We start from the raw sequence: 49,698 nt of genomic DNA, 5'->3' as shown, positions 1-49,698 counted from the left end.
TTTAAAACCGTATCCCACACAACTTTTATCCCATCAAATGCATCTGATACAACACTACCAATAGCACTAAATACAAATTTAAAAGCTGGTAAAAGCACATTTTCTATGAATGATGAAATTTTTGAAAAAACAGGTGATAGTATTTCGTTCCAAACACGTTGGATGATTTCAAATGCATCCGTTACAATATCTTTTATGATTGTGAATCCTTTTTCAAATACTGGTTGTAGAGTTTCAGTGATTATGGATACTATTTGATCAACTATAGGTTTAAAATATTCGTTGTATACTTCCTTTATCTTATCGCCAAACAACACCCATATAGCAATTAAGGCTGCGACAGCGGCAATTATTATAAGAATCGGTATATTTAAAGCGGCAATAACACCCGAAAAGACTGTAGCTCCAGTAGTTAATGCAAGGAAAATCGGAAGTAGAGCTAAACACGCAGCTGATAATATCCCAATCACAACACCAATCGCTGTGATTGCTGCTGCTAGTTGCGGATGAGCTGAAATAAAACCAGCAAATGCAGAAACAACATCGGCTACGACACCCAATACAGGTTCAAGAGCCTTTTTTAACTCATTCATTGCTTCTTTCAATTTAACAAATCCTGAAGCATCCGTTTTATTTACGGATTGTTGTAAGTCATCTATTCCTTGTTTTAAGTCAGCTTGTTTTCCTTCAGTTTTTAATATTGTATCTATGATTTTTTGACCTTGGTCTTCAAACATTGTGCCGAAAATTTGTACACCAATCGCTTCACGTAAAGCGGCATCATCGATATTATTTAGCCATTTAACCATATCTACAAATGCCTGTTTACCTTCTTCGCCGCCTTTAGCAATAGCCTTACCCCAACCTTCCAGTTGAGTAAATATTTCTTTTACAGCTGCGCTATCGGGTGGTTTTTTCGCAAGTTCGAGTTTCTCTGCATTCATTTCTTTAAAAGATTCTAACTCGGCTCTATGCGATTCGCGAACAGCATCCATTTCATCACTCAAACGCTCACTTAACGCTTGTTTGCGGTTATTCTGACTTTCTTTTAAAGCGGATAAGTTTGCTTGATTGACTTCTCTTAACGAATCAAGTTGTGCTTTATTTGATTCACTGATAGCTTTTAAATTCTCTTGTTTATTTTGCTGGAAAACTTCTTTTTGTTCCTGCTGACGTTCTTTCAAAGCTTCCTTTTCATTGTTTATTTGTTCTTTAACTTGTTCTTTTCGGCTATCAATCTCTGATTTTAGCGCTTCTTTCTTTGCGTCAGACGATTCTTTTATACCGTCTTTTTCTTCTTTCAACCTATCAATTTGATTTTTACGTTCTTCACGTATTTTATCAAGTTGCATTTTCTCTTCAAGTTCTTGTAATGCTTTAATTGCCGCCTGACGTTCTTCTTCATTTTTTGCTTTGCTTATTTTAACCTTTAAATCAACACGTTTTTCAGCATTCTCACGATCTTTGAAATATTTATCTTCAGCTGCCGTTTTCGCATCCAAAGAATTAATTTGATCGTCTACTGCTTTGAGACGATTATATTTTTCCTCATCAATTAATTTCATACGTTCCGTATATTCTTTATCGATGAGCTTTATTTTCTGCTCAGATGACTTTTCAAACGCTTTAACTTCCGCTTCAAGGGACTTCTCAAGTGCTTTTTGTTGTCTATCATAATTTTTCGATGTTGCATCGTATTCAGCGCTAAGTTTTTTCTCTAAATTCTTTTGCTGATTATCGTAACTTTTAGAAACCGCATTGTATTCAGCATCAAGACTTTTAGCTAATGCGTTCTGTCTTTGACTATGGCTTTTAGAAAGTGCTTTTTCTTGATTGCTAAAGGAGTTTGCAAGTTCTGATTCTTGTTTAGCGAATCCTTTTTGCATTGCTGAAATTTGTTCATCTGACATTTTTTCAGTATCATCCACAACGTCGCGGATAGCGTCTTTCATGGAATTATTTAATCCACGCCCCATTTCAACAGCCCGAATACGTCCTTCTTTTAAACCCGATATGTTCAACAGGATTCGCAAGCCCCCGCCAGTTCTCTTATGAACTTCTGTATATCACTATACAGGCCAGACTATATCATCATCTTTGTATAAGATGCTCCCCATTTCGGATGTCATTAGCTTACACCCTACGTCTTTCGACTAGTCGTTACACACTTCCTATTTATAGGATTGGCTCGGTATTGTCTCTTTTGTGAGAGTTCCACCGAATTAGAGGAGTTTGCTATGAATGTCACCACTCATAGGGACAATTGTTTATCCAATAAGTTATCAATATTCCAAGATTTTTCCTTAGCTGCACTTGCCATAATACTTTGCACTTCAATTGCTGTATAACCGACTCGTCTTAGCTGCGCGCCATATTCGGCAATAATATCAAGTTGTCCAGGTGGGAATCCTATCTTTAAAAGTGAATTAACTAAACCTAGTGCTTCTTCATTTGAGATTTCTAATTCACTGCCGACCTCATTCGTTTCTTGAATCAACTCTGTAAAATCAATACCTGCATATGAATTAGCAACCACAGCCGCTCCCTTTACTACCGCCGCATTAGATTCATCAGACGCTTCCTTATTTAATGCCCATTGTAGACGTACACCTTCTAAAGCCTCTTCTGCATCACTTCCATAGGCTGTAACAGTTCTAACTGCATCTTCCACAGTTCTTTTTGATGATTCTGGAACATCAAAAGTAATATCGATTTTAGTCTTTAACTCATCCATATTTAGAGCCTGTTCGATTACTTCTTTAAGTCCTAGACCGGCACCTATTCCAGCTACTACGTTTTCTAACTCAACTCCTAATCCTTTAACACTTTCGCCCGCTTCCTCTGCTTCTTGAGAGAGCTGGTTTAAATCGCTTCTGATGTTTTGAATGGAATTACCATCATCAACAGAACGAAGCGCCTGTTGTAACTTGCCGATATCTGCTTCGGCTCCTAGCGCTTCCCTTCCAATTAGCTCAATTGCCTGATCTAATTGCCTACTTGATGCCGTACCATTTTTAATTGCATTCACAAGACGATTCCCTAATGCATCCGCAAAATCATCAACACTTTTTCCTGTGGCGCTAAATAAAGTCTCTAATTGTCTCGTTGAACTTGCTGCTTTTTCTTGCTCGGCCTTTAATCCTGCAAGACTGTTTTTGAATCCATTAAGTTGCCCTTCTGTAAATTCAATTTCACGTCTAAATGCCCGATATTGTTCTTCATTAATCGCGCCACTTTCAAATTGTGCTTGAACTTGCTGTTGAGCTGACTTTAAACTGTCTAATTTTTTCGTTGTATTCTCAATTTGTTGAGTAAGCAATTGTTGCTTTTGGGCTAAAGCTTCCACATTACCCGGGTTGAATTTCAATAGTCGTTCAACATCTTTTAATTCTTTAGTTACAGCTTCACTTTGTTTGTTCACATCTTTTAAAGCATTTTGAAGACCGGTAGTTTCTCCATCAATGGAAATTGTAATCCCTTTAATTCTTCCTGCCATGTTATCACCTCGCTTGCTTAGAAATTATTAAAGTCATCTTGTGTAGCTGTTCTTGTATTTTCTTGTTCTTTTTTCGGATTTCGTAATTCAACATACTCATCGATATAATCCAAGCAATCACCTATTGTCATATCTTCTAAATCTTCTTTTGATAATTTGCATGAATAACAAAGAGCAAGGAATGTATCAACGGAAAAATCACCTTTCCCATCGTTACGCCCTTGCCCTTGTTCATCTTCTGTTATTTTTTTTTTGACTGAACAGTACTTTTAATTAAGTCCTGAATTTCAGTTATAATTTCTGCAATTGGAAATTCTCCGAAAGTATCAAGCCATGTTAATGGATCTGGGACTTCTTTATTTGCCGTTTTAGCAAATGCCCATACTAAGTTATAAATAACTTCAAAATCTAATTTACTTAAATCAACTTGTGAAAGATCAATATTACTTTGGTCGCCATCAGTTGAAATATATGAAGAAAGTACCCCTAAGCTAAGGATATCCGCAAACATATCACGTCTAAATTGCGCCTTATAGCGAATAGCTGTGCCGGCGGTACTTTTTAAAAGCACATTCTTATCATCAATTACAATTGTTTTTTCCATCTAATTACGCCCCCACAACTTTCTCATACACTTTTTTATACCAAGCATCGTAAATGCCAGCAGGCGTTTCAATACTTGTTGCATCTTTCACTTTTAATGTTTCTGGATGCTGTGATGCAACGAATTTCAATTCTGCTGTAGTTGGTTCTGTTTTATCACTTTTTGTAGAAGAGCCAAAACCTGGACGAGATACGGATACGTTATACATTACATAACGCGTCGCTTTTTTATCCCCATCAAATTCAAACAATAAAGCAATTCTATTGATTTTTGCATTTGAAACTTCTGAAATGACCTTGTCTACTGGATCCAAAATTTCTCCTAAAACATCTGTACGGAATGCCTCTGTAACTTTAGCTAGATTAAAAGTGCCTTCGTAACCCTGATTACTTGATTCTGCATAATAGTTCATATCATCAGCATAAAAGTCTGATTGCTCACCTTTTGGTTCCAATTTCATTTCAACTGCACCTGGTAATTTAGCTGGTGTTCCATATTTAATTTTTCCAGTTTCATCTTCAGTTATCACGCTATAATGTACATTCTTTAAACCGAAAATAACTTTATTTTCTGCCATTTATATCAGCCTCGTTTCGTATATTTTTTGAAATAATTTCTCTGAATCTATAAAAACCTCAGATGATTCATAAGGGATCTCATTATCATCTAAGATTTGTTCAAGCTTGGATTCTGCAGCCAAGTCTTTTTTCGTAGTATAAAGTTCAATGTTTACATCGCTTATTTTGTGATGTACCTTGTTATCGGCAATCATGTTTGATGAGCCAGCTACGAGATAACAAATATACGGCGGTTTAGGTACGGGATTACCTATCGTAGCCGTAAAATGCGAATAAGCCACAGGATAACCTGTAGCATCAAGAATTTTCTTTAATTCAATTAAATTCATTGTGAAATCGCCCTTTCAACACGCTCTGAAAGTTCGTTTACTGCTTTTTCTTCAGCTGGAGCGATATGAACTTTTGCTGGTACACGTCCACCATTGGCTTTTGCGTGTCCTTTTTCTAGCAAGTGTGTAAGTTGTGGTTTTAATGCATTATGAACAATAATTGCATTGCCATCCTTCTTCTTACGCCATCCCTTCGCATACTTACCTGTATTTTTAGGGCTATTTTCTTTCAAGTCACTTACTAAGTTATTTGCAACTTCTTCTTTTTCAACTTCTAATTTTTCTTCTACTTCTTTTCCATACCTTTGTAGTTCTCTAGCAATATCATTTGCTAGACTATCGATACTAGCCACCGGTTACCACCTCACAGTACAATTCGATTTTTTCGTCTTCACGTTCGTATGTGCGGTATATGTTATATTCTTTTTCGCGGTACTTAACTTCACGCTCCTCTTGATAATCCAGAACATGGACGATTAAAACACAGCTCGCTTTAATGTCACTTTGACCAGCTTGAAAGAATTCTGATTGTGGTACAGATTTCTTTTTACAAAATACTTGTCTACTAAACGTTTCCTTTTCTTCCTTTTGTCCTAATTCATCTTCAACAACTGTAACGATTGGGAAATGTAGAATATCGTTCATTTATAATCACCCGCTAATGTTAGGTGATTTTTGAGCATATTATACGATAATTGGAACCTCTCGGATTCCTTTGCATCCGGTATGAAATTAGCTTTTGTATAGGTAATAATTGCGCGCTTAATTAACGGGTCTGTATCATCGTTCGATTTGAAACCAGAAACGCCCGATAATTTCAAATCACATCGGGCCGCTTCAATTAAATCTTCAATTTCATCATCAAGAGCATTATGTGAAACACGTAATGCCTTTTTCACTACAGTAAGCATCATTATTATTCACCAACTGGTTCAAGTTCTTTTAATGCCTCAAGTGCCGCTTCTTTCCCTTTAATCTTTTCTCCGTTAGGAAGTTCATAATACCCTCCGCCTACATGAACAATATCAGGGACAACAGGTTTATAATCACCAAGTGGTTCAGTCTCAAGGAATCCTTCTTTTTGTAGGAATTCTACTCTTTCTTGGTCATCTGTTTTATATGATTCTCCAACACTATAATGCACATAGGAGAACTTATCGCGAAACGCTGTAATTACCTTGAATTCTTGCATTTTCTTTTCAGACATAAAATTACCTCCTTATTTCAAATGAGAAAGCGGCTATTAAACAGTAGCCGCTTTCTTCACTCGTAAGAATCCATTTTTAGAAATTACGTTACCACCGGCAAATACTGAACCTCTATGAGCAATCATACCTTGCTTAAATTTGAAGTCAGTTGAGCGTTGTACATCCATATCAGAGAAAATTGTAAGTTGGTAGTTTGATAATGGTCCATAAGCCATATTGAATTGACCAGCTGTAGTTGCTGCATCAGATACCGCTTTACAAGCACTATTGATAATAAAAGGTACGCCATCAATTGTTCCAGAATTACCATTGGATACAACGTTGTAAACCTTTTTTCCATCATCTGTACGAAGTTTAGCGAATGCTTTTAAATCTTTTTTATTTAAGATTAATACCGCTGCATCTTCAACATCCTCATCGCCACCATAGCTGTAGATAATTTCATCTAATGTAGAAGCGTCAATTTTAGAAATTGATAAGTCTGTCCCTGCATCAATTGCTGTAGCTGCTGTCGAGAAGATACCAACTAGACGATTTGTAGCACCTGTTCCAATAAGGATTTCACGAGTGATTTTCTTACGAGTTGCTACAGTGATTCCTTTCATTACCTCGCTATCATAATCAGCTGCAGGTAATTTTTGAAGCTCTTCAGTATCTTCAGAGTATGCTGTGATTTTAGCTTTAGTAATATCAGCATATCCAAACTGTGTGTCAGCTGTAGTATAATCATTGCCTTCAGTTGTGTAATCACCTTCGCCATAGTTTTTAATGTACGGTTGTTGGTAGCTTTCTCCACCTCTTAATGTTTTTGTTAATACACGATCAATCAGTGTAGAAACTTCATTAAATGTAGGTCGAATATCTGAAGCACTATGTTTTGGTAGTACTACACTTCCACTTCCTACAGTCACAGCACGGTTTTCCATTAATGCTTGTCCACGCTTTTCTGAAGCCTCTAACTCCACATCTTGTTGCGGTGGCTCATTGTTAAATGTTTCAACTACTGTACGTGTTTCTGGTTCAGCATTGTTATTAATGACTTCAGCTTCTTTCAGTAAACGCTGGCGTGTCTCAATTCTTGTTTGTTCTTCGCTTAGTTCGCGCAATTCAGTTTCTAATGCTACTAAATCAACTTCTCCAGTACCTTCTAATGCTGTTCGGATTTCCGCTTTACGCTGTAAAATTTCTTGTAAACGATTCATATATCATTCTCCTCTATAAGTAAGTTTTTAAGATTAGTTTTTTACGTAATTCTTCTTTTTGTTTTCTTTCTTCATGATGTTTATATGGATCATAACCCCTCGCGCTAACTTCCGAATCAGGATAAGCAGGAAAGGCTACCGCGCTAACCTCTAATAACTTCGCTTTAGTTACTGTTCGTAACATTAAGTCATCGTCAGGTTCATCTATTTCCTCAGTTATCATACTAAAGCCAAAGCTAACTCCATCGACATCGCCGCGCTTGATTGTTTCGTATGTGTCGTTTCCAAGTGTTGTTTTGGGTAATGTCAATTCGAACCTTAATCCAATGGAATCTTCCGCTAATTGCAAGGTGTTATTCTTTGTTCTCCCTAGAACCTTAGATGTATCATGAGACCATAAAAAACGCTGGTCATCCTTTTGCAATGATTCTAAGAATGCACCTTGTCGGAATTGCTCGCGGAATTTTCGATAATAACCCATAACTACTGAATTCTTTTCCCACTTCACAGCGTATCCGGATAGCATTTTATTACCATGTTCATCTTCTCTAATTTCCATTGTTTGCGTTATTAGTTCCCTTTGTTCCGTTTTGTCCATTATTCTCACCTCCTTTATCAGTAACATTTCCTTCCTTAACTAAGGCTGTATCTAACCTTCTTATCGGTTCAGACCCACCTTCAATTGGACCAAGTGAAAGAATCGCTCTCCATTCATTCGGTGTTAATGAACCTCTATCAACCATTTGAACAAGGTCCATCTTTGTTTTCATTGAAGCGTATTGAAGTGAAGAAGATTCAAAGATGATTTTGTTCCCAAATCCTCTTTCTTTACGTGAAAAAAGCTTCCTGGTGAATTCTCCAGCAAGCTGCATAGCCAATGGTTCTATCTCTGATTCGTAATACGCATTCCATTCGTCTTCATTGTATTTACTTTGAATGATTTTTTCGTTTGTATTAAAGAAGTTATAAATACGTTGAACTGTTTCTTGCATTTGTTTTGAATCTGGAACAAAGGCTTCAGGTTTAACTTGTTCTAAATCATATCGCGGATCAGAAGAAGCTGCGCCACCATCATTTGCGATATTTAAATAGTTATTAACAAAGTTTTTAACCTGCATATCGATATCTTCTTGTTTCAATACCGATTTAAATTTAAGAATCCACTTTACTACAGCGCTGTTTTTAATCGCTTTAACAATTCCTTGATCGGTAGTCGTTACAATTTCCATCAATTGTGACAACGCTTTACCAGGATGTTCTCCAAAGAAATCATTTTCATTAAAATCTTTACGCAAATGAATCACATCAGTATATGGAACAGTCATTTGTTTTCCGTTCCTAAAGTAAAACTTCAAAAAGATATCTCCATATGTCCCTTCAACAACCTCAACTGTTGTACAAGGTATAGGATATATTTCAGAGGCATATCCCAAGTCATCTCGTTTAATATAAGCAAAGGCATTGTGATTCAATTCTAATTGATTTGTCATTTTCTCTTGAAACATTTGACCTGTCATCAACGGATTGGGCTCTTCTAATAAAAACCTGATGTATGGCTCTGGATTAACTTTGAACTCGGTTTTATTATCCCTAATGTGTTTGGAAACTAACTTACCAACAGCCTTAGCTTTAGGCCGTATGCATGCGCGAATTATATCACTCTGATAAATGTCTCCACTCCAAGAAAAAAAGCCGCCACCAGTATCACTAATCATTTCATAACGGTTATAACTTTTAGTGGATGGAGCTTGTTTCTTTCCGAATATCTTATCTAATAACCCCAAATTCTCACCTCCTTCTTAAATCATATTATGATAATCGTTCCATTTATCTTGCAATATTACATAGGCGTTTAGTAAGGCGGCGGTGCCGTCAATTCTTCGTCTCTGATTACTAGTTTTACATGGTTGTATGTTTAAGTTTTTATCTATTTCTATAGCTGTATTTGAAAGGCACCACTTTGTAATATGGTTGTTACTGTAATTGATGATTTTAGACTCTAAATCTGCCCCAAGCTTTCTCATCGGAGATGACAAAGTTCGTTTCCCTTGAATTACAGGAATAGTTGCATCTGCTCCAAATTCATTTTTCAAATCTTCAACAAAGTATTTTGCCGACCAACTATCGTACCCTATCCAAGGTAAGTACAACCCATGTTCTTCTCTCAATTCCACTAACCATTCTACAATGAATTTATAATGTATCGAGTTACCAGGTGTTGTTCTCAATAGCTCCATATCTCTCCATGTTGAGTACGGGATTTTATCTTCGTTGGTTCTCTGTTCCAATAAATCCTCTGGCAACCAATACATATGTTTAGCGTAAATTGTCTCGTCATTAGGAACCTTAAAAATTACACAAGCAGAAGTTAAGTCAGTTGTGCTACTTAAATCGACTCCACAAATACCGTATTTAGGGGTTAATTCTGTTATGTCATAAGTAGCAATGTTATTCAATTGTTCAAATGTTAACCATGCTTCTGTAGATGTTTCTCTAACATTGAAATCTTTTGTAAGTAAGTTTTTAACTAAAAGAGAATTTGCCTTAGCTTTATTAACTTTCGTCTCAAGTTGATCTATCTTTTTAATAGTTCCAAGCCCGGGATTAGCTTTCTTCCACTTTGATGGGTCAGTCCATTCTTCACGTTTATCTAACTCATAAATAATTGGTAAAAAGCGATCATCTTTATAACCGTCTGGGTCATCAAATCCATTCAAAAGCATTTCAGCTTCTTCATATTTCATATCGTATACTGACTCACGAATAGTTCCAGCCGTTGTAATCATAAATATCATGGGTTGTTCCCTTGAGGATGTACCATCTACGATAACATCATATAGATTCTTATCTTTCCAAGCATGTATTTCATCCATCATTGCTCCATGAACGTTAAGTCCATCTAATGTTTCACTATCAGAACCAAGTGGTTTAAATGTACTATCATTCCATTCAGATACCATCTCAGAAACCAAAGGTTTAATACGTTTCAATAATGCTGGGGACTTCTTTACCATACGCTTCGCTTCTAACCAAACCAATTTAGCTTGGTCTTTTTTAGTTGCTACCGCATAAACTTCTGAACCAGGTTCACCATCAGCTATTTGTAGATATAATCCAATTCCCGAACCAACAGTAGATTTTCCGTTTTTACGAGCAACAACAAGTAATACTTCTCTATATTTTCTAGTTCCATCTATTTTATGCACAAAACCAAACGCTGCGGCAATGAATGCTTTTTGCCATACCTCTAAAGCAATTGGTTTTCCGCCCCATTTTCCTTTTGAATGTTTACAAAAATTTTCGATAAATTCGATAGCATGGTTAGCCTTTTTAGGATCATATTCATATACACTTTCTGTATCATGAATATCATTAACTAATTTTTTATATATCCTACGAACCTTATCGCTAACAATTTCTTCTCCTGATTCAATAAGGTTATAGTATTCAAGAATTGGATTATAAGATAACGGATATTGTATTCTCATTTATTCATCACGAAATCATCAAACCCATCATCCTTTTCCTTACTTTCAATTGGTTTTTTTGGTATGTAATCGCCCAACTGCTTCATTATAGTTTGGTAACTCTTATTCATAGAAATATAACGACGTGCTTGCGGTCGTTCTCTTTCATAAGGTTCTTGATTCTCTGATTGTGAGAACAATTCGTCATAACCATTTTCATCAAGGTCTTTTCGAATGTCTTCTAATCGAACTCGTAAGTCTGCCGCTTCAACTATTAGTCCCTCTACTACCAAGAGGGTATCTTTTGGCATATCTTTATATATCCGTTTAAGTCTGTTTATTTCCTTTTTAACTCGGTCTTCTTTTGTTAGTTCTTTCTTTATCGCCATCAATAACACCTCGCTTCTTTCGTTTTGGGGTAGGGGGGTCACGCGAAATGACCAATTTATTTTTTGAATCTCCATCATCGGTCCCTATCAGACCTTAAAATTTATTTTTTATAGGGGGGGTTATTGTTTTCTTCGTTTCACTTTTAACGCTTCAATCATAAAAGCGTTTCGACATTCTTCTTTATTACAATATAATCCTCCTCGTTATTATTCCAGTTACACGCGAAAGGATATCGTTCTATTGATAACGATCCAACTTCTCCTTCTTCTGTTAAAATTATTTCTAACTTCTTTATACCTTCTTTCTTTTGCCACTCTTTATCTACTTGTATATCATTAATACTATTGAATACAATCATTTATCGTACCTTCTTCCCCATCTTTCTTAACTCTCTTCTTAATAACTATCTATCTATTCTTCTTTTTAATCGACCGAATAATGATGGGCAATACTGTTTATAATTCTCTTTATCTCTTTTTAATAGACATTCAATTGAATTCCCAAGCAGATACTCTTGTGAGTATGGCATGAATGTTTGCCCATATAGTTTGTAGTGTTTGAAATGTCTTACCCCTACTCCAATGCTCTCCATATGTTTTAGATGTTCGTTATATACTTTGCTATCAATAGGAGCTAACCCAAGTGCATCAAGCTTCTTTTGTAGACTTATATCACTAATTAACTTCCTATTATTTTTTTTTCGAATAGTTGTACTAACGATTCCAACTGCTCTGGTGTAATATCTTTTAGGTGTTCAATTCTACTTTCGACTATTTCACTTCTAATATTTAAAGCTGTTTTGTTTATCTTCATACCGTCGCACAAGTGGTTCTTTTTACTAATTACCTTTTCATCATTATCTATTGGTTTCACAGATAACACATTATCACTATTGAAATAATTTATACCAGGTACAGCTGTTAATTGAACAACTGCGTTTGAGTAGAATAATCTAACTTCACCATTGACTATTTCTGAACCACCATCAACAAACTTTACCTGAGTCTTTTTATTGCCGTTCATTCCCTATCCCTCCTAATCAAATCACCATTCTCATCAAACATCACACCTTCTGCTACAGGGCTATTCTTCTCGTGATGCTCACGGTTGTGACAATCCTGACACAGTAACTCTAAGTTATTAAAGCTCAATGTAATCTCTGGATCATTAATGTTCTCAGGTGTTATGTAATTCTTATGGTGGACAATTTTCCCTGCCCTCACTGTGCATCTCTCACACAACCCATGTCTGAAGTTGAAGTATGACTCTCTGCACTTCTTCCATGCAGAACTTTTATAGAATTTTTTAGCATAATCTTTTGCCATTCACCCACCTCACGATAAACTCATTCTTTTATTTGTCTAACTTATCATCTAACCAAATAATTCCTAATGCTAATAAATAGCCAATGAACATCCATACTGGAGTAGATAACACTAATATTAAATCCACATTCATATCGCCTTTACGCTTCCACCCATTTATGTGTCACTTCTGGAGTAACTTTATATTTGATAGGAATTACTTCACCATTTACTAAGTTTGCAACCTGCTTTGCTGTTTCTTCATCAATAATCTTTGTAGCTATTCCTTCACTTCCAGCTAAATCAATAACAGGGAACGGACAATCATAACCAACAGCAAAGCTAGATACCCATAATCGCCCTACTTTTACTTTGTACTTGTATTTTATTTCCTCCATTACTTCTCCCCCTAATCTTCATCATCTATCCAATCAACACTATGAAAATCATTTATAGAATCAAGATGCTCAAGTAGTTTAAATGCTTCATAGCTAATCTCTGCCGCGTACCAGCCATGAGGTTCATCATATTCTGTTAAATAATACTTGCCCTTATGCTCTCTAACTACTTTCATTGATTCCCCTCCAAAATAAAAAAGCAGCTTATTAGCTACTGCAATTGTTCTACTATCTCATTAAATAACTGTTGTCCTTTTTCTGGATATCTTTCTAATCCACCATCAGCAAAGTATTCACCTTCGTTACTTATCATCTCAATTAATACTTCGCCTTTTTCCCAAACCTGCAAAGAGAATGCTACACATGATTCGAACGCTTTTAACGCTTCTTCTCTGTCTATGGTAGCTAACATGATATCGGAATCAGCATTGTCCCACATCACAACTGTATAGATCAGCACGAAATCACCTCAAAAGAACCTTATTTTTAAAAATCCATAACTAAAATTAATTTATACAGGGAAATGAATAATATACACAAAAGAACTGCGTATAACATGCATTATGTAAATTAGTCAACTGGGAAATACCTTGGTATCAGTGGTTTCTTTACTTTCACTGAATAAGATGTATTCATAATTTTATACATTGGCTTAAAAACGCTATTTTCAGCACCTCATCACCGTTATTTCCTGCATAAACTTCACTTTGTTAACTATCTCTATTTTTGTTCAGTTTTTTTGAACAAGCCCCATTTTTCAGCTACATGAATGGAATGTTCTGTTTGTTCCGTCGTCATTCCCATGAAAACAAATATTTCTATTATTTCTTGTTTTGAATAACCACGATTAACCATTGATTCAATAACATCAGCTAAAATTGTAAATCTCATGTTAACCACCTTCTATTTTCGTTCGTTGTGTTCGTTTGTTTTGTTAGTACTAACAAGTAGTCCTAGCTCTAATAAGCGTCGGCTTACGATTCAATACCTGCGATTTCATAACTTTAATAGGAACAAAAGGTAATCTAATGCGTTCTTTGTATTCCAGCTCTTCCTTATACATCTTACAATCCGATATCAATTCATTTAATTCATCAAACCAAGTAACATTGATTAAAGCATTGTAAATCTTATCAAGCATATCAATAAGTCTACCTCCACCAACGATTACTATACCTTTCATCCCCTCACCCCTTATCATCCCTTAATCCAAAGAAACATCTTCTAAATCCGTCCAGTACTCATTACCTACATTGTCACTCACTCGAACAGAAACACCTTCTCGAGACTCTTTTGCATCAACAATCTCCACATTGCGAGTAATCTGTCCTGTTTGTCCAATTAAATCATGTCTTGTTTCTGACACGTATTCAATCATGCTCTTCTCCTCCTTATCTTTCCTTAACAACAAACAAGACGCCCACCAGATAACAGCAGCGCCTACGATAATTGCTATTGGTTTAATCATTTTTATATTTGTGTTCCTTTACATACCACTGTTCTAGCTATTTCACTTGGGTTTGCAGTAATCTTAGTGAATGGACTAAAATGTAACGCCTGCGCTGGTTTATTTTCGAATCTACTCATAACCTTTTCTAACTTCTCGAATGCTCCTGTACACTCATTAGCCGCAGCAGTTAATTCTTTAATACTTTCATTCGCTTCTTTTGTATCAACCTCTACCTTAATAGTAACAGTATTTTTTTCTTTACTTTCCATTAATTCTTTAATTCCTGCTGTTTTCGTAGCTTTATATCCGTGGTCCTTAGCATATTCCTCAATGAAATCGTACATCTTTCTAACTTTAGATTGTTCTTCTGGTGTACACTCACCTTCAATTACAATTTCAAACTTAATTGTTCTTTCCTCCATCTTTCATCCTCCTAATCAAATATCCATTTCATTCATATTCACGTTTAATGTGTATTTTCTATATAATAAAGAAAAAAGCACCCGTTTTGGATGCGCTTTTCTTCATTAACGATATACACCTGTAAATTTTGGTGTTGTTGTATGAGTTTGATCAAATTCTACTGAAGAAATATTAGTTGGATTAATCATTACATTTTCGATACGTATTAACTCATTTTTTAACTGCTTATCTTCTGTTAAAATCATACTCATCAACTTATCTAAATCAATATTAAACGGATATTCTTTTCCGTTATTCATGAAAACTATAATTCTACTCATTATTCCACCTCCTCCCATTTTCTACTATTATAACAAAAAGAAACCGCTACAATTAAGTAACGGCTCTTTCACGGCTTATAAAAATATTAAAGGGGATGGGAGAAATCATTCACGAAAGGGGAATTTCGCAATCATTTCAAGGTCAAGATTACTCTCAACCTTCTCAAAACAACCGATACATACAATGTGGCTCAGGTTTTTAGCTCTTTAGCTATCCTGGTTATCGTGTTCGGTTGCTTGGAGAAGGAAAAGGCCTTCTCGTTTATACTCCTTGGAGTCGGCTACTTAATGTCATTTTCGCCTTTATTGGCCAATACTTCAGCTACTGCCTTCGCAAGCCATCTACCTTTACACAATGTTTAAAGGATTTATATCCAGACGCATATGTTTCTTCCTACGCCTTGTTTGAACCAACACATAAAACTGAGGGGGAATGTTCAGCTGTATTGGCTCAAACAAAGAGCGGAAGCTCTCTGCTCGTTTAATCGTTTAAGAAGAATCCAGCTTACGTTACATTAATAAAAATCGTGAGTAATTACTAATGTAATAGATAAGACTTTACTTTTTTTGTAACATGCAGTTCATTCAATCGAACAGCCCAACATTCCAATTTGTAAAAAGATCCAGTTTTAACATAGAAAACAAGAAACCACATGACAGGGTGGTTTTACTACCTATGAGCCTACAAACGAAAGGCGGTACGTTTATACACTCAATGAGAAGTAAAATATAAATAATTTCGGGAAACTTTTATCCCCTCTAGCCTCCGCGTCACCGAGTAACGTTATTATAATGGGAACGCTATCCCCAAAACGTATTCTCTTTTCAAAGAACTGTTTATAGGAATAGCTTATAATTTTCAGCATTTTATTTAGTCCCCCAAAAAGTTCGCGGTTTGTTCGCGATTTTTAGATAATCCCTAACGATGTAGCAATCAATTTCACGGCACTTTGCTTCTTCTCATAGAAATAAGTCTTCTTGAGTAGTAGATCATGATAAACATCTGAATCTTTTACTCTTTCATTCGTTAAGAACTTCATTGTAATAATGTCTCTTTCTTCCTTATCTAAGATATGGTCCAAAGTCTTCTCTATCTGTTTCACCTTCAATTCGCTTATTCTTCTTGAATTTCGTATCTCTGGAAATAAGCTGATTCCTTCTTGTTCCACTTCATTATTGAATCGCATCTTTAATGCACGGTATTCCTTTAAGATGCTGACTACTTCCTTTTGCACTTTCTTGTCATCGATTGCTGGTAATAAAGTTAATTGTTCCATGAAGGAATCCCCCTATTTCTAATTTGTAATTTTAACCTCACATAAGGTACGTGAAATTTTACTATCTCATTGTTGAATAAGGGAACGATGCTTAGTAAAGTAGCCCCCACCAATCTACTCTGCATGGTTCCGCTATCCATCTACTCTTCTTCTAATCCCCAACAACTTAAATACCAGTTATACACTTTACCATCCACACTACCTACGCTTCTATTGAATTTCACATCACTTCTGTATTCTTCGTTAAGATCCGATATAATCTTTTTAACCGTTGAGATATCTCCTGAATGTGCTAAGTAAACATAAAAGTGACCACAACTTGCAATCCTAACCCTTACCTTGTTTTCACAAACTTCCTTTAACTTTTCTCGTAATGTAGTAATATACATTCTTCTCATCCTCCTTAAGCTATTGTTTTCTGTAAAGCTGCCATCCTCTTATCCTCATCATGGATAGCCCATCCTTCTTCTAAATGTTGCATTAACTCGTGATACTTAAATACATCGAATATCCAAACGTACTGATTACTCCCAAAACCCGGCTCTTTCATATACAGCATATATTCTCTTGTACCCTTGTATCTTGGAATCATCTACTCAGCTCCCTTTATGATCTTGTCCATTCACCTAACTTCTTGTCCCATATCACAACGATTAACTCCTGTTTGTTTAAGTACTCCCATAACTTCTTACGTATTGGGAACCCCTCATTGATTGCGCGCTTACTTCCCTTCACATCACAGACCTCTACACGCCCATCTGAGTACGTTACTTTAAAATCCGGTGTAAACTTCATAGATGACTTTTTCGACTTCCCTGACTTCGTTATACTGCTCTTAATCTCAAAAGATGGTATAAGAGTGAAAGAGGGATGACACTCTATGTGACTGACATCATCCCTGCTCTTCAAGTACTTGTAATAGTTCATTTCTGACTGTGAATCGAAATTGATTCCGTCATAAGTTACTTTCTTCTGTTTAATCCGTGGTGCATTCTTTTTCTTAGTTGTTGCCTTTCTCTTTTTAATCACCTAGTAACCTCACTTTCTACTCCATTTGTCCTTTACACTCTTCAAGAAAATCAATAACTTCCTGAACATGCTCCTTTGTTGTCATACTCTCTATTACGTATCCTGCATCGTTATAAACATTAACCTTATCCCCTGTAAACTCCATTCCACACATTCCGTCTGCACCCAATAGCTTTACGTTACCTTCCATTCTTTTAACCTCACTTTCTATTCAAAGGATTATTTTATTAAGAATTAATAATTTCTTTAATCCTATTAAGCTTGTCTAAGTTGTTATCGCTTAGCGTTTCTCGATCAATACTAATACTCGCACGTCTACGTGTATTCATTGCTTCTACAAAACAAGAGTGTTTATTTTCTTTATCCCTAGCTAACATTTGAATACCTTGGAAAGAAGCGTCACATACATATCTAGTGTTTTCGAATAACTCTTTCCAATTTTGCTCTAAATACAACTTCATGTAATTCTCTATATCCTCACCACATGAGACATCAAACTCTACTTCAAACTGATCATCCATTGTCATAACAAGGAAAACCATGATTGCTCTAACCTCATTTAATTTACCGATATTTTCTTTCATTTCCCTCTACCCCCTATTTCAATAATGATTCAAGAAAACTAATTTCCATTTCCTTTGAGATAATACTTCCTCTTACCTTGCCTAATGAAATGTAACCGTGCTTTGTCAGTTCTTTAGCTTCATAAGCGTCCTCACGCTCTTCTAGTTTCTTTATTTTCCTGTCAAGATATAGGATTCTTGCTTTTATTTTATCTTCCATTACTCTACCTCCCCTGAATAAAACTCAATATTCCGTCAATAATGTATATGACATTAGATTTTCTCCTTGTTCCCCCTTGGAGAACCAAGCAGTTAGCTTTTGCTGGCTGCTCTTTTATTTGAAACAAATATTATCTATCGAATAAACTTCTGATAATGAAGTAAGGCCAGAAGAAAATAATTGGAATCGCAAAACACAATATAATTCCTCCCCAGGAAGAAGTAGTTACTGACCAAACTAATAATCCTATCCCGATTGCCAAATAAATAAGTACGCCAATTGTTATCCAAGTTAACATGCTTGTTTTTCACCTCACTTTTCTACAAAATGAAATTTTTATAATCTTCCTTTAAAGATGTTCTTGATCTGCACCTCTGAAAAACCTTCATATACCGCAAACACTTCTGGAAACTCACTTAAACACAAATCGATAATAGTATTGTCTGTCGTACGTATATAAAAGTACTTAACCAATCCGATGTAATCATTGTGCAAGTAATAACTCTGAATCTCGTAATTGTAGTTGTTAGCTTCCAACACCTCATACAGCTTGATTTTTGTCTCATCCATTTCAAACATGGATAATTGCCCTTCGATTTCCACCTGTTCTATCATTTCCCCATTCCCCTTTACGCTTGTTTCTTATTCCAAAATGCATTTGCTCCTCTATAATTGAAAGGACTCGCTTGATATCCTCTTGATGCTGCTTGCGATGGTGTGAGAACTGGCGTATTAATCGCCACTTCCACATCCCATTTCCACCGTCTAACTCTGCACCAAAGTAAATCCCTTGAAATCCCATTTCGTTTCGCTCGTTGCACTTCATCATCGGTAAACACTGTATCTGTCTTATTTGATCTAGCCAACTTAACCGATTCTTTGTTATCCATTACTGGTTTCGTTGCTGCTTCGTATGGATCCCAACCTCTTTTCCTACGATCCGCAAATGTTCTATAGCAAATCCCATGTTCCTGGGCTATATCCTTGTATTCCTTCCAACCAGTCCCTTTTGAGATCTTCTTGGTAATAGCTTCTTCTTTCGGCCAACCAGCTCTATAAACACGCTGGCGTAGCCTTTCATTGCTGATGCCATTCTCTTCTGCTCGTTTGAAATCTTCTGGAGTAATGTAGTAATCTTTCATGTTCATCCTCCTTGATACAAAATAGCGTTTTTGTTCAGTTTTACTTCTTCGCACCTCTTGGATATTTCAGTAATGCAAACTTAGTTGTTGTGGTATTTTCATTCGCATATGACCAGTGGACTCTATTCATTTCTCTTTCCCACTTGAACGTTATATCTAAAGTATTGCAGTAAGGTGATAATGTCACGTTCTCATCAATTTTCAAATTACCCATACTGCCACGTAATTTCTTGAACTCTTTATATATTTCCGTACTACCTTGATATACATATAGAGCTAACTGTTTACTTCTTGCGTATCTCATTCTGCATCCCCTTTTCTCTCAAATAACGATTTTGTTACAACTTATAATCTTGTGCTGCCTGCCTTAAGAATTTTCTTACCGCACTCTTTTCTCTTTCTTCTGGATTAATTACAAGCTCATTCACCTTAAACCCCAGCAATTCAGCACCTTCTATATTCCCTCTAAGCAAATTGTGTAAATTATGGCTATAATACTCATCCGTTACCTCAATTACTAATTCAAGCTTATGCCCAGCAGGAAATGTAAGTAATTTTGTAGCTGCTCTATATGTTTCATCCTCTTCCATTCGTTTATTGTGCCGAATTAGTTTTTCTTCAAACTCTTCAGATTTACTGATCTTTATCATTCCATCTCACCTTTCTCTAAAATAAAGATTTTATTAATACCTATTTGCTAAAAAACTTTTCGCATCATTAAACAATTGACCCTTTGGAACAAAGTTAAATCCGTACTGATTAAAGAAGTCATCATTTGTCATTTGAAACCAATCTTTTGCTAGATCCCATTGATTATGTCCTTTGAATGTTCCGTACCACTTACGTTGATGCGTTTCATTAATAGTGTTGCTTGATTGAACTGTACTACTCATTTGTATAGGAGATTGCATTCCCATCATTAAACCTGTAGCAAATCTTCTTCCGGCTTCATCTACATTTTGAGGTAATGCGCTTTCTATTCCTTTCAAGCTTTCAAGAACTTGATCTAATACCTGTGTATCACCTAAAACTTCACGGTTATTTTCGATATGCCAGACGATGTTTCCAAGCTTTTTCTTCAGACTCATATTCACTACACCTTTCTGTACAATAAGGATTTTATAGAAATTTAACGTATATAAAACGACTCGTATTAATGTGCTGTGTATATATATCGTGCTTTCTAAATAACAAACTAAAAATATTTTTCAATACATACTTTTTAAATGATTTCTTGATATGAGGAAGCCCTTCCCAATCCTTTTTTTCTTTTTGTAATTGACTTTCAACAAACTTCCATCCGCCCCTAAGATCAATAACATGTGTTGAAAAACATGCTCTTATCTCTTTTACTTGAAACTTCCAATCCAAAACTGCAACGTAATGAGGCAAAGGCGACGGCTTTACAATTTCCCCGTTATCAAACTGAAAATATAACTTGTACAAAGAATCACCTCTCTTTCTCCAAAATAAGAATTTTGTTTAGTATTCTGTTGACGCAATGATGCATGGGCCTGTAATGTTGTTTTGCTTTATTACCCATTCAAAAGTTCTTAAAACGCATGTATCCCCACCTCTTTGGAATACTGGTTCAATTGTTGCTATCCGTTGTTCTTCATCAGGCAAGTCATCAATACTGATATGGACTTTATCTTGCAAACTAACCTCACCTTCAAAGTATTCATTAATTTCATCATCATCGAATCCACATTCATTTTTATAAAACTCTTTTGCCTGTTCTTCTGTTTCCGCACAAACCGTATCACAATCATTCATTGCAAAAACTTTCATCATATCTATTTCCCTCCAAAATAACTATTTTGTATTAATTACTTATACCAGCATTCATTTATATACCAAGCTCTATGCCACGCATCGTCTAAGCTTTCTACAGCTTTGTTATGATTATTAGGGTCAACCGGTAAGCAATATACTTTTGCATTATCCGGATCGCTTTCTTCATCTTCAATTTCAATTTGAGTAACTTTTAAATGAAATTCCTCAAGACCATTACTAAAAACATCACCTACAGCAATATTCCAACCACTCGTTTCTAACTCTTCAACGTATTTCATCTTTCATTCCCCTTTTCTATTCAAATAACGCTTTTGTTAAGATTTAAGTACTTTGTATGCTATTCCTAATGCATCGCCCATTGCATAACGTTCCGGTAACTTGCAATAGTATTTATCGTATAATTCTTTATCTGAAAAATAGATGGACCTCATGATATCGTGTCTACCACACAAGGAGCTCCCCATTAATTTGTCGCAATAATCTTTATAAGCTTCTGGATGATGAATTCCTAACAGTTCCCAAACTTTCGTAATATGCGTTTTATGTTTACCTGCTGAATATGTTTCGATAATCATCATTGCAAAAGCGCGGTTATTCTTTGCTACTTCAAAAATATCTTTCTTGAATTCTTTTCTTACCTGTCTGTATTTTCTTTTCAAAGCTCTACGTGATCTGCTTACCACTGCCATTTCCATTCCCCTTTTCTGTACAAAATTCAAATTTGGTCTTACTTTACTCCTGTAGATCCGAAACCATTTTGACCCCTCTGGCTTTCCGATAGTTCGTCCACCTCAACAAAATGAGCTGTTTCCACTGGCGATATGACGCCTTGAGCAATGCGGGTTCCTCGTTCGATAATATGAGCTTTCATATTCACTCCTAAGTTACGTTCTGTATTATCGACTATCACACCAACCTCTCCTCTAAAACCACTATCCACCGTGCCAAGAATCACTCTTAATTTAGTATTACGTGAAATTCCACTACGCGGTCTCACCTGCAATTCGAATCCCGGTGGAATCTCAAAACCCAATCCAGTTGGCACGACCTTCGTTTCTCCCGGCCAGATAATCGTGTCCTCTGCTGCAACAAGATCAAAACCAGCATCAAATTCTCTTGCATATCGTGGTAATTCCACATCTTTTAATCTCTTAATCTTCACTCTTAATTTCATTCCATTCCGCTCCTTATAAATAACTCTTCAATTTCTCTTTCCGAATCTTCAACTCTTCCAATGCTTTCTCTGTTTTTCGTTTCTCACTATTCAATCCATTCAAATGATATTGCTTCCTATAAATCTCGTTTTCTACTGTTTTAAGTTCACCTTCCAGCTGTATTTTGGTTTCTTTCTTCATTCAATCCCTCCTATACTCCTAACCTAGTCATAACTTTACCTTCCTGGAATCCATGAATAATTGGATCATTTTCAATTTTCAAAGCCGGCATTGTCATCAGGTCATTTTCTACAATATGATGATAATTTTTAGGATCTTCAATGTTTAAATAAGTGATATCTAAAGTTGCGATATCAGAAGGAAAGTTGTCCAACATCATTTTTAATTTCATGCAATCGTTACAATTGTTTTTCGTATAAACAACGATCTTAGTTGCCATTCTCTTCATTCTCCTTTGATTCTGCTATTAATTGAGTTACTTCGTAAGTACCATGCTCTGTATATTTCATTGTTCTTCCTCCTTATAATCAGATAATAGATCTTCTAATGCGATTGCAGTATTTTCGAATGTGTGCCACTGTCCTTTATGAAATCCTGATAAACCTAAATCACCGCTATCAAAAGCTTTATCTGCATCTTTTCTGCTATCTACTGCCGATTCACGCAATCCTTTGATAAATTCCTCAATCGCTTCTTTCATTCTTTATCTCCCCCTTGTAGTAACTCTGGATTCTCAAATACATTGCCCTTTATATGATTTAAATTTAATTCGCTCCATAATCGCACTGCATCATCTACCTCGTTATCAATCCACCAAACTCCCTCTTCTTGCTTAACTACACCAGTAAGTCCATGCGCTACTTCTACACGGTGGTCATAAAATTCTTGGTAAATGATGTCACCTTCATAAATTGCATTTCCGTGCGCGTCTTTTTCTCCTGTGTATTGAATTAACTCCACTTGTTCAAAATTGAAATATTCCGTATCAATATGATTCGAATATGTCGCTGGCACTTCTACCTTTTTAAAATCAAATTGTATTGATAGTATTGGCAACACCAAATTTAATTCTCTTACATACGCTTTAAACTTAATCTCTCTCATTCTCCCCATCCCTTTCCAACAGCCCCGCCAGTTCCTCGCAACTCCCCTCAAAGAGATCGCGCCCATCCGGTAGCTTGTATATGTGATTATCGATTAATTTGTTGATTAAAACGTCTTGCTCTTGCTCCATGTTGCCTCCTAGTTGACGTTTCGTTTCTTCCTTGGATTCCATTTCTTTAATGGTGGCGTTGTGATTGCTTCGTCTAATTGCCATCCAAATTCAAAAACTCTTCTTCTTAATGCTTGCCTTGAAATTCCGTTCAATTTTGCTTGCGACACTTGTTCCGGTGTGAATAACGCTCGTTTCCTACCTGATTTTTCACCCATTTCTTTACGTGTCATAACAGGTGTTGTCGCTGCTTTTTCGGGTTCCCATCCGTAACTCAATCTTGATGTAAACGTCTGATAAGAAATCCCGTTCTTTTCCGCAACCTCACACCACTCTTTTTCCTTTTTCCCCTTCTTATTAACTTGCTTAGTTGCTGCATCTTTATATCTCCATCCAAGATACAACCTACTGTAAAATGTATTTTTTTAATCCCGTTCTCTACAGCGATTCTCAACCATTTTTCGTGCACCTTATCTACTAGTTTGTGCCTAACACTTCCTGGTGTTGCTGTCATGGCGATTTCAATATCCCAGCCTAAAACAAAAACTCGATTGTAAAGAAGTTGTCTACTTATTCCATTAGCTTTTGCCCTTGCATACTCTTCATCAGTTAACCAGCGTTCTAAAGCCATTCCTTCCCCTCCTAATCTAGCTAATTTCTTTCAATTCACCGCTCTCGTCATAGCGATTCCCTTGCTTTCCTGGCGGCTTCGTCGCTGCTAAATGATACGACCAACCTCGTTTCAATCGGCTATAGAATGTATATCGCTGGATGCCATTTTGTTCTGCTATATGCATCCACTGTCCATGTTTTCTATCAAAGTCCATACTCTTTGTGCCAAGTGGTTGCGTTGTCGCTCTTTCAATCTCCCAGTCATAGCGGTATACTCGTTCCTGCAATCTTCTTCTGTTAATACCGTGTGATTCAGCCTTTTTATAATGCTCGTCCAAGATAAAGAAGTTCATTTCCATTCCCCTTTCTTAATCCAATGCCATAATTTCCGCTAACGTCCTATCCGATATATAAGTATTGATAATTTGAATCCGTCCGTATTTATCTTTAGCCATTCCTTTGGCTTCGCTCTCTGACTTCGCTTCAAACCATCTAAGCTTCCATTTGTCATCCTTATCGTAAAACTCTACTGAGTACGTTATGACGCTTGTGTCACGCTGTAAAAACCTCTCTGAAGTGCTCTTTGCTGAATAATCGAAACTTCCAACGACATCTTCCAAAGTTAATTGCTTCATGCTACTATTCCGGCCTTCTCTAATTGTTGTAATCGATACGTTTCTTTCAATCTCTCAATGACTACCTGACGTCTTCTATCCACTTCTTCAGGCGTAATATTAGCTGCTTCGCAAATACATGACCCAAATTGATACATTCCCATTCCAATATCGTTTCTAATTACTCCCGTTCCGTTACATGCACACATTGTTATTCCCCCTTTTTAAAGTTTCGTAATCTATAATTATCACCAAACATTTCTAGCATTTCTGCATTTTCCATCATTCTGCTAAAATCACGTTCTCCGTACATTTCTGCTAATTGGCCAACATTGAAATTTGTTGTAAATAAAGTACTTTTACCTATGCGACTATCTACAATTTCATTTGTCTTCGTTTGCTTCCAGGTAACGCCCTCTTTATCTTTCTCTGTAAACTCCGCCCCGAAATCATCTATAATAAGAACGTCCACTTTAGCAAGGAGAGACATAAGCTTGTCCTCTGTTAATTCGCTGTTTTTGCTCCAAGTAGATTTGATTTTGGTAAACAATTTATTCATTTGGATGAACATCGCACTATATCCACGTTTCATTAATTCCTTTGTAGCTGCCACACATAAATGGCTTTTTCCTACTCCGTAATCCCCTGTAATAATCATGCTCGTTGGATCTTCTTTGCTGTATGTAGAAACGAAGTTCATGATTGTCTCTTTTGCATCCGCTAAATCCTTTGTAAGTGGTACATAGTTATCAAAAGTAGCCTTCTTCAATTTATCGTTGATTAGGCTGTTATCTGCGAACGAATCGTACAAACTAATAACTTGGTTCCTCTTTTGTATTACAAGCGTTTCTTGAGCTAACTGGACGTCCTGAGGAGCAATTTCTTTGCAATGCCAGCAATAAGCTTTGTTATATTCATCAAGAAACTTTTTACGTCTGCATAAATCACATCTTTCATTAGCGACCTTTGGTAAAGTCATACTTGTTGATGAAGCTGCTATCTTTGCCACCGACACTGCCACTGCTTGCATTAGAACCCGCTCCTTTTATTTTTTCGTTTAGATAACCTTCAAATTTAGTCCCGAATAACGTTTCTGGTCGTAAGTACTGGTTCATATTCGAATCAGTAAGCCATTGTGCTGTTTTGATATCAATAACTTGTTTGAAATCTTCTATAGTAAAGCCGTCTTTAAATCTAGCGTTGATTAAGGTTCTTGTTTTGGCCGTTTTATGTTTAAAGGACTTGCCTATTTTTTCATTAAGATAAGAAACAATATCCTCATAAGGGATTGGTGATTCCTTGTTGTCTTCGTCAGAAGAGGACGTAGTATTATTTGTTTTATTAGTACTTGGTTTATTAGTACTTAGTTCTTTAGTACTTAGTAGCGGTCGATTTTCTACTGGTAGGTTTTCCACTAGTAGACTTTCCACTGGTAGAATTTCTACTAGTGGTTTTTCGACTTGTGGTACTTCATATATAATCGTTTCCCACTTGTGAATCTTCCCGTCTTCCCCCTTAATTGGGAATCGTTTAACGTACCCGCATTCCTTTAATTCCTTCATTCCAGCTTTCAAACTCGCTATACCATCTTTCGAATGCTTTGTTACTTCTTCCATATAAAAGACCCAGTCGTCAGGAAGCGAAAGGATATATGCAAGAATTCCTTTCGCCTTCCAAGTTAAACGTTCATCGCGAAGCCCTGTATTATTAATTGTTGTGTAGTTTTTGTCTTTACTTACTCTAAAAGTTGCCATTTACATCTCCCTTTCGCATATCGCAATATCACCTTTAACACTTAATATCCTGTATCCTGGATAGCGATCAGGAGTGATGTACTCAATCGCCTTAGATTTTGCTTCTTTTTCGTTTCGTGCGCCCTTCCATACCCACGCCGGAAGGACGACTTTAGATTCTGTTTTATCTAACATGGTTTCATCTCCTTATTAAGCTGATTGTTGTGCTGCTTGTAACATCATATTGATAGCTGTTTTTATCCGATTATCAGTTTTGTCATTCTTAACTAACCATTCAAGGTAACCTTTGTTTTCTTTAAAGATTTCTCGTAACGTCTTCCCTTCGTACTTACCGAATGAAAGGATGATTTCCGAACCCTCAGTAGCATTTGTAGGCAATGGCAAGTCTTCTTTTCGTTGAGTATTTGTTCTATTTTGATTGCTATTATTGTTATTTGGTTGTTTAGGTATAGGTTCTTTAGCATCTGCATCATCTTCGTCAGTTGGAACACCGAAGAATTTAAGTAAAAAGTACCTTTCCGAATATGTCAGTGCTGAACCGTACGCTTTTGAAATGTCATCTTGTTGTCCAAAAAACTTCCAAGGGATCGTTTCTCTTTCGTCAGGCTTCTCTGCATTGATCCACTCGTAAAATCCGTCACCTTCAATCACAAAGTCTGTTGTATCCTTACCTTTTTTACTTTTATAGCTGTATTGCCATGTTTTGTGCTCACCCATCTTTGGCATGAGGATAACTTGTAATTCGTCCATGTTATTTTTGATTTTATGGAGTATTTGAGAACCTGTTACGTAGTCATATCCATAACTTTTTCCGTTTTTTACAAATACGTCTATGTCTTTACGAATTGCTACTAGCTTTTGCCAGAGATTCATTATTCGTCATCTCCTCTAGTGAACTTTTTCAATACAGCAATCGCATCTTCTATTTCAAACACCTTACTTTCAGTCTCTTGGATATTTTCAATTACAATTGGCTTCTTTGCCTCTAATCTTTCTAACTCTCGTTTGTATTCTCCTAATCTCCGTTGTTCTACAGATAACGACTTCTCTAACTCTTCAATCCCTGCATTCAAAATGGAATCACCTCTTCTTGTTGACTAACCTCGTAAACTTCCATAAGTGCTTGTAATCCGTATTCATAAGCCACAACCATTGATGAGGCACCAGGTTCTTTACTTTGCTTATATCGTTCAACCAAACTCATTAGAATTTGAATTTCAGCTTCGATTTTGTTTTGTAATCCCATATCATTCACCTGCCACTTTCGCTACAGAGCGTTCTTGTACGAATTGTTTAATACAATCAGCCTCTGCATGGATTGGATCCCCATTGCAATCAAGATAACCTTCGCCGTAATAAATCTCTCCGCCGCATCCTTGGCAATAATCCATGAAATCATTTGTTGCTGAATCATGAGCGTTTCCAATCAACATTCCGTTTTCTAACATTTCTTATTCCTCCTTGTTTTTAGGAGAAAACATTTGGTATAATGTAATTAGAGTCATTACATGTGTTTTCTCCAAACCGTCCTATTGGTGAGGGCGGTTTTTTATTTTTTCTTGATTCCTTTTCCCCAACATTTATATCTGCATGGAATGTAGAGAAACTCTACAGGCTCATGATCTATACCACTATCTCCTGTATAGTGATACCAATACTCCGGAATCCACCTTACTATGAGTAAACCTGTTTCATCCCTTGAATATCCTTCTTCCATTTCTCATTCCCCTTTCTTGATGCTTTCGAGCATCGGAATATCCAGGAACCTATTTGCTAGGTGGGGGATACCATTAAATTCCTGAATATTCCGACAAGCGAGAGCTTGTCCTATTAATCAATTGGGATAATCTCGTATGTTTCTGACATATCCGCATGCCACATTTCAACGTACTCTGCATGTTGTCTCGATGAATATTGTTCAGCTTCTTCTGGTGTGTTTACATCTTTAAATTGATAAGCCTCTGGATCGTGTTTCTCATTATGTTTAAGATATTTTTTCGTTTTCACATTCTGAATGACGTATTTCATTCCCATTCCCCTCTCTATTTAGCTAGAGTTATATAATGGTATTTCTCGATGACTGCCACGCTGTTATGTACGCCTCTAGCCTTTAAATCTCGTATCATTTTGATGATGTTTTCTTTGTCTTCCTTATCCTTCTGCTGTTTATCCATCACTTTTCATCCTTCATAATCCGTTTGTCTATCCGATCCATCAGATAAATGAATCCTGCAAGTCCGATGACTGAAACCAGTATCATTAAATGTGAGAATGTACTTTCTTCCATTGTTTACATAGCTCCTTCCATTGGTCTTTCTGGTGGATACCATCCGGACACAAATTTCATAGCATTCTGATAATATTTACGTGGGATCTTATCGTATTTAGCGACTCCGAAGTGTTTCTTTAATGCTCCGTACACAGCTTGATAAGAAGTGTTGCTGTAACCCTCTTCTTTTAGTTCGAATACACGGTGTTTCACTTTACGTTGTACAGCTTCTTTATTTTGTTCAGTTAACCAAACCTCGTTATCTACAAGGTGTTTTACTTTGCTTAGTTCCTCATCTGTTTGTTGCTGATGTTCTTTGATTTGTTTTAATTCCTTCATGCTGTGGATCACTGCGTCTTCGATGCTAATTGGTTGTTGCTGTATTTTTTGGATATGCTCTTTCATTCGTTTAAATTCATTTAGAAACTTAATTTTCATCTTCATTGCTTCTGGTGTTATGTAGCTCATCGCTACAATTGCGAATGCATCTTCTGTTAAGTTGTATTTGTCATACCATTGTTTGTTTTGCGGATGTTGGTATTGGGTCTCCCCAAAGTTGGTGATACCCCATTGTTGTTCACCTGCTTCAAGTAGTTTTTCAATTTGAATTTCGATGTCCCTCATCACATGATCATGACGCTTACCGAACATTTGAGAGATTGTTAAGCTATCCGTAACAACTTCATTTCCTGCCATAAAGACAATCTCACTTACTGGATACTGCAAAACTTGTAATTGATTCATTTTATTTTCCTCCATATTCGTTTTTTGAGACGTCTCTTTTTGAGACCTTTAAGGTAAAAAAAGACTACCTTGTCAATTCATCAATAGTAATTTCATACAAACCAGCGAGTAAAGACAATCTATGTAAGTTAGGTTCACGCTTTCCTGTTTCTACTTGAGAATATGAGTTCCTATTCGTGTAACCCATTGTTTTAGCTACCTCAACCTGTGTGAAACCTTTAGAAAGTCTTAGCTCCCTAATCTTTTCCGTGTTTAATTTCATTCGGTATCACCCTTTGTTCGTTTCGTTGATTTGAGTATAACATAGGGAGTCTCTTTTTGAGAACCCATAAATTATAAAAAAATAAAAGTTTTTAAAAGTGTTGTCATTTCGAGAACATATTTGTTAAATTTAAGATATAGGAAATGTATTTATGTAATTATTTTTAGCGTTAGTAAGTAAAGATTACTAATAAATATTAAGGGGAATAATAGAATGGATTACAAATTAATTAGTAGACGTGTGAAAGAGATAAGGACTGACCTACAACTCAGCCAAAGGGAATTTGCTGAAGCTTTAGGAATGCAAAGTAGATCTGCAGTATCGATGTGGGAAAATGAAGACAGTACAAAGTGCCCATCTAAAAAGATGAGCTTAGAAATTGCGAAACTGGCTAATGTATCAGTTTCTTATGTACTTGGTGAATCAAGTGAAAAGAATCCTGATGTTGCCGCAAAAGATGAATGGGAAAGACTTATGATGCAAGTTAAAACTAAATCACCTGAAAAACAAAAAGAACTTTTAGATCTTATTACAAACTTAGTTAAGATATCCGGCGATTGATAGCTTTAGTTGCTACCAATCGCTTTTTTTATTTCTGATAATATGTCGTAAGATGCTGAATCCCCTTTTTCGGCACTATTCATAACTTCTTTTAGTACATCCCCAAATTTATCAACTACAGCTTTGCTCTCTAATTTCTCCATCCCTAAATCCTCCTATGTTTTCATTATAGTTTGTGAATCATTCACATAGTTTCGGCTTTTGTCTTTTTTGGTAAAAACCGAACAACCCCTAAAACCACGAAATGCGACCACCCTTTTCAGGACGATCGCATTTCTATTTATATTATTAACGTTTACCAGCCGCCACCGCCTGGTTCGTTTGAATACATAATTACATTTTCATAGCCTGTTGCTTCTTGTTTTGGCTCTTCAACTTTTTTATCAGCTGAGAAAGCAAACAATCCAGCGATTGCTAAAATCGGTAAAAACATTAAAATCTTTTTCAATAAATTCACCTCTTCTCATAAGATTATTATACCATTTTTTCAATTATAGCCCAAGTATAATTGTGGTATTTTCGCATAAAAAAGGCTCTTTTTTTCTAAAAACATTTTGTGTGATTTTTCTAGTAAATATTTGTCTTCTTTCGCTAACCCCATATAACAAGTTTCGAATTCGTTTAAAGAACCATTTGCTTTTTCTATCTCTAGCAAAAGCAATTCTGCCTTCATTTTGTTTCCTTTTTTTAATTCTAAATAAGCATAGCCGACTTTATCAAGAACTTGCGGCAATGTTTGTATATCCCTGTAATGGTGGATCTTCAAAAAGATTAATGTATTCTCCACTCTTTGTTTTTTTCTTTTAACATCTTCTCCGACTGTGAAGGCGCCATTCTCTAAAATAAATAGTGACTTCTCTAGCATTTTCTTAGATTGTTCGTAGCTTTCAAATAAGTAAGATTCTCCAAGACTGAAATAAGCGCTAGCTTTTTGAATTAGAAAATCCGGATTCTTATCACAAATATCTAATAGACCGTTGCAATGTTCCCTTGCTTGTACTATCTCATTTTGCATCAGGTAGGTAACGATCATACCTTCTTTCATTCGTACTAAATGACTGTTACGAATAAATTTGTTGGCCGTTTTGTTTATTTTCTTTTCTACTTTTGCAATCCGTTTGAATAAAACTTTATATTCTTTCATTTGGTAAAGGGTTTGACATTTCAAAATTTCTATTAAAGTTTTCATTTCCTTACTGGCGATCACGCTCTTTAAATCATCTAAATCATCATAAAAATTATAAGGATCATATTTAGGCTCATTTTCATTCTTTTCTCTGCAGTGTTCATAAATAACGTTATATACTTTTGCCCACTCTCTGTTCATTTCAGTTGGAGAACTCAGTTCTTTATCAATAATTTCTTTCAAAGAAACAAATTCTCTTCGGAATGCCGCATACTCCATAGCTTCCCTTTGGTTTTCGGGTTTGGCATAGGTAAGATATTCAGAGAGCATATCATTTCTTAATGTTGGTGCAGGTGAATCGTAAAGTTTCATAATTATTTTTACTAAATAATTAAAACTAATTTCCGTTTTTTCATTTAAAATATCTGACAGCGTGCTTTTCGCTATCCCAACATACTTCGCTAACTCTTCTCTAGTGATTTTAGATACGAATAAATCGTCTTTTAATCTTCTTAATAAACCACTCATGAATTCTTGTTTAGATTCATTAACAGAAATATCATGCACAAAATTTGCCCCCTTGTTGGACAAAAAAGACACGTTACCCCTAGGTTTTTACATTTACAGGAAAACGTGTCAACATATCTAAGTTGTGTGTTATAATTATGTATGAGACTTATGACAAGTGTTTTCCCTAGTGCGATTAGGGAGGACGGTGTAAGAGTGTTACCAGCACTACTTACACAGTTGTAGGTCTTTTTTACGTCCGTTTTTAGTTATTTTCATAATAACACATTTTTCCCAAAATTCGGTCATGGAGTTATCTGATTTTTATTGAGAAAGTTGGATAAACGCTATATATCAACGTTTATCGGATTTAAAGAAATTAAATATGCAATTGTACATTAAGACGTTTGAAGAACCCATATGCATATTTTACCACTATTCTCCCCAAAAGAGAACATAAGTTCCTGTTTTATTTTTACCTAAGATTAAAAATATATCATAATATCATAAATGACAATAAATCTATCATTTATAGTATATCGATATTCATATAACTATACTGATAGTATGAAAACTTTAGGTGAAACTTTAAAAAAACTTAGGAAAAGTCGTTCGTTAAGACAAGCGGATTTAGCTCATGATCTAAATCTCAGCAGAAGCCAGGTCAACAATTATGAAAATGGATTTTCTGAGCCTGATCTTACGACAATGTTTCGTCTCGCCTCCTATTTCAATGTAACGTTAGACGTACTTACTGGGCGCACTGACGTTACTGATGATGAAATGCTACATAATACTCTTTCTGGTGTTCAAAAAACGTATGGAGCGTTATCTGATAGCCAAAGAGAGAACTTTTGCAAACAACTTGACCATTATGTGCGGTTCTTAGGTGAGAATCACGAAATACTGTGATTTGATTTCATTTTAGAAGAAATCTTTTCCATTGACCAGTGGTAAAATTTGACATAATTTGACCAATTGTGGTAAGAGAGCGAATTGCTCTCTTTTTTTATTTCCGTTCGACAAAATATGACAAAATAGTTGTAACTGGATTTGTTATGCTTTCTATAAATATTACAATTTTACATAATTGGAGGATGCATAAATGAAGAAACCGTTCTATAAAAAGTGGTGGTTCTGGGGAATTATCATCTTTTTTTATCTAGGAATAACTGGAACGCACGATAAAAAAGAAGAAGAAAAGAAAAACGCCGCTAAAGAAGAATCAAAACAGGAAAAAAAGCATGTAGAGAAAGAAAATAATAAACAAGATAACGTTAAAGAAGAGACATCCAATGATAAAGATAAATATCAACTAGAGAAAGAATCAAAAAACGCAATTAAGGTTCAAGATGAAACGAAAGTAAAAAAAGCAACAATTGATGAATACAAAGGCAGAATAAATCAAGCTTTCAAGGAAATGGGAAGAAAAACAAATTTGAAAATTAATTCCACTGACGTTTTAGAAGATGGGAGAACCGTTATCAACTTATCCGACAATATCCTTATATTCTTAACAACAGACAAGGACAAATATATTGAAAAAGCCACACTTGGTATGACTACTGACGCTTATTTATTAGAACATAAAGACTTTGAATTCGCATTCTTATTATTAATTGGAACAATAGATGACTCATTAAATTATTCAGAACGTTATTTAGTTAAACAAGAACTTGGTCTTAGTGATAAAGATGCATTTAACAAGCAATTCACTAAAACGTATAAGAGAAATGGCATAACATATACATTTAAAGGCGGTATAAAAGATAACTTTATTCTACAGGCTGAATTAAAAGATTAAGATTTGAATCATCTTTCTCAATGACCAATATTAATTAACGTGGTAAAATAATGTTGGATTAGTCATCCAATACATATTATTAAAATTAAAGTGGTTCAAGTCGGAGGAAGGCACCTTAGGGTGTCTTTTCTTTATAAATAAAAAAGCCCACCTATTTCCGTAGGCGGGTTATATGTGATTTTGCACTTGTGCATTATTAAATTATTCCATGATCCCTTAATCCTCGTTAAGCTTCCCGATTTCTCTTCTTTTTTCGTCAAATCTTTTGTTTAATCATTAAGATATTTCCATGTAAAACCTTTAGCGATATTCTCTACAGTAGCTCGGGATAATCCGAACTTTCCAGCCAATGCTGTAGCCCCATATTCTTTATCTCTTGGCTTGTAATTATTTCTAATGAACAAAGCGTCTTCCTCAGTTATTTTTGTGGCTCTATGTTTTTCACCAACTGTAGTTGCTAATCCGTTTTTGAATGCATGTATTGTATTCTCCGAAGACGTACACCATTCTAAATTGCTAGCCATGTTATTATCTTTATTACCGTCAATATGGTTTATTTCAGGTTTGTCTTCTGGGTTAGGAACAAAGGCTCTGGCTACCATTTGATGAACCGGCCTTTTTTGCCCATATCCTTCATTTAAATATATGTAAACACGAGTGTATTTCTTTAAATCTTTATATGCTTTTAAAACTTGTCCTTTTTTCTTTCTTCCTACTGCATCAATTCTGTCGATACTTCTGACACGACCTAAATTACTAACTTGATATCTTCCTTCGAAACCTTGAATATCCTTCCAAATCTCTTCCATGATACCGCCCCTTCGTTTTTAAATATAAGCCCCATTATATAAATGGCAATCGACAGTTTCCCCTTTTACTCTTCTTTTTTAGTCATGAATCTGCTAAGATGAAGAGTAGATAAATAGATTTTAAATCAAAAAACTTTTACATAAAATAAAAAAACCCCCGACAGAAGTTTTTAGATGGCGTTTAGCTTGGCGGCAGATACCATTTAAAAACCGGAAACAGAGGTTTTGTACATACGTAAATTAAGTTGATACCTAAATAGTATCATAACTTTAAAAAAACGTAAACTACAAATCCTCTATTCATTGTACCCAAATTTTGTCGGGGCAATAAATGGAGGATTTTTTATTATGTCTAACAAATTAAAACGCGCAGTAATTAAAGAAGAATTAGTTGCACTAACAGGCGATTTCAAAAAGGCTGTTCTTTTGAATCAGTTAATTTATTGGAGTGAACGTGTATCTGACTACGATCAATTCATTGAAGAGGAAAAGAAACGTGCTCGTATGGCCATGAATACAGAAGAAAGACAGCGAGCTGAATTATTTGAACAAATTGAACTAACTCACGGATGGATATATAAAACAGCGGATGATATGAGTGCAGAGACAATGCTTGGAATGAGTAAGTCTAGCATTGGTCGTCACTTAGAAACACTTTTACAAGAGGGTTGGTTAGAACGTAGAAAAAACCCAAATTGGAAAGGTGACAATACATACCAATATAGGGTCGATATTCTAAAAGTGCAGAAAGACCTTTTTAAAAAGGGGTATTTCCTTGAAGGATATAAGTTTGATCTTAGAGAGTTTCAAAATGAAATTGCGACGTTCTATAATGAAACTCCGGAGTTTCAAAATGAAATTGACGATTCTAAAATAGAACAACCAATTCCAAAATCGAACGATCAATTTCAAAATGAAACAACATTACCAGAGATTACTACAAAGACTACTACACAAATTACATCAGAGAACTCTTTATCCTCTTCTTCTAGTTTAGATAATTTACTAGATATAGTAGATGGATTAAATTTAGAAAATGAAGAGGAAGAAGAATATATAAATCAAATGTCTAATCTTTTCTATAAATCTGTCGTTGAAAGATTAAAAGACAAAAAGATCTTTAAAAGTAAACAGCAATTTTTAGATGTATTAAAAACGTTGCAAGAGAAAAATGTACGTATCGGGACAATAAAACAAGTGGACAAGTCTATTGATGAGTTTTTAATAACTGTGGAAGAACGTAGTCAAACGTCAAATCCTGTACAGAAACCAGCGATTTTTTACGCCGGTCGCCTTGCGATGGTTATTGAAAGAGAAAACACTGTAGAAACTGCGAAAGCTTTTATACGTCAAAATAAAGAAGAATTTAAAGGTAACATTTTATTCTTTAATTGGTTAGAACAATAGAATTTAAGGGGAGATTCTATGATTAACGAGCTTGTAGGAAACGAATGGATTGAGGATTTTGTTAAAACGAATGATTTTTCTGTAGCTCTTGGTATGGTTTGGAGAAATGGTTATGAATCGTCAGGGTCTTTTCAATTCACTCACAAGTCACGCGATATAGTGAATAAGTTCGCTGATTTCTTTGAGAAAGAAACAAAATCAAGATATCGCGAAGAAAAAGGATATGTAGAATGGTACACCACTATGAGTAGCGGTCACCTATTTATCCAGAAAATAAAGGAATTAGGTTGGACTCCCATACAAGAAAAATCCAGATCATTCCCTAATGGCGAATTCAATAAAGAAATATTTGTTAAAACATATATCTTAATGAGACATGATGTTGGAATTATGAGAGAAAAACGACCTAAAAACAAGATTTATATTAGACCTCGTTTACGCATTCATGGATCTACAGATATATTGGAACATTTAAACGAGTTTATGTACAAGGAATTAGGTATTAAAAAGAAACAATTACAGACTGACGGGAAAATCCCTAAAGCGAAAACGGTATATTTTCAATCATACAAGGACATTGAAAACATTTTAAAATATATAGGTGCTTCAGAAACATTAGAGAAGTTATATTCATTTGATCTAGGGTTTCATGATGCTCAAGAATTTGAATGATTCTCTTATTTGAGAATCATCTTTTTGTTTAAAATTTCACGCACCATATCTGTTGTATAAACCATAATTTCAGTCTATAGGGGATTTTGACGAAGACAAGGATTCTCCTTCTATCATCACGAATGATATAACACGAGGTGATGGTGTTATGACAGATAAAACAGACAGCTCTCAATCCATTTATATTAGCAAAGATGTAGCGATGATGCTTAAGATTCAGGAATCAACCTTACGTAAGTACTGTATCATGCTAGAGGAACACGGATACCACTTTCATAAGAATGAGCATGGGCACCGTGGATTTCTTGATAACGATGTTATAACGCTCAGAAAGTTAATTGAAATCAAATCACACCCTGATATGACGTTAAAACAGGCCTGTGGCGCAGTTATGACATGGGTTCGGGAGAAAGATGTATCAGAGGTTGATATGAATGTTATAACGGAAAATGAGCAACATGACGAGCGATATAACGAGCTTAAAGAAATGATTCAGCATCAGAATGAGATGTTGAAGAAAATGGTGATAAAATTGGACGAGCAGCAACGTTATATTGATGAGAAATTGGAGAAGCGAGATCAGCAGCTTATGGGTGCCATACGTGAGATGCAGGAAGAAAAACGTGTATTGTTGGAGACAGCAGCAACGAATAAAAAACCTTGGTGGAGATTCTGGTAAGATTATAAGTGGAGGAGATTTAAATGCAGTGTGTTATGATATTAGACAATCGTTTAAGAGAAAATTTGCAACAACCATATGAATTATATTTCAAAACCTATACCGAGAGAATATCTCCAGTTTTTGACAATATAGGTCAGGAAGCTGAAGAAGTTGCTGAAAAAACTTACAACGAAATGATGATGCAGGTAGGTCATGAAAACTGCGATCCTGGTGATTATGCTGATGATGCATTGCAATTTAGTATAAATTACTATGAAAATGTATCGTTAATGAGGTACAACACACAGTTAATGTGGATTTCTACAATGTATCAATTTTGGGAGCAACAAGTTAGAAAGTTTTTATATAAAGAAATGACACGTAGTGGTTTTAAGTTTTTTGATAAGAATCAGAAAGAAATAGAATATAAAGATTTTTGTACGAATATCGGTAAAATAAAAGATTTCTTCCTTAAATTTCAAGTTGATATTACTACCTTATCTTGTTGGGACAAAATAAACGAGTTGAGATTGCTTGCTAATGTAATAAAACATGGACCAGGTGAATCCGCTAATGATCTATTGAAGATCAGACCAGGTATATTCGATTCCTCGTATGTATCAGCCAACCTATTAGACTTTTATCAAACAACTTTAAATGATGTAGTTATTAACTTGAAGGAACATGACTTAAAAACGTATGCAATTGCGTTAACTGATTTTTGGGGGCAGTTGCCAGATAATATGGTAGTAAATTAACGGAAACGCTTCTTTAATTTTATCGATATGTTTCATTTAGTGGAGATTCTGGTGAAGGGTCTCTTTTTTTGTTTATTAAAATTAATAACAGTTATATAAGTATTATTAATTTTGTTATTTTATCGTATAATATATTGCCAAAACCATCCGTTTTAGTTAGAATAAAAGTAACATTATATAACTATTATATAAGTATTAAATAACTATTTAGGAGATGGGAAAATGACGAAAGTATTTGCAATTGATCATGGGAATGGTGCTGTTAAAATGCGTACAGACGTGTTTAAAAAGACTCTTCCATCTATTTATTCATTCGCTTCAAACGTTGGGGAAGCTTTATCTGGTGGGAAAATGAAACTTAAAACTTACAAGGTTGATGGCGCTGAGTATGTGTGGGGCGACGATATCATTAAAGTGAACAATACTTTAAACACATACGCTCAACAAAATCGTTACAAGACTAACCAATACATCACTTTATCTAAAATCGCATTAGCTGAAATGGCAGCTAAATCAAATGTTAAAGGTTACGATGAAGTATTAGTTGTAACTGGTGTTCCTAGCCAGGAAATTGGCACAAAAGCAGTTGAAGAAATCAAAGAAGTATATCAAGGAACTCATGAAGTTGAAGTGAATGGTAAAAAAGTAACGATTAATGTTGTAGATGTTATCGTACTTGCTCAACCAGTAGGGACAGTAATGAGCCGTTACTTAGATGAAGATGGATTTGTAAGTGATGATTCTTATGAAGATATGACTGTAGGTATCATTGATATTGGAACAGGTACTACAGATTTAGATGTAGTTTCTATGTTACGTCGTGATAAAGAATCAACATCGGTTCCTAAAGGAATGCATGATGTATATGAGCCGATTGTATCCAAAATCAAAAAAGAAACTAGCGCTACTATTAATGATTACAAATTAGAAAAAGTATTTGAAAGTGGAGAATACCAGGCTTCTAAGCGTATGGATCCAATTGATTTCAATGAAGAAAAGTCAGCTTCAATTAAAGAAGTGTATGATTTCATTGTGAATGGTGTAAATAATGCTTGGAAAACATTCGATCGCTTCGATGAAGTTCTTGTTTCTGGTGGCGGTGCGAATACATTCCATCAGTTATTGGAAGAATGGATTGGTAAAGTAACTAAATTAGAAGAGAGCCAGACGGCAAATGTAGAAGGCTTCTATAGATACGGTAAATTCGAGGTAGGCGAAGAAGATGGCGAATAAGACGTACCTTTTGTCTTATGATGATGTATTAGATAAAGACATCAAGTTATGGTTAGAATCCTTACCGCGCAATCGTAAAGCAGAAATGGTAAGAACAGCTATTAGACAATTCATGCATACGAGCGGCACAGCACCCGTTATTGCTCCAGTGGTAGAAAAGAAAGAAGAACCGAAACAAAAGAAACGTCCTAAGTTAAATCGTGGCGGAGATTTTGAATCTTAATAACAGATAAAGGCCCTGATTATTCAGGGCTTTTTTTATTCTATATTCACCTTTGTCTACATAATATAATTATGCCTGTTACCCCTTGTAACTCTTCATAGATTCAACAGTCAAACTGGGTGTGCTGTTTAGTTAGGAAGAGTTACTATATTTTCGTTGCAAGACTATCCATGAAATTGCTAATTGAAGAAGCTTGGAAGATACGTAAATTAGAAGAATTAATATCATACTGCTTATCAGTAATAATTAATATTGACGGGAAGTATTTAGATCCTTTGGGCTGCCACGATTCGTTATGCCACTCCTGACTATGAAAGTATAATTCATACCTATTGATTTTATCTTGCATAACTTTTTTACTGTAAACTGATTTTTGGACTTCAATAAAAAATGGAGATCTACGCCATATTGTAAATGCATCGGGCTCCATATATTCTTTTCCGTATTTCGGTTCAACTTTGAATAGTTTAGGTTTTTCATACTGAATGAGTTGTTTGTATACGTCCACAATGCCGAGGAAGTGGGGAATCTTTTGGCTAGTTTTTCGAAGTGTACTAGGTTGAGGGAAATATATAAATGGCTGCTGTGAGATATTTGCATCCACATGACCATCTCTTCTTAATCGTTTCATTACCGTATTACAGCAAGTAACCGCGTTTTTTAATCCTTGAAAATGCAAATCAATAATATCATCCCTAGACATACATCTAAAACGTTTCAAATCCTTCAAAATGGTTTTGTCTCTACTCATCATAATCTAACACCCCAAATAATTGATTCTCTTCTTGTGGAGGATTCTGGAGCGTCATATCCTCTTTTGGAACGCGGTAAGGTTCAACAATTTGCTTTGCCTTACTTATTTCTAAATATGGAGCTTGCACTTTCTTTAATCCGTTTAGTTTTAATATCATTTGGCCCGATTGCTCTAAATGTTCTGATCCAGGTGTACCCATGATATTACTATTAATCGTACTATCACATTTAAAGCCCATTCTTACTGTCATATTCAACTTCAACTTACCATCTAATACTTTTGCATCAGGACGTTGCATACTGAGCATCAGAAAGACTCCGAGAGCCCGGCCGACTGCTGATATTTTTTCGATTGTAGACATACATTCTTTTTCGCCTTGAAGCATTGCTACTTCATCAATAGCAAGTAAGATGTACGGTTTCTGTTTATCAAGATTCATTTTGTTGTATTCGTCAATATGGTCCACTTCATACTCTTCCATTAGTTTTCTACGTTCTCGGATTTCCTTCCACACTTTTTGCAACATTATCTTCATTTCGATTTCTTCCATACAAACTTCTTTTACATGTTTCACTCTTCTTAAGAAATGAAATTCGGAGTTTTTTAAGTCGCCCAGATACAAATGTAATTTATCAGGAGACATGTATTGAATGAGTGTGGACAGAACAACGCGTACCGTACTACTTTTACCGCTTCCTGTTTCCCCTGCGATTAATAAATGTGGTGTATTTGAATCAACCATATCGTACACAATCATATTACCGAACTGGTCCCGGCCAACCACAACAGGAAGACGATGTTGTTTTAGTAATGGCTGCCATTTCTTATAACTGTAATTGTATAGCTTCAGTCCCGCATCGGAATGAAATACATTAAGTACAAATCGTTTAATATCACCTTCAATCGCTACGTTGCGTCCTAATATTTGTTGAAAACAAAACCATTTCTTTTCAATTGTCTTCGGATCCAAACCATTTGGAATGGTAAATATATATCTAACTCTTTCTTGTGTGGACGAAATATCATGTATCTTTGGATAAATCGGTATTTTCCCCCCTCGTGTTTGATGGTCTACATATAAACCTGCTTTTCCAAATACCTCTATAAGTTGATTCTTCAAACTTTGTTTATGAAGCCATTCTTTGATGAGTCCCATGTAACACCTCCTAAAACATGATTAAGATTTTGATAAACACATACCCAATGAAACAAACTCCACCTATCCTCATTCCGTGATACATTCCATCACTTAAAAGTTTAGCTGCCGCAACGTGATCATTTTTTACAAGATGCTTCTCTAATATCGCTCCGCCAATTGTAGTTACTCCTAAAGCTCCTAATGAAATGAATGTAGTTAACATATAAAACTCCCCTTTATAAACAGAATTTAAAATCCTGATGATACATAGGTTTATCGCCCCAAAACCTTGATAGTATTACTTTGATAGCTAACTTGATAGCTACTTTGATAGTACAAATACTAGTTACCTTGATAGTGGATTGGTTATATACCTTGATAGCTAATTTGATAACAAGTTTGATAGCTACTTTGGTAGCGACCTTGATACATCTTATTGTGGATGGCTTGGACAATATTCAAACTTTCGTGAAGTTTAAAAAGTTTAATTTTGGTACAGACTTGTTACCAATTAAGAAAGTAAGGGAGAGAAAAAGATGTTCGGACTAGGTAAGCCACGTTCACGTTTCGGTAAATTTCTTGATAAAAATGGCCTTTCACAACAGGACATAGTGAGGGAAAGTGGAGTTAACAGGGGAACGATCAGCCGAATATGCCAGGGAGATGCATTTCAACCATCATTAAAGAATGGAAATAAGATTATAAGAGCCTTGAAAAAGTTAACGAATAAAGATGTTTATTATGATGATTTTTGGATGTAAATAAAAAAAGCCGCCCAACAGGACGGCTCTCATTGTTTATTTCTTAATATAATCGTAATACCACTTTCCGTCCGGTCTAGTATCCATCCACCAAGTGATCTTGTCTAATTCTGGATTAGGTAACACTTCCGTTTGTAAGTATGCTATACCAGTTGATGGATCAGAAATAACTTGTCCTTTAGTTCCGCGCTCAGCCATAGCATTTAATACTTCAGGAACCAACGCGACGCCAAACCCACCAGATTTAACATATTGATATCCGCCATTAGAAACAGGTTGTTCTGGCTGCTTCTCTCCTGTAAACCAAGATAAAGGTTTATCTCCAACTAAAGAATTTAAATCAACCTTTCCGATTCCATCAAGCCATCCACCTGTTTCTCCGTCTGCGTATTGCCAAATATCACATTTATAAGCAGGTTTCGGTCCACCATATCGTGGAATCCAAAGGAAATCAGCTTTCACATTGTTTAATCCATATTTATTATACATGTGGTGACTTACATAAAAACCAACTTTCCACCCTTTAGACTTACAACGATTAATGAAGGCTTGTGATGCTTCCGCTATCTTTTGCTCTCCACATGACTTCAATGTATCGTCTTCAGTATCTAAAACTAAGAATTTAGCATTAGGACTAACACGAGCCATGAAATCATCAGCTTCTTTGATCGCATCATTTACACTTACAAAACAACCATATGCATAAGCGGCGTGAGGGATATTTCGTTTCTCTAATTCTTTTACATATCCATTATAATATTGATCTATCATATTAGAACCGTATTGTACACGGCAAATACATAAATCTAATTGTGGCCCAATTACATCCCATTTTATTGAACCTGCATTCCATTTCGAAATATCGATAATTTGTCCCATTATTGAACATCTCCTTTTTTATCTTCTTGTTTTTGTTTACCGCCTAAAACTTCAACTGCATTTGTTAATACTGAAGGTAAAGGGATTCCCATCCGCCCTGCATTTTCTAAAAGTGAAAGCAACTCATTTCCGATAAAGAAAAAGATTGTAGCTTCACGAATAGCACTATTTGTCCCTATGGCTGCATCAGCTTGAGTAGCTGCCCCGACCAAAAGAAAAAGCACCACCTTTTTGGCGATGCCTTTGAATCCTACTTTACTTTTCAGTTCCCCATTGAATCCTGCTGCAATTACTCCTGTGATATAGTCGATAGCTGCCATGATTAGTAGAACCCTCAATGTTGTATCCCACCCTCCCAAAAAGTACCCGCAGAAGCCACCGAAGGTAAAAATAAATGATTTTATTAATACATCAATACGATCCATCTTTTCACTCCTTTTACAAAATAAAAAAGAGCGGTGAATTTCACCTCTCTTTGTTTATGTCACTATTCGATTTCTAAAAACACTTTGTTCCCTTCCTGTTTAACCGTTATTTCGTTGTCAACAACACAACCGCCTTCACAGGATATATAAACTTCACTATCAGGATTCAAATTTAACAAATTTGCAATTAATTCTTCAACAGTCAAATCTGCACCTCCCGTGAAATAGATTTTTAACTATATACAGGAATACCGACTATATATGGTGATAATCCTTCTGAATACCTCTTGAATGAATTAGAGTGATTTCGAATGAAATTCTCTTCATCCTTGACCTCTTCTAACCATTTTTTTGCAGACTCTGTTAAACCTCTACAAAATTGTGCTACATCAATATTCAATGCGTCATTAATTACATTATTATGGAAAAAGAAATTAGAATTCGGTTCAACAAATATAATTCTTTTATATTTTGACTTCTCGTGTTGTGTACTTCCTTGATGTAAGAAAGAACATCTAAAATAGTAACAGTCATCAGCTGACATACTAAACTTATCTCCTACATACCTGTTATACCATTCTTTATATTTTCTTCCACTAGCCTTCCCATCATCAGATTGTAAAGCGGCACAAATATCCGGTATGCACAAAGCCATCCCCAAAGATAAATGATATACTCCTGCATCTAAACCTCTTTCAATTTCATTAAACAGATCTTCCATAAATAAGCTACCCCCTTTTGTCATGAGTTTATTATACATGACTAAGAGTAGATACCATTCATGAAATTTGTATTTTTTTTGATTTTTATACATAATAAAAAAGCCTACTATAAGCACGCTTTTGTTTGTTGTAAAAGCCGTATTTTGTTGTAATCTCGTAAAAAAAAGAAAAACACGCATTATACGTGTTTTTAGATTGTTGTTATATCCTCGGTGGAAGTGAATCAACATATTCTTTATAAGTCTTTCTAACAACACCTTTACCTTCACACTCTTCACATTCATTAAATACATCTTCGTAACCTGTGCCATCACATTCAGGACATATTTTTTGTGTGTCATGTATTGGGGATTTCTTAATAACAAGATACTCTTTTAGGTTTACAAAAAAATTCTTAATGCTCATTGATATATCAACCACTTTGTCATTTTATTTATGGATATATTACATTTTACATATTTTCCCTTTATGCGTCAATGAGATTTTATTCTAATTATTGTTGTTCAGTTGGTTGCTCTGGTTCTGTTACAGATGGTTGTTCCGGTTCTTTCGGTTCTTCCTTTACTGGGACTACTTGCTTTACATCAATTCTGGAGAAGATGTAGTCGCCAATTACGACTGTAATTGTATTATTGCTGTTCAACTGCTCATTTAAGAAAATCGGGTCATAATCGTTTGTTATGATCACTATAGGTTTCCCGCTGTTTGTGTGTACTTCTAATTTTGTAGTGCCTTCCGTTACAGGTAAATTAACCGGAAGAATACGTTTTACATCAATTCGCTGAATAATAAAATCGCTGATCAATACCGTGATTAAATCGTTGTCATTTAGTTTCGTATTCAATGTTTCTGCATCATATACTTCAGTTTGCACTTTATGTTTTAATCCGCCTTGTGTATGAATTTCGATTGTTTGCATATGTTATCAATCTCCTTTTATATTATTATTTACCTTAATACGTACCGCCGGATCTGGATTGAATAAAGAGTCTCCCTGTAACAGTGGCGTTTATTCTAGCTAAACTATTCGGTGTAATTTTAATCTCCACATAACGACCACGTTGAAGTTTACCATCAGTATCTTTTGCTAAATATGGAATCAAATTGATATCTTGTCCTCTTATTGAATCGAACGGCAATGTATTCCCATCCACTTCGATCGTTACTTTTGTTGGAGTTTCGTATAACTCGAATATCCCGAACTCAATATCGTGGGTATGGTTTGGCAATGTAATCTCGTGCACGTGATTCGGCAATGTAATATCATGTACATGATTTGGAATGCTAATGCTATGAACATGGTTAGGCACGCTAATACTATGCACATGGTCTGGCAACGAAATATCGTGTGTATGATCGCCGCTAGAACCGTGTGTATAGAAACTAGACCCCGTTCCTTTTGCGTAAAAAGAAGCTGCTGTATTTCTTCCAGGATCAGAAAAAGCTGTATACAATCCTATTGTTGGAGGTTCAGCAGGAACAATTCCTCCACCATGAAACATTTTATGAACATGATCTCCTCCACCACTTGATGTTTTAACCGTACCGCCACCAGAACTGGTTGAACTAACGTTTGCTCCTCCTGAACTTGTAGAACCTACATTAGCACCACCAGAACTGGTTGAGCCAACAGTCGAACCGCCAGCTGAAGTTGAACCTACAACAGCCCCACCGCCTTTAATAGCACGCTCATATGCTCTAAATCTTAATATCTCAAATGTCAGTAACAGTTCATTCACATTTTTTACATCATTAGGTATTTGAAACCTTATGATCGCCGGGTGATCGGGGTCACAATTATCTTGGAAATCTCGACTATCAATATTCGTTGTCCCTTGAGAATACACTTCATTAACTCTCTGTCGTTTTTCGATATCGGCTTGTATCGTACCTAAATCAGTTACTTTATTTTCTAATACAAGCTTTACATCAAGCGGATTACCAGTGACATCATCCTTCGGACGGTCCATTACTCGTAAATCAACTGATATATTAAAATCCTCATCATACAGGCGTACTAGTTTACCAGTCTCGTACTTTTCTATTTTGTACGGATCAATTAACTCATAGTCAATTGCATCAATTTCATACGTAACTTTCGGCATACACGCTTTTAGCAACATTGCTTGAGCTGAAGCATAAAGGGTTTTCGGGTCCTCAAATTTTCTATCAGCCCAAATATAATCAAATCCATCGTGCAACTCTCTGACAAAATCAGGAGCATCAATATAAGGAAGACCGTTGTTAACACTTTTGATTGTAAGCTGATTAACACCCTCACCATAACCAAGAGGATAAATTCTTGTCATGACATCTTTAGCTTCTACTTTTCGTTTAATGCCCTTCATATTCTTCCGGTAGCGTAGTTCACCTGTAATTTCTTCAGAATATCGGACAATGTTTAAAGTCCAAGGATAAGACGAATCATCCCAAGTCCATTGGAATTTCTCATCAAATGGCTTCGGAATGCTATATATTGGGCCTAATAACGTATCTTCATTTTCCCAACTGTATGAAAAATATTTTGTAAAATCACATTGTCCCAGTTTCCAATGTTTTATTCTTTGTTTGCTGAGAAGATATTCAATATTCTGCCTTGTAGTTAAATTAATTCTTTCGTGATAACCAAAAAGCACGCTATCCATCAGTGTGGACAAAACGTGCTCGCAGTCATAAGTTATTATTTTTTCATGTACTTGTCTTTCTTCATCACTGTCCATAATACGAAACATACCAATACGTTTACCGTTATCAAATATCTCTACGTAATCAAAAGTTTCGATTTCCTCTCGCTTTGGATCATTAAACGGCAATGAAAAACCCGCCGTCCAAAGTTCATTGAGAGGCGGGCTGTACTTTATATTATATGCATTTTCAAGATAGGCCTTGAGCTGCATTTGTTTGTTGTAAAGTTTTATTTTACGCATAGGTTACACCATCTCTTAATAACGTTAGTCCTAGCCCCTTTGCTATAAGTTCAAACATGACTTTATATCCTTCGTCTTTTGGATGTAGGCCATCGAATAATAAAGAATCAATGGTTACTCCAGTATTTACTGCATAATCCATATACCCCTTGTAATTCGAAATGTAATCCATATTCGTTTCTTTTGCGACTTGACTAACAGAGCGATCTACATCATCCATTTTAAAGTTTCGTACCGGGTCCATATCGTTTTCTACTGAAACTGGGTTAGCTGACATGAGAATAACATCAATCCCTAATTCACGTATATACTTAATAATTTCTCTATGGTATCCCTTTGTTGCAGCATTTGTTTTAAAGGTATGACGGTCATTAGTGCCAATTTGCATAATGACAATACTGTCATTTGATTCGATTAACTGATCTCGAAATTTATAGACAAATTCTGAATTTTTCCCACTAATACCAAAATTGATAACATCAGCTGTCTTAGGTATTTTTAAACCTTGTACATAAACAGAATAGGCTGTTGAGCTATCATTCTTTCTGTTCGTCTCACGAATTTCAACTACATGTTTATCTAACGTTAATCCAGTAACTTGTTTTTCTACATTATCTGTATACACCCCATACGTATCAAGTTCCCCCCATTTTACGCCATCAATGTAAATATCCATAATACCTCCACCGCCAATAGTGGCGTGGTAAATACTAAAATGATCTCCGTAAAACGTGAATTTAATGCCGTTACTTTGCGTTAAATTAGAGAAGAACGTTTGCCATTTTAATTTAGAAGCAATACTTTCCGATATTCTATGTGTATTTGAAATATACAATAAACGAGGATCGTTAACCGCTATCTCAAATTCTCTATTGTACTCATTAATAACATGATTTCGGAGCATGTTCGCCCAACATACTGCTGTTGTTACGTTCGTTTTATATCCAGTGTTTCCTATCGGTTTATCTGTAGCGCTATATCCAGTTCCACACAAACCTGCTGTGATAGAATCACCAATTAATTTAATGACAGTTTTGGAAAAAGGGTTACTAAGGTGCTTATCGATAACATCCTTGATTGTTAAAACTTTATCAGTATTAGTATCCCTTATGAGTTTCACGACGTTCGCATTCTTCCCTAAAGGAATACCACCGTAATAATAGAATAACAACCGCTTGTTTTTTAATTTTGATTTATCGTTGTAAATTTCAAACGTAACCGCATAAGGAGCCTGTGTTATATCCACAACAAACGCATACAGCTTTCCATCTGTTGGTAAATTCATTGTAATATTCATCCCTGTTGAATTTAGATTGAAAATACTATTTCCGATAACAGCAAATGTATCGAAGTTTATGGTTAATTTTTGAAGTTTTGTATCTATAACGATAAAATCTTTTGAAATGATTGTTGCTTCAAACATATTGATACGAGTGTGATCAATTGTATCAGGTAATATATTTGCATTGGAAACATTAATATTACGATCTGTAAGATAATTGTAGTTATCATTATCACTAATATAATTTATGAATTCAAAGTTAGGTCCATATATCTTTTTCTGATAAAAATGAACAATAGAAAGTTCGTTATCTCCTGCTGAACTATATGGTTTGCAAATCAGTTTTCCTGTTACATGATTGTATACCAATAAATGTAACCTGCCATCATTATTGGAATCCGGTAACGCTATTTCTAATCGAGATGGAGATATATTAAATAAATACTTTTCTATGGATATATAACAATCTTTTTGAATCGTTATTATTCTCGTTTTATAGTTCACTTCAATATAGTTCCGGTTAATCAATTGAGCTTCTGGAATGTACTTCTTTTGATAGTTAACAGCGTTATCCGCAATACGACTTTGTGTTGTTGGTTTTAATGCTTCATTCGCATTTTCAATCGCTTGGTTTATTTTTGGATAACCTGTTCTCAAGGTATCAGTTGGTAATAACTTAGGCGCATCAGCCATATCCTTCACCACCTTATATATATTTAGCGCGGTATTTGAATGCAATGTTTATATTGAGGCTGGAACCGCCAATTTGTATTGCATTAGCACCTGGCATAAGTTCTAAATTTTCTAAATTACCTTTTAGTTGAAATAAGAAATTCTGTCCGTTTTTTATTGTTGCATATCTTTCAGCATCAATTAAAAATGTCGAATTTGTAAAACTTCCAAAAGAAAAACTCTCGCCGTTTATAGCGAGAGTTAATGTTGCTGCATTACCTGTAATTTCAATAATCGGTCTAACAATCAAAGAACCTTGGTTGTCTATATTTAATGTTTGTGGGGCTGTAATCGTATAAGAATTAGCACCGAAATCAAAAGTGATATCAGACATAAACGGAATTTCGTCCCTCCACAGAACATCCTTATCGCTTTCTATAATTGAATAAGCATGTGGATCATATGCTATTAATGGTAATTCGAATTTACCCATCCTGAAATAACGATCAATCGGAAGAGACCCACTGTATTGCGCTA

General features: G+C 35.5%; 90 protein-coding genes and 1 pseudogene. 10 read left to right on the top strand and 81 right to left on the bottom strand.

Translation table 11 applies throughout. From position 1 onward, the window contains the following. The 65 genes and pseudogenes from ACFWDE_RS19055 to ACFWDE_RS18735 all read right to left on the bottom strand — a co-directional run. Positions 1-2,009: pseudogene (locus tag ACFWDE_RS19055) on the bottom strand (tape measure protein); the annotation flags it as partial. 242 nt (positions 2,010-2,251) lie between these two features. Then, a complete protein-coding gene (locus ACFWDE_RS19050) occupies positions 2,252-3,496 on the bottom strand; it encodes a coiled-coil domain-containing protein (protein ID WP_377893998.1) in 1,245 nt (414 codons plus the stop codon). A 241-nt stretch (positions 3,497-3,737) separates the two neighbouring features. After that, the gene (locus ACFWDE_RS19045) at positions 3,738-4,100 is read right to left on the bottom strand and encodes a hypothetical protein (RefSeq protein WP_377893996.1); all 363 of its coding nucleotides are present in this window, start codon (positions 4,098-4,100) and stop codon (positions 3,738-3,740) included. A 4-nt stretch (positions 4,101-4,104) separates the two neighbouring features. Further along, a complete protein-coding gene (locus ACFWDE_RS19040; RefSeq protein WP_377893995.1) occupies positions 4,105-4,677 on the bottom strand; it encodes a major tail protein in 573 nt (190 codons plus the stop codon). Continuing rightward, positions 4,678-5,007, bottom strand: coding sequence for a hypothetical protein (locus ACFWDE_RS19035; RefSeq protein ID WP_377893994.1), 330 nt, complete (start codon positions 5,005-5,007; stop codon positions 4,678-4,680). Further along, the gene (locus ACFWDE_RS19030) at positions 5,004-5,360 is read right to left on the bottom strand and encodes an HK97 gp10 family phage protein (protein ID WP_377893991.1); all 357 of its coding nucleotides are present in this window, start codon (positions 5,358-5,360) and stop codon (positions 5,004-5,006) included. The genes ACFWDE_RS19035 and ACFWDE_RS19030 overlap by 4 nt, the downstream gene beginning before the upstream one ends. Continuing rightward, positions 5,353-5,652, bottom strand: coding sequence for a phage head closure protein (locus ACFWDE_RS19025; RefSeq protein WP_377893989.1), 300 nt, complete (start codon positions 5,650-5,652; stop codon positions 5,353-5,355). The genes ACFWDE_RS19030 and ACFWDE_RS19025 overlap by 8 nt, the downstream gene beginning before the upstream one ends. Next, positions 5,649-5,921, bottom strand: a complete 273-nt coding sequence (locus ACFWDE_RS19020; RefSeq protein WP_377893987.1) for a head-tail connector protein — start codon at positions 5,919-5,921, stop codon at positions 5,649-5,651. Before ACFWDE_RS19020 ends, ACFWDE_RS19025 begins: the two co-directional genes overlap by 4 nt. Positions 5,922-5,923: 2 nt before the next feature. Continuing rightward, positions 5,924-6,214 carry a hypothetical protein gene (locus tag ACFWDE_RS19015; protein WP_377893986.1) on the bottom strand — a complete coding sequence of 97 codons (291 nt, stop codon included), beginning with the start codon at positions 6,212-6,214 and terminating at the stop codon, positions 5,924-5,926. A 36-nt stretch (positions 6,215-6,250) separates the two neighbouring features. Continuing rightward, positions 6,251-7,417, bottom strand: coding sequence for a phage major capsid protein (locus ACFWDE_RS19010; protein ID WP_377893984.1), 1,167 nt, complete (start codon positions 7,415-7,417; stop codon positions 6,251-6,253). A 13-nt stretch (positions 7,418-7,430) separates the two neighbouring features. Beyond that, entirely contained in the window at positions 7,431-8,015 is a 585-nt protein-coding gene (locus ACFWDE_RS19005; RefSeq protein ID WP_328069259.1) for an HK97 family phage prohead protease, read from the bottom strand. After that, positions 7,966-9,201, bottom strand: a complete 1,236-nt coding sequence (locus ACFWDE_RS19000; protein WP_377893983.1) for a phage portal protein — start codon at positions 9,199-9,201, stop codon at positions 7,966-7,968. The genes ACFWDE_RS19005 and ACFWDE_RS19000 overlap by 50 nt, the downstream gene beginning before the upstream one ends. 15 nt (positions 9,202-9,216) lie before the next feature. After that, positions 9,217-10,905 carry a terminase large subunit gene (locus ACFWDE_RS18995; protein ID WP_377893982.1) on the bottom strand — a complete coding sequence of 563 codons (1,689 nt, stop codon included), beginning with the start codon at positions 10,903-10,905 and terminating at the stop codon, positions 9,217-9,219. Further along, positions 10,902-11,273, bottom strand: a complete 372-nt coding sequence (locus ACFWDE_RS18990) for a hypothetical protein (protein WP_377894002.1) — start codon at positions 11,271-11,273, stop codon at positions 10,902-10,904. Before ACFWDE_RS18990 ends, ACFWDE_RS18995 begins: the two co-directional genes overlap by 4 nt. 155 nt (positions 11,274-11,428) lie before the next feature. Further along, positions 11,429-11,632 (bottom strand): hypothetical protein, encoded by a 204-nt coding sequence (locus ACFWDE_RS18985; RefSeq protein WP_377893981.1) that lies wholly within the window; start codon positions 11,630-11,632, stop codon positions 11,429-11,431. A 320-nt stretch (positions 11,633-11,952) separates the two neighbouring features. Beyond that, positions 11,953-12,297, bottom strand: coding sequence for a hypothetical protein (locus ACFWDE_RS18980; protein ID WP_377893980.1), 345 nt, complete (start codon positions 12,295-12,297; stop codon positions 11,953-11,955). Next, positions 12,294-12,599 carry an HNH endonuclease gene (locus ACFWDE_RS18975; RefSeq protein WP_377893979.1) on the bottom strand — a complete coding sequence of 102 codons (306 nt, stop codon included), beginning with the start codon at positions 12,597-12,599 and terminating at the stop codon, positions 12,294-12,296. The genes ACFWDE_RS18980 and ACFWDE_RS18975 overlap by 4 nt, the downstream gene beginning before the upstream one ends. Positions 12,600-12,739: 140 nt before the next feature. Beyond that, on the bottom strand, positions 12,740-12,976 hold the full coding sequence (locus ACFWDE_RS18970; protein WP_377893977.1) for a hypothetical protein: 237 nt from the start codon (positions 12,974-12,976) through the stop codon (positions 12,740-12,742). Between the two features lie 11 nt (positions 12,977-12,987). Further along, positions 12,988-13,152, bottom strand: coding sequence for a hypothetical protein (locus ACFWDE_RS18965; protein WP_377893976.1), 165 nt, complete (start codon positions 13,150-13,152; stop codon positions 12,988-12,990). Positions 13,153-13,187: 35 nt separating this feature from the next. Next, complete coding sequence (locus ACFWDE_RS18960) at positions 13,188-13,436, bottom strand: hypothetical protein (RefSeq protein ID WP_377893974.1); 249 nt, start codon at positions 13,434-13,436, stop codon at positions 13,188-13,190. A gap of 260 nt (positions 13,437-13,696) precedes the next feature. After that, positions 13,697-13,867, bottom strand: coding sequence for a hypothetical protein (locus tag ACFWDE_RS18955; protein ID WP_377893972.1), 171 nt, complete (start codon positions 13,865-13,867; stop codon positions 13,697-13,699). Between the two features lie 49 nt (positions 13,868-13,916). Next, positions 13,917-14,159, bottom strand: a complete 243-nt coding sequence (locus ACFWDE_RS18950; protein WP_377893971.1) for a hypothetical protein — start codon at positions 14,157-14,159, stop codon at positions 13,917-13,919. A gap of 21 nt (positions 14,160-14,180) precedes the next feature. Beyond that, positions 14,181-14,354, bottom strand: a complete 174-nt coding sequence (locus tag ACFWDE_RS18945) for a hypothetical protein (protein ID WP_377893970.1) — start codon at positions 14,352-14,354, stop codon at positions 14,181-14,183. Between the two features lie 92 nt (positions 14,355-14,446). Then, positions 14,447-14,848, bottom strand: coding sequence for a hypothetical protein (locus ACFWDE_RS18940; RefSeq protein WP_377893968.1), 402 nt, complete (start codon positions 14,846-14,848; stop codon positions 14,447-14,449). 105 nt (positions 14,849-14,953) lie between these two features. After that, positions 14,954-15,169, bottom strand: coding sequence for a hypothetical protein (locus ACFWDE_RS18935; RefSeq protein WP_377893967.1), 216 nt, complete (start codon positions 15,167-15,169; stop codon positions 14,954-14,956). Positions 15,170-16,077: 908 nt separating this feature from the next. Beyond that, positions 16,078-16,446 (bottom strand): ArpU family phage packaging/lysis transcriptional regulator, encoded by a 369-nt coding sequence (locus ACFWDE_RS18930; protein WP_377893966.1) that lies wholly within the window; start codon positions 16,444-16,446, stop codon positions 16,078-16,080. Between the two features lie 140 nt (positions 16,447-16,586). Continuing rightward, a complete protein-coding gene (locus ACFWDE_RS18925) occupies positions 16,587-16,835 on the bottom strand; it encodes a hypothetical protein (protein WP_377893964.1) in 249 nt (82 codons plus the stop codon). Between the two features lie 14 nt (positions 16,836-16,849). Next, positions 16,850-17,038 carry a hypothetical protein gene (locus ACFWDE_RS18920; RefSeq protein WP_377893963.1) on the bottom strand — a complete coding sequence of 63 codons (189 nt, stop codon included), beginning with the start codon at positions 17,036-17,038 and terminating at the stop codon, positions 16,850-16,852. Between the two features lie 14 nt (positions 17,039-17,052). After that, a complete protein-coding gene (locus ACFWDE_RS18915; protein ID WP_377894000.1) occupies positions 17,053-17,373 on the bottom strand; it encodes a DUF1064 domain-containing protein in 321 nt (106 codons plus the stop codon). 118 nt (positions 17,374-17,491) lie between these two features. Continuing rightward, positions 17,492-17,665: a hypothetical protein gene (locus tag ACFWDE_RS18910; protein WP_377893960.1), complete on the bottom strand. Its 174-nt coding sequence runs from the start codon at positions 17,663-17,665 to the stop codon at positions 17,492-17,494. Between the two features lie 37 nt (positions 17,666-17,702). Further along, on the bottom strand, positions 17,703-18,059 hold the full coding sequence (locus ACFWDE_RS18905) for a hypothetical protein (protein WP_377893958.1): 357 nt from the start codon (positions 18,057-18,059) through the stop codon (positions 17,703-17,705). A 13-nt stretch (positions 18,060-18,072) separates the two neighbouring features. After that, entirely contained in the window at positions 18,073-18,258 is a 186-nt protein-coding gene (locus tag ACFWDE_RS18900) for a hypothetical protein (protein WP_377893957.1), read from the bottom strand. A gap of 130 nt (positions 18,259-18,388) precedes the next feature. Beyond that, on the bottom strand, positions 18,389-18,556 hold the full coding sequence (locus tag ACFWDE_RS18895; protein WP_377893955.1) for a hypothetical protein: 168 nt from the start codon (positions 18,554-18,556) through the stop codon (positions 18,389-18,391). A gap of 38 nt (positions 18,557-18,594) precedes the next feature. Continuing rightward, a complete protein-coding gene (locus ACFWDE_RS18890; protein ID WP_377893953.1) occupies positions 18,595-18,873 on the bottom strand; it encodes a hypothetical protein in 279 nt (92 codons plus the stop codon). A gap of 14 nt (positions 18,874-18,887) precedes the next feature. Then, positions 18,888-19,400, bottom strand: coding sequence for a hypothetical protein (locus ACFWDE_RS18885; RefSeq protein WP_377893952.1), 513 nt, complete (start codon positions 19,398-19,400; stop codon positions 18,888-18,890). 40 nt (positions 19,401-19,440) lie between these two features. Continuing rightward, positions 19,441-19,704 (bottom strand): hypothetical protein, encoded by a 264-nt coding sequence (locus ACFWDE_RS18880; protein ID WP_367630621.1) that lies wholly within the window; start codon positions 19,702-19,704, stop codon positions 19,441-19,443. Positions 19,705-19,738: 34 nt separating this feature from the next. Further along, entirely contained in the window at positions 19,739-20,050 is a 312-nt protein-coding gene (locus ACFWDE_RS18875) for a hypothetical protein (protein ID WP_377893950.1), read from the bottom strand. Positions 20,051-20,083: 33 nt separating this feature from the next. Then, complete coding sequence (locus tag ACFWDE_RS18870; protein WP_377893949.1) at positions 20,084-20,488, bottom strand: hypothetical protein; 405 nt, start codon at positions 20,486-20,488, stop codon at positions 20,084-20,086. Between the two features lie 31 nt (positions 20,489-20,519). Next, the gene (locus ACFWDE_RS18865; protein ID WP_377893948.1) at positions 20,520-20,846 is read right to left on the bottom strand and encodes a hypothetical protein; all 327 of its coding nucleotides are present in this window, start codon (positions 20,844-20,846) and stop codon (positions 20,520-20,522) included. A 36-nt stretch (positions 20,847-20,882) separates the two neighbouring features. Then, positions 20,883-21,194, bottom strand: a complete 312-nt coding sequence (locus tag ACFWDE_RS18860; RefSeq protein ID WP_086406892.1) for a hypothetical protein — start codon at positions 21,192-21,194, stop codon at positions 20,883-20,885. A 35-nt stretch (positions 21,195-21,229) separates the two neighbouring features. Beyond that, positions 21,230-21,475: a hypothetical protein gene (locus ACFWDE_RS18855; RefSeq protein WP_377893946.1), complete on the bottom strand. Its 246-nt coding sequence runs from the start codon at positions 21,473-21,475 to the stop codon at positions 21,230-21,232. Between the two features lie 36 nt (positions 21,476-21,511). After that, complete coding sequence (locus ACFWDE_RS18850; protein ID WP_377893944.1) at positions 21,512-21,886, bottom strand: hypothetical protein; 375 nt, start codon at positions 21,884-21,886, stop codon at positions 21,512-21,514. Positions 21,887-21,924: 38 nt separating this feature from the next. Further along, entirely contained in the window at positions 21,925-22,371 is a 447-nt protein-coding gene (gene dut / locus ACFWDE_RS18845; protein ID WP_377893941.1) for a dUTP diphosphatase, read from the bottom strand. A 13-nt stretch (positions 22,372-22,384) separates the two neighbouring features. Continuing rightward, positions 22,385-22,552, bottom strand: a complete 168-nt coding sequence (locus tag ACFWDE_RS18840; RefSeq protein ID WP_377893940.1) for a hypothetical protein — start codon at positions 22,550-22,552, stop codon at positions 22,385-22,387. A gap of 10 nt (positions 22,553-22,562) precedes the next feature. Beyond that, a complete protein-coding gene (locus tag ACFWDE_RS18835; RefSeq protein WP_377893939.1) occupies positions 22,563-22,811 on the bottom strand; it encodes a glutaredoxin family protein in 249 nt (82 codons plus the stop codon). 66 nt (positions 22,812-22,877) lie between these two features. Further along, a complete protein-coding gene (locus ACFWDE_RS18830; RefSeq protein ID WP_377893937.1) occupies positions 22,878-23,072 on the bottom strand; it encodes a glyoxalase in 195 nt (64 codons plus the stop codon). Next, the gene (locus ACFWDE_RS18825; protein WP_377893935.1) at positions 23,069-23,476 is read right to left on the bottom strand and encodes a YopX family protein; all 408 of its coding nucleotides are present in this window, start codon (positions 23,474-23,476) and stop codon (positions 23,069-23,071) included. Before ACFWDE_RS18825 ends, ACFWDE_RS18830 begins: the two co-directional genes overlap by 4 nt. Beyond that, on the bottom strand, positions 23,463-23,606 hold the full coding sequence (locus tag ACFWDE_RS18820) for a Fur-regulated basic protein FbpA (protein WP_377893933.1): 144 nt from the start codon (positions 23,604-23,606) through the stop codon (positions 23,463-23,465). The genes ACFWDE_RS18825 and ACFWDE_RS18820 overlap by 14 nt, the downstream gene beginning before the upstream one ends. A gap of 8 nt (positions 23,607-23,614) precedes the next feature. Continuing rightward, the gene (locus ACFWDE_RS18815; RefSeq protein WP_377893931.1) at positions 23,615-23,863 is read right to left on the bottom strand and encodes a hypothetical protein; all 249 of its coding nucleotides are present in this window, start codon (positions 23,861-23,863) and stop codon (positions 23,615-23,617) included. Then, a complete protein-coding gene (locus tag ACFWDE_RS18810; RefSeq protein ID WP_377893928.1) occupies positions 23,860-24,216 on the bottom strand; it encodes a hypothetical protein in 357 nt (118 codons plus the stop codon). The genes ACFWDE_RS18815 and ACFWDE_RS18810 overlap by 4 nt, the downstream gene beginning before the upstream one ends. Positions 24,217-24,232: 16 nt before the next feature. Beyond that, positions 24,233-24,550: a hypothetical protein gene (locus ACFWDE_RS18805; RefSeq protein WP_377893926.1), complete on the bottom strand. Its 318-nt coding sequence runs from the start codon at positions 24,548-24,550 to the stop codon at positions 24,233-24,235. Positions 24,551-24,565: 15 nt separating this feature from the next. Continuing rightward, complete coding sequence (locus tag ACFWDE_RS18800) at positions 24,566-24,832, bottom strand: hypothetical protein (RefSeq protein WP_377893923.1); 267 nt, start codon at positions 24,830-24,832, stop codon at positions 24,566-24,568. Then, positions 24,829-25,020, bottom strand: a complete 192-nt coding sequence (locus ACFWDE_RS18795) for a hypothetical protein (RefSeq protein WP_377893921.1) — start codon at positions 25,018-25,020, stop codon at positions 24,829-24,831. Before ACFWDE_RS18795 ends, ACFWDE_RS18800 begins: the two co-directional genes overlap by 4 nt. A 2-nt stretch (positions 25,021-25,022) precedes the next feature. Continuing rightward, positions 25,023-25,841 carry an ATP-binding protein gene (locus ACFWDE_RS18790; RefSeq protein WP_377893919.1) on the bottom strand — a complete coding sequence of 273 codons (819 nt, stop codon included), beginning with the start codon at positions 25,839-25,841 and terminating at the stop codon, positions 25,023-25,025. Next, positions 25,768-26,565, bottom strand: a complete 798-nt coding sequence (locus ACFWDE_RS18785) for a conserved phage C-terminal domain-containing protein (RefSeq protein WP_377893917.1) — start codon at positions 26,563-26,565, stop codon at positions 25,768-25,770. Before ACFWDE_RS18785 ends, ACFWDE_RS18790 begins: the two co-directional genes overlap by 74 nt. After that, entirely contained in the window at positions 26,566-26,739 is a 174-nt protein-coding gene (locus tag ACFWDE_RS18780; protein ID WP_377893915.1) for a hypothetical protein, read from the bottom strand. It lies immediately after the preceding gene. 15 nt (positions 26,740-26,754) lie between these two features. Continuing rightward, positions 26,755-27,438 carry an ERF family protein gene (locus tag ACFWDE_RS18775; RefSeq protein WP_377893912.1) on the bottom strand — a complete coding sequence of 228 codons (684 nt, stop codon included), beginning with the start codon at positions 27,436-27,438 and terminating at the stop codon, positions 26,755-26,757. Continuing rightward, complete coding sequence (locus ACFWDE_RS18770; RefSeq protein ID WP_377893911.1) at positions 27,438-27,638, bottom strand: hypothetical protein; 201 nt, start codon at positions 27,636-27,638, stop codon at positions 27,438-27,440. Before ACFWDE_RS18770 ends, ACFWDE_RS18775 begins: the two co-directional genes overlap by 1 nt. Further along, positions 27,635-27,811: a hypothetical protein gene (locus ACFWDE_RS18765; RefSeq protein WP_377893910.1), complete on the bottom strand. Its 177-nt coding sequence runs from the start codon at positions 27,809-27,811 to the stop codon at positions 27,635-27,637. Before ACFWDE_RS18765 ends, ACFWDE_RS18770 begins: the two co-directional genes overlap by 4 nt. 1 nt (position 27,812) lies before the next feature. Next, entirely contained in the window at positions 27,813-28,013 is a 201-nt protein-coding gene (locus ACFWDE_RS18760; RefSeq protein ID WP_377893907.1) for a hypothetical protein, read from the bottom strand. Between the two features lie 101 nt (positions 28,014-28,114). Further along, positions 28,115-28,282: a hypothetical protein gene (locus ACFWDE_RS18755; protein WP_377893904.1), complete on the bottom strand. Its 168-nt coding sequence runs from the start codon at positions 28,280-28,282 to the stop codon at positions 28,115-28,117. Between the two features lie 113 nt (positions 28,283-28,395). After that, the gene (locus ACFWDE_RS18750) at positions 28,396-28,593 is read right to left on the bottom strand and encodes a hypothetical protein (protein WP_377893902.1); all 198 of its coding nucleotides are present in this window, start codon (positions 28,591-28,593) and stop codon (positions 28,396-28,398) included. Between the two features lie 14 nt (positions 28,594-28,607). Next, positions 28,608-28,739 (bottom strand): hypothetical protein, encoded by a 132-nt coding sequence (locus ACFWDE_RS18745; RefSeq protein WP_265327807.1) that lies wholly within the window; start codon positions 28,737-28,739, stop codon positions 28,608-28,610. A 116-nt stretch (positions 28,740-28,855) separates the two neighbouring features. Further along, entirely contained in the window at positions 28,856-29,578 is a 723-nt protein-coding gene (locus ACFWDE_RS18740; protein WP_377893898.1) for a Rha family transcriptional regulator, read from the bottom strand. A gap of 64 nt (positions 29,579-29,642) precedes the next feature. Further along, positions 29,643-29,840 carry a helix-turn-helix domain-containing protein gene (locus ACFWDE_RS18735; protein WP_377893896.1) on the bottom strand — a complete coding sequence of 66 codons (198 nt, stop codon included), beginning with the start codon at positions 29,838-29,840 and terminating at the stop codon, positions 29,643-29,645. A 213-nt stretch (positions 29,841-30,053) separates the two neighbouring features. Here ACFWDE_RS18735 and ACFWDE_RS18730 point away from each other — a divergent pair, with 213 nt between their 5' ends. Continuing rightward, the gene (locus ACFWDE_RS18730) at positions 30,054-30,401 is read left to right on the top strand and encodes a helix-turn-helix domain-containing protein (protein ID WP_377893895.1); all 348 of its coding nucleotides are present in this window, start codon (positions 30,054-30,056) and stop codon (positions 30,399-30,401) included. 5 nt (positions 30,402-30,406) lie between these two features. On the opposite strand, the gene ACFWDE_RS18725 is transcribed toward ACFWDE_RS18730, so the two are convergent. The 3 genes from ACFWDE_RS18725 to ACFWDE_RS18715 all read right to left on the bottom strand — a co-directional run bounded on the left by ACFWDE_RS18725 (position 30,407) and on the right by ACFWDE_RS18715 (position 32,094). Then, entirely contained in the window at positions 30,407-30,544 is a 138-nt protein-coding gene (locus ACFWDE_RS18725; protein WP_377893893.1) for a hypothetical protein, read from the bottom strand. A 152-nt stretch (positions 30,545-30,696) separates the two neighbouring features. Further along, positions 30,697-30,849: a hypothetical protein gene (locus tag ACFWDE_RS18720; protein WP_377894004.1), complete on the bottom strand. Its 153-nt coding sequence runs from the start codon at positions 30,847-30,849 to the stop codon at positions 30,697-30,699. A 39-nt stretch (positions 30,850-30,888) separates the two neighbouring features. Beyond that, positions 30,889-32,094, bottom strand: coding sequence for an AimR family lysis-lysogeny pheromone receptor (locus ACFWDE_RS18715; protein ID WP_377893892.1), 1,206 nt, complete (start codon positions 32,092-32,094; stop codon positions 30,889-30,891). Positions 32,095-32,544: 450 nt separating this feature from the next. On the opposite strand from ACFWDE_RS18715, the gene ACFWDE_RS18710 reads away from it, so the two are divergent. Continuing rightward, positions 32,545-32,946 (top strand): helix-turn-helix domain-containing protein, encoded by a 402-nt coding sequence (locus ACFWDE_RS18710; RefSeq protein ID WP_377893891.1) that lies wholly within the window; start codon positions 32,545-32,547, stop codon positions 32,944-32,946. A 193-nt stretch (positions 32,947-33,139) separates the two neighbouring features. Continuing rightward, the gene (locus ACFWDE_RS18705; protein WP_377893888.1) at positions 33,140-33,838 is read left to right on the top strand and encodes a hypothetical protein; all 699 of its coding nucleotides are present in this window, start codon (positions 33,140-33,142) and stop codon (positions 33,836-33,838) included. Positions 33,839-34,107: 269 nt separating this feature from the next. On the opposite strand, the gene ACFWDE_RS18700 is transcribed toward ACFWDE_RS18705, so the two are convergent. After that, entirely contained in the window at positions 34,108-34,647 is a 540-nt protein-coding gene (locus tag ACFWDE_RS18700; protein ID WP_377893885.1) for an NUMOD4 motif-containing HNH endonuclease, read from the bottom strand. Positions 34,648-34,995: 348 nt separating this feature from the next. On the opposite strand from ACFWDE_RS18700, the gene ACFWDE_RS18695 reads away from it, so the two are divergent. The 6 genes from ACFWDE_RS18695 (at position 34,996) to ACFWDE_RS18670 (ending at position 39,601) form a co-directional block, all read left to right on the top strand. Next, positions 34,996-36,054 carry a hypothetical protein gene (locus ACFWDE_RS18695; RefSeq protein WP_377893882.1) on the top strand — a complete coding sequence of 353 codons (1,059 nt, stop codon included), beginning with the start codon at positions 34,996-34,998 and terminating at the stop codon, positions 36,052-36,054. An 18-nt stretch (positions 36,055-36,072) separates the two neighbouring features. Continuing rightward, positions 36,073-36,726, top strand: coding sequence for a hypothetical protein (locus tag ACFWDE_RS18690; protein ID WP_377893880.1), 654 nt, complete (start codon positions 36,073-36,075; stop codon positions 36,724-36,726). Between the two features lie 205 nt (positions 36,727-36,931). After that, the gene (locus ACFWDE_RS18685) at positions 36,932-37,405 is read left to right on the top strand and encodes a DUF3967 domain-containing protein (RefSeq protein WP_377893878.1); all 474 of its coding nucleotides are present in this window, start codon (positions 36,932-36,934) and stop codon (positions 37,403-37,405) included. Between the two features lie 23 nt (positions 37,406-37,428). Continuing rightward, positions 37,429-38,145, top strand: a complete 717-nt coding sequence (locus ACFWDE_RS18680) for a hypothetical protein (protein WP_377893877.1) — start codon at positions 37,429-37,431, stop codon at positions 38,143-38,145. A 222-nt stretch (positions 38,146-38,367) separates the two neighbouring features. After that, on the top strand, positions 38,368-39,378 hold the full coding sequence (locus ACFWDE_RS18675) for a ParM/StbA family protein (RefSeq protein WP_377893874.1): 1,011 nt from the start codon (positions 38,368-38,370) through the stop codon (positions 39,376-39,378). Next, complete coding sequence (locus ACFWDE_RS18670) at positions 39,368-39,601, top strand: hypothetical protein (RefSeq protein WP_377893872.1); 234 nt, start codon at positions 39,368-39,370, stop codon at positions 39,599-39,601. The genes ACFWDE_RS18675 and ACFWDE_RS18670 overlap by 11 nt, the downstream gene beginning before the upstream one ends. 145 nt (positions 39,602-39,746) lie before the next feature. Here ACFWDE_RS18670 and ACFWDE_RS18665 read toward each other — a convergent pair whose 3' ends face one another. From ACFWDE_RS18665 to ACFWDE_RS18655, 3 genes are read right to left on the bottom strand one after another with little or no spacing between them, the layout of a single operon-like run. Beyond that, positions 39,747-40,355: a replication-relaxation family protein gene (locus tag ACFWDE_RS18665; RefSeq protein ID WP_377893870.1), complete on the bottom strand. Its 609-nt coding sequence runs from the start codon at positions 40,353-40,355 to the stop codon at positions 39,747-39,749. Further along, positions 40,345-41,511 carry an FtsK/SpoIIIE domain-containing protein gene (locus ACFWDE_RS18660; protein WP_377893868.1) on the bottom strand — a complete coding sequence of 389 codons (1,167 nt, stop codon included), beginning with the start codon at positions 41,509-41,511 and terminating at the stop codon, positions 40,345-40,347. The genes ACFWDE_RS18665 and ACFWDE_RS18660 overlap by 11 nt, the downstream gene beginning before the upstream one ends. Positions 41,512-41,521: 10 nt before the next feature. Next, positions 41,522-41,716 carry a hypothetical protein gene (locus ACFWDE_RS18655; protein WP_013450099.1) on the bottom strand — a complete coding sequence of 65 codons (195 nt, stop codon included), beginning with the start codon at positions 41,714-41,716 and terminating at the stop codon, positions 41,522-41,524. Positions 41,717-42,029: 313 nt separating this feature from the next. On the opposite strand from ACFWDE_RS18655, the gene ACFWDE_RS18650 reads away from it, so the two are divergent. Next, the gene (locus ACFWDE_RS18650; RefSeq protein WP_377893865.1) at positions 42,030-42,254 is read left to right on the top strand and encodes a helix-turn-helix transcriptional regulator; all 225 of its coding nucleotides are present in this window, start codon (positions 42,030-42,032) and stop codon (positions 42,252-42,254) included. A gap of 36 nt (positions 42,255-42,290) precedes the next feature. Here the strand turns inward: ACFWDE_RS18650 and ACFWDE_RS18645 are convergent, their stop codons facing one another. The 9 genes from ACFWDE_RS18645 to ACFWDE_RS18605 form a co-directional block, all read right to left on the bottom strand. Next, positions 42,291-43,133 carry a GH25 family lysozyme gene (locus ACFWDE_RS18645; RefSeq protein WP_377893863.1) on the bottom strand — a complete coding sequence of 281 codons (843 nt, stop codon included), beginning with the start codon at positions 43,131-43,133 and terminating at the stop codon, positions 42,291-42,293. After that, positions 43,133-43,558, bottom strand: a complete 426-nt coding sequence (locus ACFWDE_RS18640) for a phage holin family protein (protein WP_377893862.1) — start codon at positions 43,556-43,558, stop codon at positions 43,133-43,135. The genes ACFWDE_RS18645 and ACFWDE_RS18640 overlap by 1 nt, the downstream gene beginning before the upstream one ends. Before the next feature lie 62 nt (positions 43,559-43,620). Beyond that, a complete protein-coding gene (locus ACFWDE_RS18635; protein WP_157681248.1) occupies positions 43,621-43,764 on the bottom strand; it encodes a hypothetical protein in 144 nt (47 codons plus the stop codon). 26 nt (positions 43,765-43,790) lie between these two features. After that, on the bottom strand, positions 43,791-44,279 hold the full coding sequence (locus tag ACFWDE_RS18630) for a hypothetical protein (RefSeq protein ID WP_377893859.1): 489 nt from the start codon (positions 44,277-44,279) through the stop codon (positions 43,791-43,793). Between the two features lie 202 nt (positions 44,280-44,481). After that, complete coding sequence (locus tag ACFWDE_RS18625) at positions 44,482-44,685, bottom strand: hypothetical protein (RefSeq protein WP_377893856.1); 204 nt, start codon at positions 44,683-44,685, stop codon at positions 44,482-44,484. Between the two features lie 88 nt (positions 44,686-44,773). Beyond that, positions 44,774-45,199 (bottom strand): hypothetical protein, encoded by a 426-nt coding sequence (locus ACFWDE_RS18620; RefSeq protein ID WP_377893855.1) that lies wholly within the window; start codon positions 45,197-45,199, stop codon positions 44,774-44,776. Positions 45,200-45,233: 34 nt separating this feature from the next. Further along, positions 45,234-47,207, bottom strand: coding sequence for a phage tail spike protein (locus tag ACFWDE_RS18615; RefSeq protein ID WP_377893853.1), 1,974 nt, complete (start codon positions 47,205-47,207; stop codon positions 45,234-45,236). Beyond that, positions 47,200-49,182 carry an SGNH/GDSL hydrolase family protein gene (locus tag ACFWDE_RS18610; RefSeq protein ID WP_377893851.1) on the bottom strand — a complete coding sequence of 661 codons (1,983 nt, stop codon included), beginning with the start codon at positions 49,180-49,182 and terminating at the stop codon, positions 47,200-47,202. Before ACFWDE_RS18610 ends, ACFWDE_RS18615 begins: the two co-directional genes overlap by 8 nt. Before the next feature lie 13 nt (positions 49,183-49,195). Continuing rightward, positions 49,196-49,698 (bottom strand): phage tail family protein (locus ACFWDE_RS18605; protein ID WP_483861752.1); only part of this gene is annotated, 503 nt, incomplete at its 5' end.

Origin of the sequence: Bacillus sp. NPDC060175 (assembly GCF_042728695.1) — a bacterium.
In the GTDB taxonomy this organism is placed as follows: Bacteria; Bacillota; Bacilli; order Bacillales; family Bacillaceae_G; genus Bacillus_A.
This window is presented reverse-complemented; position numbering and strand designations above follow the sequence as displayed.

What these genes read in the sequence shown, in the direction of transcription:
- ACFWDE_RS18775 (WP_377893912.1), bottom strand. Translation starts at nt 27,438, where the DNA reads ATGAATCTCTGGCAAAAGCTAGTAGCAATTCGTAAAGACATAGACGTA.
- ACFWDE_RS18640 (WP_377893862.1), bottom strand. Translation starts at nt 43,558, where the DNA reads ATGGATCGTATTGATGTATTAATAAAATCATTTATTTTTACCTTCGGT.
- ACFWDE_RS18875 (WP_377893950.1), bottom strand. Translation starts at nt 20,050, where the DNA reads ATGATAAAGATCAGTAAATCTGAAGAGTTTGAAGAAAAACTAATTCGG.
- ACFWDE_RS18755 (WP_377893904.1), bottom strand. Translation starts at nt 28,282, where the DNA reads ATGGAAGAAGGATATTCAAGGGATGAAACAGGTTTACTCATAGTAAGG.
- dut (WP_377893941.1), bottom strand. Translation starts at nt 22,371, where the DNA reads ATGAAATTAAGAGTGAAGATTAAGAGATTAAAAGATGTGGAATTACCA.
- ACFWDE_RS18625 (WP_377893856.1), bottom strand. Translation starts at nt 44,685, where the DNA reads ATGAGCATTAAGAATTTTTTTGTAAACCTAAAAGAGTATCTTGTTATT.
- ACFWDE_RS19015 (WP_377893986.1), bottom strand. Translation starts at nt 6,214, where the DNA reads ATGTCTGAAAAGAAAATGCAAGAATTCAAGGTAATTACAGCGTTTCGC.
- ACFWDE_RS18725 (WP_377893893.1), bottom strand. Translation starts at nt 30,544, where the DNA reads ATGGAGAAATTAGAGAGCAAAGCTGTAGTTGATAAATTTGGGGATGTA.
- ACFWDE_RS19040 (WP_377893995.1), bottom strand. Translation starts at nt 4,677, where the DNA reads ATGGCAGAAAATAAAGTTATTTTCGGTTTAAAGAATGTACATTATAGC.
- ACFWDE_RS18970 (WP_377893977.1), bottom strand. Translation starts at nt 12,976, where the DNA reads ATGGAGGAAATAAAATACAAGTACAAAGTAAAAGTAGGGCGATTATGG.
- ACFWDE_RS18610 (WP_377893851.1), bottom strand. Translation starts at nt 49,182, where the DNA reads ATGGCTGATGCGCCTAAGTTATTACCAACTGATACCTTGAGAACAGGT.
- ACFWDE_RS18950 (WP_377893971.1), bottom strand. Translation starts at nt 14,159, where the DNA reads ATGAAAGGTATAGTAATCGTTGGTGGAGGTAGACTTATTGATATGCTT.
- ACFWDE_RS18955 (WP_377893972.1), bottom strand. Translation starts at nt 13,867, where the DNA reads ATGAGATTTACAATTTTAGCTGATGTTATTGAATCAATGGTTAATCGT.
- ACFWDE_RS18900 (WP_377893957.1), bottom strand. Translation starts at nt 18,258, where the DNA reads ATGGAAGATAAAATAAAAGCAAGAATCCTATATCTTGACAGGAAAATA.
- ACFWDE_RS18780 (WP_377893915.1), bottom strand. Translation starts at nt 26,739, where the DNA reads ATGTTAGATAAAACAGAATCTAAAGTCGTCCTTCCGGCGTGGGTATGG.
- ACFWDE_RS18945 (WP_377893970.1), bottom strand. Translation starts at nt 14,354, where the DNA reads ATGATTGAATACGTGTCAGAAACAAGACATGATTTAATTGGACAAACA.
- ACFWDE_RS18895 (WP_377893955.1), bottom strand. Translation starts at nt 18,556, where the DNA reads ATGTTAACTTGGATAACAATTGGCGTACTTATTTATTTGGCAATCGGG.
- ACFWDE_RS18685 (WP_377893878.1), top strand. Translation starts at nt 36,932, where the DNA reads ATGCTTAAGATTCAGGAATCAACCTTACGTAAGTACTGTATCATGCTA.
- ACFWDE_RS18675 (WP_377893874.1), top strand. Translation starts at nt 38,368, where the DNA reads ATGACGAAAGTATTTGCAATTGATCATGGGAATGGTGCTGTTAAAATG.
- ACFWDE_RS18825 (WP_377893935.1), bottom strand. Translation starts at nt 23,476, where the DNA reads ATGAGAGAGATTAAGTTTAAAGCGTATGTAAGAGAATTAAATTTGGTG.
- ACFWDE_RS18835 (WP_377893939.1), bottom strand. Translation starts at nt 22,811, where the DNA reads ATGGCAACTAAGATCGTTGTTTATACGAAAAACAATTGTAACGATTGC.
- ACFWDE_RS18750 (WP_377893902.1), bottom strand. Translation starts at nt 28,593, where the DNA reads ATGAAATACGTCATTCAGAATGTGAAAACGAAAAAATATCTTAAACAT.
- ACFWDE_RS18745 (WP_265327807.1), bottom strand. Translation starts at nt 28,739, where the DNA reads ATGGATAAACAGCAGAAGGATAAGGAAGACAAAGAAAACATCATCAAA.
- ACFWDE_RS18700 (WP_377893885.1), bottom strand. Translation starts at nt 34,647, where the DNA reads ATGGAAGAGATTTGGAAGGATATTCAAGGTTTCGAAGGAAGATATCAA.
- ACFWDE_RS18840 (WP_377893940.1), bottom strand. Translation starts at nt 22,552, where the DNA reads ATGAAGAAAGAAACCAAAATACAGCTGGAAGGTGAACTTAAAACAGTA.
- ACFWDE_RS19010 (WP_377893984.1), bottom strand. Translation starts at nt 7,417, where the DNA reads ATGAATCGTTTACAAGAAATTTTACAGCGTAAAGCGGAAATCCGAACA.
- ACFWDE_RS18975 (WP_377893979.1), bottom strand. Translation starts at nt 12,599, where the DNA reads ATGGCAAAAGATTATGCTAAAAAATTCTATAAAAGTTCTGCATGGAAG.
- ACFWDE_RS18995 (WP_377893982.1), bottom strand. Translation starts at nt 10,905, where the DNA reads ATGAGAATACAATATCCGTTATCTTATAATCCAATTCTTGAATACTAT.
- ACFWDE_RS19035 (WP_377893994.1), bottom strand. Translation starts at nt 5,007, where the DNA reads ATGAATTTAATTGAATTAAAGAAAATTCTTGATGCTACAGGTTATCCT.
- ACFWDE_RS18930 (WP_377893966.1), bottom strand. Translation starts at nt 16,446, where the DNA reads ATGGAACAATTAACTTTATTACCAGCAATCGATGACAAGAAAGTGCAA.
- ACFWDE_RS18910 (WP_377893960.1), bottom strand. Translation starts at nt 17,665, where the DNA reads ATGGAAGGTAACGTAAAGCTATTGGGTGCAGACGGAATGTGTGGAATG.
- ACFWDE_RS18860 (WP_086406892.1), bottom strand. Translation starts at nt 21,194, where the DNA reads ATGATGAAAGTTTTTGCAATGAATGATTGTGATACGGTTTGTGCGGAA.
- ACFWDE_RS18705 (WP_377893888.1), top strand. Translation starts at nt 33,140, where the DNA reads ATGAAGAAACCGTTCTATAAAAAGTGGTGGTTCTGGGGAATTATCATC.
- ACFWDE_RS18670 (WP_377893872.1), top strand. Translation starts at nt 39,368, where the DNA reads ATGGCGAATAAGACGTACCTTTTGTCTTATGATGATGTATTAGATAAA.
- ACFWDE_RS18660 (WP_377893868.1), bottom strand. Translation starts at nt 41,511, where the DNA reads ATGGGACTCATCAAAGAATGGCTTCATAAACAAAGTTTGAAGAATCAA.
- ACFWDE_RS18735 (WP_377893896.1), bottom strand. Translation starts at nt 29,840, where the DNA reads ATGAAATTAAACACGGAAAAGATTAGGGAGCTAAGACTTTCTAAAGGT.
- ACFWDE_RS19045 (WP_377893996.1), bottom strand. Translation starts at nt 4,100, where the DNA reads ATGGAAAAAACAATTGTAATTGATGATAAGAATGTGCTTTTAAAAAGT.
- ACFWDE_RS18730 (WP_377893895.1), top strand. Translation starts at nt 30,054, where the DNA reads ATGGATTACAAATTAATTAGTAGACGTGTGAAAGAGATAAGGACTGAC.
- ACFWDE_RS18710 (WP_377893891.1), top strand. Translation starts at nt 32,545, where the DNA reads ATGACAATAAATCTATCATTTATAGTATATCGATATTCATATAACTAT.
- ACFWDE_RS18915 (WP_377894000.1), bottom strand. Translation starts at nt 17,373, where the DNA reads ATGAACTATTACAAGTACTTGAAGAGCAGGGATGATGTCAGTCACATA.
- ACFWDE_RS18790 (WP_377893919.1), bottom strand. Translation starts at nt 25,841, where the DNA reads ATGCAAGCAGTGGCAGTGTCGGTGGCAAAGATAGCAGCTTCATCAACA.
- ACFWDE_RS18630 (WP_377893859.1), bottom strand. Translation starts at nt 44,279, where the DNA reads ATGGAAGATCTGTTTAATGAAATTGAAAGAGGTTTAGATGCAGGAGTA.
- ACFWDE_RS18820 (WP_377893933.1), bottom strand. Translation starts at nt 23,606, where the DNA reads ATGGAGCAAGAGCAAGACGTTTTAATCAACAAATTAATCGATAATCAC.
- ACFWDE_RS18760 (WP_377893907.1), bottom strand. Translation starts at nt 28,013, where the DNA reads ATGTTAGAAAACGGAATGTTGATTGGAAACGCTCATGATTCAGCAACA.
- ACFWDE_RS19050 (WP_377893998.1), bottom strand. Translation starts at nt 3,496, where the DNA reads ATGGCAGGAAGAATTAAAGGGATTACAATTTCCATTGATGGAGAAACT.
- ACFWDE_RS18615 (WP_377893853.1), bottom strand. Translation starts at nt 47,207, where the DNA reads ATGCGTAAAATAAAACTTTACAACAAACAAATGCAGCTCAAGGCCTAT.
- ACFWDE_RS18810 (WP_377893928.1), bottom strand. Translation starts at nt 24,216, where the DNA reads ATGGCTTTAGAACGCTGGTTAACTGATGAAGAGTATGCAAGGGCAAAA.
- ACFWDE_RS18890 (WP_377893953.1), bottom strand. Translation starts at nt 18,873, where the DNA reads ATGATAGAACAGGTGGAAATCGAAGGGCAATTATCCATGTTTGAAATG.
- ACFWDE_RS18795 (WP_377893921.1), bottom strand. Translation starts at nt 25,020, where the DNA reads ATGTGTGCATGTAACGGAACGGGAGTAATTAGAAACGATATTGGAATG.
- ACFWDE_RS18665 (WP_377893870.1), bottom strand. Translation starts at nt 40,355, where the DNA reads ATGATGAGTAGAGACAAAACCATTTTGAAGGATTTGAAACGTTTTAGA.
- ACFWDE_RS18990 (WP_377894002.1), bottom strand. Translation starts at nt 11,273, where the DNA reads ATGGCGATAAAGAAAGAACTAACAAAAGAAGACCGAGTTAAAAAGGAA.
- ACFWDE_RS18650 (WP_377893865.1), top strand. Translation starts at nt 42,030, where the DNA reads ATGTTCGGACTAGGTAAGCCACGTTCACGTTTCGGTAAATTTCTTGAT.
- ACFWDE_RS18940 (WP_377893968.1), bottom strand. Translation starts at nt 14,848, where the DNA reads ATGGAGGAAAGAACAATTAAGTTTGAAATTGTAATTGAAGGTGAGTGT.
- ACFWDE_RS19005 (WP_328069259.1), bottom strand. Translation starts at nt 8,015, where the DNA reads ATGGACAAAACGGAACAAAGGGAACTAATAACGCAAACAATGGAAATT.
- ACFWDE_RS18805 (WP_377893926.1), bottom strand. Translation starts at nt 24,550, where the DNA reads ATGAACTTCTTTATCTTGGACGAGCATTATAAAAAGGCTGAATCACAC.
- ACFWDE_RS18785 (WP_377893917.1), bottom strand. Translation starts at nt 26,565, where the DNA reads ATGGCAACTTTTAGAGTAAGTAAAGACAAAAACTACACAACAATTAAT.
- ACFWDE_RS18695 (WP_377893882.1), top strand. Translation starts at nt 34,996, where the DNA reads ATGTCTAACAAATTAAAACGCGCAGTAATTAAAGAAGAATTAGTTGCA.
- ACFWDE_RS18980 (WP_377893980.1), bottom strand. Translation starts at nt 12,297, where the DNA reads ATGAACGGCAATAAAAAGACTCAGGTAAAGTTTGTTGATGGTGGTTCA.
- ACFWDE_RS18690 (WP_377893880.1), top strand. Translation starts at nt 36,073, where the DNA reads ATGATTAACGAGCTTGTAGGAAACGAATGGATTGAGGATTTTGTTAAA.
- ACFWDE_RS18925 (WP_377893964.1), bottom strand. Translation starts at nt 16,835, where the DNA reads ATGTATATTACTACATTACGAGAAAAGTTAAAGGAAGTTTGTGAAAAC.
- ACFWDE_RS19025 (WP_377893989.1), bottom strand. Translation starts at nt 5,652, where the DNA reads ATGAACGATATTCTACATTTCCCAATCGTTACAGTTGTTGAAGATGAA.
- ACFWDE_RS18680 (WP_377893877.1), top strand. Translation starts at nt 37,429, where the DNA reads ATGCAGTGTGTTATGATATTAGACAATCGTTTAAGAGAAAATTTGCAA.
- ACFWDE_RS18920 (WP_377893963.1), bottom strand. Translation starts at nt 17,038, where the DNA reads ATGATTCCAAGATACAAGGGTACAAGAGAATATATGCTGTATATGAAA.
- ACFWDE_RS18905 (WP_377893958.1), bottom strand. Translation starts at nt 18,059, where the DNA reads ATGAAAGAAAATATCGGTAAATTAAATGAGGTTAGAGCAATCATGGTT.
- ACFWDE_RS18655 (WP_013450099.1), bottom strand. Translation starts at nt 41,716, where the DNA reads ATGTTAACTACATTCATTTCATTAGGAGCTTTAGGAGTAACTACAATT.
- ACFWDE_RS18620 (WP_377893855.1), bottom strand. Translation starts at nt 45,199, where the DNA reads ATGCAAACAATCGAAATTCATACACAAGGCGGATTAAAACATAAAGTG.
- ACFWDE_RS19020 (WP_377893987.1), bottom strand. Translation starts at nt 5,921, where the DNA reads ATGATGCTTACTGTAGTGAAAAAGGCATTACGTGTTTCACATAATGCT.
- ACFWDE_RS18880 (WP_367630621.1), bottom strand. Translation starts at nt 19,704, where the DNA reads ATGAGATACGCAAGAAGTAAACAGTTAGCTCTATATGTATATCAAGGT.
- ACFWDE_RS18800 (WP_377893923.1), bottom strand. Translation starts at nt 24,832, where the DNA reads ATGAAGCAATTAACTTTGGAAGATGTCGTTGGAAGTTTCGATTATTCA.
- ACFWDE_RS18850 (WP_377893944.1), bottom strand. Translation starts at nt 21,886, where the DNA reads ATGGCAGTGGTAAGCAGATCACGTAGAGCTTTGAAAAGAAAATACAGA.
- ACFWDE_RS18740 (WP_377893898.1), bottom strand. Translation starts at nt 29,578, where the DNA reads ATGAATCAATTACAAGTTTTGCAGTATCCAGTAAGTGAGATTGTCTTT.
- ACFWDE_RS18765 (WP_377893910.1), bottom strand. Translation starts at nt 27,811, where the DNA reads ATGGGATTACAAAACAAAATCGAAGCTGAAATTCAAATTCTAATGAGT.
- ACFWDE_RS18870 (WP_377893949.1), bottom strand. Translation starts at nt 20,488, where the DNA reads ATGAGTCTGAAGAAAAAGCTTGGAAACATCGTCTGGCATATCGAAAAT.
- ACFWDE_RS18885 (WP_377893952.1), bottom strand. Translation starts at nt 19,400, where the DNA reads ATGAAAGATTACTACATTACTCCAGAAGATTTCAAACGAGCAGAAGAG.
- ACFWDE_RS18645 (WP_377893863.1), bottom strand. Translation starts at nt 43,133, where the DNA reads ATGGGACAAATTATCGATATTTCGAAATGGAATGCAGGTTCAATAAAA.
- ACFWDE_RS18985 (WP_377893981.1), bottom strand. Translation starts at nt 11,632, where the DNA reads ATGATTGTATTCAATAGTATTAATGATATACAAGTAGATAAAGAGTGG.
- ACFWDE_RS18830 (WP_377893937.1), bottom strand. Translation starts at nt 23,072, where the DNA reads ATGAAAGAAGCGATTGAGGAATTTATCAAAGGATTGCGTGAATCGGCA.
- ACFWDE_RS18855 (WP_377893946.1), bottom strand. Translation starts at nt 21,475, where the DNA reads ATGAAATACGTTGAAGAGTTAGAAACGAGTGGTTGGAATATTGCTGTA.
- ACFWDE_RS18935 (WP_377893967.1), bottom strand. Translation starts at nt 15,169, where the DNA reads ATGAGTAGAATTATAGTTTTCATGAATAACGGAAAAGAATATCCGTTT.
- ACFWDE_RS18965 (WP_377893976.1), bottom strand. Translation starts at nt 13,152, where the DNA reads ATGAAAGTAGTTAGAGAGCATAAGGGCAAGTATTATTTAACAGAATAT.